Origin of the sequence: Janthinobacterium sp. SUN211 (assembly GCF_030587315.1) — a bacterium.
In the GTDB taxonomy this organism is placed as follows: Bacteria; Pseudomonadota; Gammaproteobacteria; order Burkholderiales; family Burkholderiaceae_D; genus Janthinobacterium; species Janthinobacterium kumbetense.
The window spans coordinates 459,531-517,201 of the sequence record NZ_JAPWIC010000001.1; the positions used below are offsets into that span (position 1 = coordinate 459,531).

A 57,671-nucleotide genomic window follows, 5' to 3' on the forward strand; every position below is an offset into this window, starting at 1 on the left:
ATGAACCGTAACCCAGCGCTGGACACAGAGATGCTCGGCCTGGTGCCGATGGTGGTGGAACAAAGCGGTCGCGGCGAGCGCTCGTATGATATTTACTCGCGCCTGCTGAAGGAACGCTTGATTTTCATGGTCGGCCCGGTCAATGACCAGATGGCCAACCTGGTTGTCGCCCAGCTGCTGTTCCTGGAAAGCGAAAATCCGGAAAAGGAAATCTCGCTCTACATCAACTCGCCAGGTGGTTCGGTCTCGGCCGGCATGGCCATCTACGACACCATGCAGTTCATCAAGCCGGACGTCTCGACCCTGTGCACGGGCATGGCTGCTTCGATGGGCGCTTTCCTGCTGGCCGCTGGTGCCAAGGGCAAGCGTTTCTCGCTGCCGAACTCGCGCATCATGATTCACCAGCCGTCCGGTGGTTCGCAAGGCATGGCGTCCGACATCGAGATCCAGGCGAAGGAAATCCTTTACCTGCGCACCCGCTTGAACGGCATCATGGCCGAGCGCACGGGCCAGACGATCGAACAGATCGCCAAGGACACCGACCGTGACCGTTTCATGTCCGCCGACGAGGCCGTTGAGTATGGTTTGATCGACAAAGTGTTGACCAGCCGCGCTTGATGAGCCCCTACCGGTATTGCTAAGTACGTAAGTAAACGCCCGGGCGCTCAAACGTTCGGGCGTTTCGCTTTTATTTCGGGTAGCATGGAGCTTGTGCACGTTGTTGACTTGCGCCATGGGGAGTTGCCTTAACGGGCGGCAACCATCATCCGGCTTGCGATTTTGCAATATTGTTAATGCAGTTCCAACCAAAATGCCTTATGTCAGACAAAAAATCCTCTAGCGGCGAAAAATTACTGTATTGCTCGTTCTGCGGCAAAAGCCAGCACGAGGTGAAGAAACTCATCGCCGGCCCGTCCGTATTCATTTGCGACGAGTGCATCGACCTGTGCAACGACATCATCCGTGATGAAACGTCGAGCATCGAGACGGTGACCGGTACCAAATCCGACCTGCCGACGCCGCAAGAAATTGCCGCCTTGCTCGATCAGTACGTGATCGGCCAGCAGACTGCCAAGCGCATCCTGTCGGTGGCGGTGTACAACCATTACAAGCGCCTCAAGCACCTGGGCAAGAAAGACGACATCGAACTGGCCAAGAGCAACATCTTGCTGGTCGGTCCTACCGGCTCGGGCAAGACCCTGCTGGCGCAGACCCTGGCGCGCATGCTCAACGTGCCGTTCGTGATCGCCGACGCCACCACCCTGACCGAAGCCGGTTACGTGGGTGAAGACGTGGAAAACATCATCCAGAAGCTGCTGCAAAGCTGCAACTATGACGTCGAGAAAGCCCAGCGCGGCATCGTCTATATCGATGAAATCGACAAGATCTCGCGCAAGTCCGACAATCCGTCCATCACGCGCGACGTGTCGGGCGAGGGCGTGCAGCAAGCCTTGCTGAAACTCATCGAAGGCACGATGGCTTCCGTACCGCCACAAGGCGGCCGCAAGCACCCGAACCAGGATTTCGTGCAGATCGACACGACCAACATCATGTTCATCTGCGGCGGCGCCTTCGACGGCCTGTCGAAAGTGATCGCCAACCGTTCCGAAAAGAGCGGCATCGGCTTCTCGGCCACGGTGCGCAGCAAGTCGCAAAGCTCGGCTAGCGAACTGATGCTGCAAGCGGAGCCGGAAGACCTGGTGAAATTCGGCCTGATCCCGGAACTGGTGGGCCGTCTGCCCGTCATCGCCACCCTGGCGGAATTGACGGAAGAGGCGCTGATCCAGATCCTCGTCGAGCCGAAGAATGCGCTGATCAAGCAGTATTCGAAGCTGCTCGAGATGGAAGGCGCGGAACTGGAGATTCGTCCCGCCGCCCTGCATGCGATCGCCAAGAAAGCGCTGGCGCGCAAGACCGGTGCCCGTGGCCTGCGTTCCATCCTGGAACATGCTTTGCTGGACGTCATGTACGAACTGCCGAGCGAACAAAATGTGGTGAAGGTCGTCATCGACGAAAATACCATCACCAGCGGCGCCAAACCTTTGTTGATTTATCAAGAGACTGCCAAAGCCTCCGGAGAAAATTGAAAACTGCCGAGACAAATGCATAAAAAGGGTTTTGATTCCTTAATGCATGGCAGTACAATTTAAATCAATGAGTGCAGGCTTCAATCGGAAAGCCACTCGCGGCGCTTAGCTGCGCGTGGCTTTTTTACTGTGAAAACTGCATTTATTACCGTCATGCGGGTGTGTTTTGCGAAATAAACAGAAAAATGTTTGTTTCACAGAATTATTTATTCTCGCCGGTCTTGTGTTTTGGCAGCGAGCGCCAACATCGTAAACACGCTTTCTATAAGGTACGCCATGACAACTTCCAAATTAACTGAGCAAACTCAACTGCCGTTATTGCCGTTGCGGGATGTCGTCGTTTTCCCGCATATGGTGATACCGCTGTTCGTTGGCCGTCCAAAGTCGATCAAGGCGCTGGAAGCTGCGATGGAGCAGGGCAAGAGCATCATGCTTGCCGCTCAAAAAGCAGCCGCGAAGGACGAGCCGTCTCCTTCGGATATCTATGAAATTGGCTGCGTTGCCAATATTCTGCAAATGCTGAAGCTGCCCGATGGCACCGTCAAGGTGCTGGTCGAAGGCGCGCAGCGTGCCCGTATCAACCACATCAGCGATGCCCCGACGCACTTCATCGCCGACCTGACGCCGCTCGAGTCCGAGCCGGGCGACGAGTCGGAAGTCGAAGCCATGCGCCGCGCGATCGTGCAGCAGTTCGACCAGTACGTCAAACTCAACAAAAAAATCCCGCCGGAAATCCTCGCTTCCCTGTCGGGCATCGACGATGCCGGCCGCCTGGCCGACACGGTGGCCGCGCACCTGCCGCTGAAACTTGAGCAAAAACAAGTCATCCTGGAAATTTTCAGCGTGGCCAAGCGCCTCGAGCACCTGCTGGGCCAGCTCGAAGGCGAACTCGACATCCTGCAGGTGGAAAAGCGCATCCGCGGCCGCGTGAAGCGCCAGATGGAAAAGTCGCAGCGCGAGTACTACCTGAACGAGCAAGTCAAGGCGATCCAGAAAGAACTGGGCGAGGGCGAAGATGGTGCCGACCTCGACGAGCTGGAGAAAAAAGTCGCTTCGGCCAAAATGCCGAAGGAAGCGCTCGACAAGGCTACCAACGAGTTGAAAAAACTCAAGCTGATGTCGCCGATGTCGGCCGAAGCCACCGTCGTGCGCAATTACATCGACACCCTGGTCAACTTGCCTTGGAAAAAGAAATCCAAGGTCAATAACGACCTGGCGAACGCTGAAAAAGTGCTCGAGGGCGACCACTACGGCCTCGACAAGGTCAAGGAACGCATCCTGGAATACCTCGCGGTGCAACAGCGCGTCGACAAGCTCAAGGCGCCTATCCTGTGCTTCGTCGGTCCTCCGGGCGTGGGCAAGACCTCGCTGGGCCAGTCCATCGCCCGCGCGACGAACCGCAAGTTCGTGCGCATGGCCCTGGGCGGCGTGCGCGACGAAGCGGAAATCCGCGGTCACCGCCGCACCTACATCGGCTCGATGCCGGGCAAGATCTTGCAATCGCTGTCGAAAGTCGGCGTGCGCAATCCCTTGTTCCTGCTCGATGAAGTCGACAAGATGGGTGCCGATTTCCGTGGCGACCCGTCGTCGGCCCTGCTGGAAGTGCTCGACCCGGAACAGAACCACACGTTCTCCGACCATTACATCGAAGTCGATTTCGACTTGTCCGACGTGATGTTCGTGGCCACGTCGAACTCGTACAACATTCCGCCAGCCTTGCTCGACCGCATGGAAGTGATCCGTCTGTCCGGTTACACGGAAGATGAAAAGACCAGCATCGCGCAGCGTTACCTGCTGCCGAAGCAGATCAAGAACAATGGCTTGAAGGAAGAGGAAATCTCGGTGGCCGAGTCGGCGCTGCGCGACATCATCCGCTACTACACGCGGGAAGCCGGTGTGCGTTCGCTCGAGCGGGAAGTGTCGAAGATCTGCCGCAAGGTGGTCAAGATGCTGCTGCTGAAGAAATCCGACAAGAAAGTCATCGTCAACTCGAAGAACTTGGATAAGTTCCTCGGCGTGCGCCGCTATGATTTCGGTGTCGCAGAGAAAGAAAACCAGGTAGGCCAGGTGGTCGGTCTGGCATGGACGGAAGTGGGCGGCGACCTGCTGACCATCGAAGCCGTGTCGATGCCGGGCAAGGGCGGCATCATCCGCACGGGTACCCTGGGCGACGTCATGAAAGAGTCGATCGAGGCAGCCCGCACGGTGGTGCGCAGCCGGGCACAGCGCCTGGGCATCAAGGCGGACGTGTTCGAGAAGAGCGACATCCACATCCACGTGCCGGAAGGCGCGACACCGAAGGACGGTCCTTCGGCTGGCGCGGCCATGACGGTGGCGATGGTGTCGGTCTTCACGGGCATTCCCGTGCGCGCCGACGTGGCGATGACGGGCGAGATCACCTTGCGCGGCGAAGTATTGCCGATCGGCGGCTTGAAGGAAAAGCTGCTGGCGGCCCATCGCGGCGGCATCAAGACGGTCCTGATTCCAGAGCAAAACGTGAAAGACCTGGCCGATATTCCGGACAACGTCAAGAACAAACTGGAGATCGTGCCGGTGCGCTGGATCGACAAAGTGCTGGAAATCGCCCTCGAACGCATGCCTGAAGCGTTGGCGGACGTCGCTGCGGTGGAGGCTGTTACGGCTGCCGCGGCCAAGCCTGACGCGGCCGGTGAGGTAGTAAAACACTAACGTTTTACCCCTGTTTTCCCCAAACAAGCGCTTTTAGAGCGCTTGTTTTATATTGAAACGTGAATTGCGCCCCCAAAGCGCTTGACACATATACAGTGTGGCTTGTTTAATACGCCTGCACATTTTTTTCGCCGGACAGCTGTGGTGCCAAAAGTGCCGCAACGATACGGTAAACGTTTTATACCTTTGTAATTGGGGATGCTAGTGAACAAGACTGAATTGATCGACCACATTGCTGAAAAAGCTGACATTTCCAAAGCCGCCGCTGCGCGCGCACTCGACGCTGTTATCGGCGGCGTGACGGAAACTTTGAAAAACAACGACAGCGTGACGCTGGTTGGTTTTGGCACTTTCTCGGTCAGCGAACGCGCTGAGCGTACCGGCCGCAATCCGCGTACCAAAGAAGCGATCACGATCGAAGCAGCAAAAGTTCCAAAATTTAAAGCTGGTAAAGCTTTGAAGGATGCTGTAAACTAACGGACTTCGGTGAGGTGACAATCACCGGAAACATTTGGCGGCGCCCCCGGGTGCCGCGATTTCAGGATCGACGTTCTTGAATGGCGATCCTGGATACAAATGCAAGTAGTACTGTGTATTTTTCGGAGTGGTAGTTCAGTTGGTTAGAATGCCGGCCTGTCACGTCGGAGGTCGCGGGTTCGAGTCCCGTCCGCTCCGCCAAAAAAATACGCTCTCAAGGAGTGGTAGTTCAGTTGGTTAGAATACCGGCCTGTCACGTCGGGGGTCGCGGGTTCGAGTCCCGTCCGCTCCGCCAGAATATAGAAACCCGCGCTGCTGAATAAGTAGCGCGGGTTTTTCTTTTCCAGCGCCAGATTATCTCGGCGCGCCTGCTTTTTAAAATTCCATCCTGCCGTGTTGAATAAAAACACCGGCGTTTAAATCCCCTTTAAGCTGCATCGGGTTAAATGTCCGAGTCCGGCGCCTTGCCATCCAGGCGGCGCCAGGGCAGGGCGCGCGCCCTGATTTACTCTTGCTATAGCGCTATGGGCATTGTAGAATCAGGAGATAATGGCTTGGGCGTCAGAATCCTGCTTTAGTTCCAGCGCCAAGTTGTTGAATCTAAAGGGGAAGTGGACATCTGTCCCGTCCATTCCGCCGAAGAAATCAAGGCGAACGCATGTTCGCCTTTTTTTATAGTGATCCACTCATCCCGAATTGGCTGACCATGTTTGAATTTATTCGTACCCATCGACGCTTGATGCAGTTTCTCCTGATGCTGGTCATCGTCCCGTCTTTTGCACTGGTCGGTATCAGCGGCTACCAAAGCTTCGGCGATGGCGCGAACACCATCGCCAAGGTCGGCGACCAGGTCGTTACGCAGCAGCAATATGAAGAAGCGCAACGCCAGCAGATCGACCGCTACCGCCAGATGATGGGCGAGCAGTTCGACCAAAAAATGTTTGACACGCCGGAAGCGCGCCAGAGCATCCTCGACAACCTGATCGCCGAGCGCGCCGTGGCCGCCGAAGTGGGCCGTAGCCACCTCGTCATCAGCGATGCCGTGCTGCAAAAGGAAGTGCTGGAAATCCCAGGCTTGACCTTGCCGGACGGTAAATTCGACCTGGAACGCTACAAGGCCATGCTGGCAGCCCAAGGCATGACGCCGCAGATGTACGATGCGCGCCGCCGCAGCGACCTGGCCCTGCAGCAACTGGCCGGCGCCGTGCAAGGCACCGCCTTCGCGCCGAACACCGTGTCCAAGCGCCTGTCCGACATCACCTCGGAAGAGCGTGAAGTGCAGGAACTGCTGTTGCCGATCGCCCAGTACGTGTCGGAAGTCAAAGTGACGGACGCCATGATCAAGGCATTCTATGACAAGAACAGCAAGTTCTTCGAAATCCCGGAACAAGCCAAGATCGAATACGTCGTGCTGGACGACAGCGCCGCCGGCGAGCAAGTCGACGTCAGCGACGCCGACGTGACCGGCTACTACGCGAAGAACCAGAAAGCCTACACGACGGAAGAAGCGCGTCAGGCCAGCCACATCCTCGTAGCCGTCAAGAAAGACGCCTCGGCAGCCGACAAGGCAGCCGCCAAGGCCAAAGCCGAAGCGATCCTGGCTGACGTGCGCAAGGCGCCTGCCAGCTTTGCCGCCGTGGCGAAAGCCAAGTCGGAAGACCCGGCCTCCGCGGAACAGGGCGGCGACCTGGGCGTGATCGGCAAGGATGGCTTGCCGGCACCGCTGCTGAGCGCTGTTTCGAAACTCAAGCAAGGCGAAATCAGCGATGTCGTCGCTTCCGATTTCGGTTTCCACATCCTGACCGTCACCTCGCTCAAACCACAGCACGTGCGTGCGCTCGATGAAGTGCGCGGCGAAATCACGGCCGACCTGCGCAAGCAATTTGCTGCCAAGAAATACTCGGAAATGGCGGAAACGTTCACCAACACGGTCTATGAGCAATCGGACAGCCTGAAGCCGGTGGCCGACAAGCTGAAACTGAAAGTGGAATCCGTTGCCAACCTGTCGCGCACGCCGTCGCCGGCACTGGGCAAGGCGCCGTTCAACAACGCCAAGTTCCTGGCCGCCATCTTCTCGAACGATTCGCTGAAAGACAAGCGCAACACGGAAGCCGTGACCGTCGCACCTAACGTGCTGATCGCTGGCCGCGTGGTGGAATTCAAGCCGGCAACGAAGCGTCCGCTGGCCGAAGTCGAAGCGATGATCCGTCAGCGCGTGACCCTGGAAGAAGCGGAAAAGCTGGCCAAGAAGGCGGGCGAGACCAAGCTGGCCGCCTTGAAGGCGTCGGGCGATGCGACGGGCTTCGGCGCGGCGCAATGGGTATCGCGCAGCAAGCTGGACGGCATCAACCGTGCCGCCATCGCGCAAGTCATGAAGGCCGACACGAGCAAGCTGCCAGCCTATGTGGGCGTGGACTTGCCAGCCCTGGGCTACGGCATCTACCGCATCGGCAAGGTGCAGCAGCCGGCGCAAGTGGACGCGGCGCGCCGCCAGCAAGAGAAAGACCAGATCGGCGGCATCCTGGCGCAACAGGAAATGTTCGATTACGTCGAGTACCTGAAAGCCAAGGCCAAGGTGAAGATCGTCAAACCGCTCACCGCCCCAGCCGCCGCAGCGCCGGAAGCACCGTAAGATTTAGTTTCCACGCATAAAAATAGCCGCTTTCGAGCGGCTATTTTTTTGTCTGCGGAATGTGCGTGCCAATGAACTGAGCATGACCATCAGCGTAGAGCTGGGGTCAGACCCGCCGGGTCTGACCCCGGATTTTTGCCTCGGGCTAGAGGTAACGTCAACAACTGGCTTACTTGGCTTTCAGCAACGGCGCCAGTTGCGGCCAGATATTTTTCAGAATCGTCGGATGCGCCTTGGCATTCGGATGCATGCGGTCGGCCTGGAACAGCTGCGGCTGGTCGGCGATGCCTTCGAACATGAAGGGGACCAAAGGCGCCTTCCATTCCTTTGCCAGCTTGCCGTACACGCCATAGAATTGCTCGCCGTAGGCGCGGCCATAGTTGGGCGGCATGCGCATGCCCACCAGCACCACCTGCGCGCCCGATTTCCTGGCCGCCTCGCCCATGGCGCGCAGATTCGCTTCGGCGGCCGCCACGGGCAAGCCGCGCAAGCCGTCGTTGGCGCCCAGTTCGATCAGCACGACGTCGGGCTGGTGCTTGGCCAGCAGGGCGGGCAGGCGCGCGCGGCCGCCGCTGGTGGTCTCGCCGCTGATGCTGGCGTTGACGATGCGCGTGTCGTTCTTTTGCGCTTGCAGCCGCTGTTCCAGCAGCGCCACCCAGCCCGTGCCCCGCGCCAGCCCGTACTCGGCCGACAGGCTATCGCCGAGCACCAGCAGCGTTTTTGGTGCAGAATAGGCGTTCGTCATGCCTGACACCAGGAGCAGGGCTGCCGCAGGAAGCAAGGACAGGGTGCGCCGCCGCAGGCGGTTGCCGCCCTCGACACTTATTTGTTCACGAAATTTTTTAAGATAGATCAGCATGCCCGAATTCCCTAAAGCGACTTCCACCAGTTTTCTCCCGTCAGAAGCAGCGGCCCAGCGGCCCACCGCTCCCGACAGCCAAAAGGCCAGGCCGGCCATCGAAGTGGTCCAGCTGGCCAAGCGCGTACCCGATGCCGATGGTGAGCTGACCATCCTGCATCAAGTCGATTTTACCGTGCAAACGGCGGAGACGCTGGCCATCGTCGGCGCCTCCGGTTCCGGCAAGTCCACCTTGCTCGGTTTATTGGCAGGCCTGGACACCCCCAGCGAGGGCAAGGTCATGCTCGACGGCACCGATATCTTCGCCCTCGACGAAGACGGCCGCGCCGGTTTCCGCAAGGAAAAGCTCGGTTTCGTGTTCCAGTCCTTCCAGCTGCTGGCCCACCTGACGGCGCTGGAAAACGTCATGCTGCCGCTGGAATTGCGCGGCGACCCGGACGCGAAAGAAAAGGCGCAAGCCATGCTGGGAAGGGTGAACCTGGGCAGCCGCCTGAAACACTATCCGAAATACCTGTCCGGCGGCGAGCAGCAGCGCGTGGCGCTGGCCCGCGCCTTCGTCACGGAGCCGCCGCTGCTGTTCGCCGACGAGCCGACGGGCAGCCTGGACGCTGCCACGGGCGAAGCCGTGATCCAGCTGATGTTCGAGTTGAACCGCGAGCGGGGCTCGACCCTCGTGCTCGTCACGCATGACAGTTCGATTGCGGCGCGCTGCGGCCGCACGATTACGATTGCGGCGGGCAGGCTGGTGTGATTGGTGCTGCTGATTGTCGGATTACGCGCTGACGCGCTAATCCGACCTACTTGCTGTCAGGCGTCGTGACATTCCTTGTAATACGTCGTTATTACACCGACAAGGCATTGATCAACTTGCGTATCGCCGGGATCAATTCCCCCGCCGTCAATCCGATGGGGCCGCTGCCTGCCGCCACCAAGGCATCGGCCGCCGCGCCGTGCAGCCACACGGCGCCCAGCGCCGCTTCCCATTCCGGCCAGCCTTGCGCCAGCAGGCTGCCGCACAGGCCCGCCAAGACGTCGCCCGTGCCGGCCGTCGCCAGCGCGGGGCCGCCCGTGTTGTTGACGACGACCTGGCCGTCGGGCGCGGCGATCACCGTGCCCGACCCTTTCAAGACGACGATGACGCCCAGCTGCGTGGCCAGCTGGCGCGCCGCGCCCAGGCGGTCGGCTTGCACCTCGGCTACCGTCATGTCGAGCAGGCGCGCCGCTTCCAGCGGATGCGGGGTCAATATCGTCGCCCCCGCGCCCGTGCGCACGGCCAGCGCCGATTGCAGTTCCGGCTCGGCCGCCATCAGGTTCAGCGCATCGGCGTCCAGCAGCAGGGGGCTGTCGCTGTCGAACGCCCGCAGCAGCAGCTCCACCGTGCCGGCCTTGTCGCCGAGGCCGGGACCGGCCACCAGCGCCGCGAAGTGCAGGCCCGAGAAATCCACGTCCCGGGCGTGCCGGCACATGAGTTCCGGCTGGCCGCTGTCGAACGCCGGTGGCGCGTCGGGAAAGGCGAGATACACCCGTCCCGCGCCCGCATGCAGGGCCGTGCGGGCCGCCAGGATGGGCGCGCCGGCCATGCCTTGCGCACCGCCGATGATGGCCACGCTGCCGTAGCTGCCCTTGTGCGTGTTTTGCCGGCGCGGCTGCAGCTGGCGGGCGAACAGGTGCAGGCCGCCCAGCTGCGCCTTCGCCGGCAGCAGCAGGGCGGGATCGATGGCCAGCGCGGCCACTTCCACTTCGCCCGCATGGTCGCGGCCATTTGCCGTGTGCAGGCCAGGCTTGTCGCCGATGAAGGTGAGCGTATGCGTGGCGCGGATGGCGACGCCGTCGATGGCGCCCGTGTCCGCGTGCAGGCCGCTGGGCACGTCGAGCGCCAGCACGGGGCAATCGAGCTGGTTCACCAGATGGACCACGTCGCGGCATTCGCCGTCCAGGGGACGCGACGTGCCGATGCCGAACAGGCCATCGATGACGAGGTGCCACGGCGCGGCGCCCACGGCGGCCGACGCCGTGCTGGTTGCCGCATCCATGCAGCGCGCGGCGCTGTTGCGCGCGCGGCTCAGCGCCTGTTCGCGCTCGGGCGACGTGGCTTGCGCCGCGGGCGCCAGCCAGACGAGCACCTCGGTGCCGCTGCCGGCCAGGTGCGCGGCCGCTTCCAGCGCGTCGCCGCCGTTGTCGCCGGGGCCGGCCAGCACCAGTACGCGCCGGTGGCCCGCATCGCCGCCTTCTTCCTGGGCGTGCAGCAGCTTCAGGGCGGCACTGGCGGCCGCCTGGCCCGCGCGCTGCATCAGCAGCCCTTGCGGCAAGTCGCGCATGGCCGCCTGTTCGATGGCGCGCAGTTCGGCGATGGAGTACAGCGGTGTTGCAGAGTCGATCAGGGGCATGGAGCGTGTTCCGTTAGTCAGCATGTCTTCAACATAAGGCCGATGCGGGCGAAAGGCAAGGCGCGCACGCCTGAAATGCGCGCCTGTTTGACGGCTACAATAGCCATCTCACATAAGCGCGGGGGCAAGGCGATGGACTGGCAATTCTGGATCGACCGTGGCGGCACCTTTACGGACATCGTGGCGCGCCGTCCCGATGGCAGCCTGGCCACCTGCAAGCTGCTGTCGGAAAATCCGGGCCAGTACCGCGACGCGGCGCTGGCCGGCATGCGCCGGCTGATGGGCCTTGCGCCCGGTGCGCCGCTGCCCGTGGAGCAGGTGGGCGCCATCAAGATGGGCACGACGGTCGCCACCAATGCGCTGCTCGAACGCAAGGGCGAGCCCACCGTGCTGGCCATCACGCGGGGTTTTCGCGACGCCTTGCGCATCGCCTACCAGAATCGCCCGCAATTGTTCGCGCGCAAGATCATCCTGCCCGAACTGCTGTATGGTGACGTGATCGAGATCGACGAAAGGGTGGGCGCCCACGGCGACGTCGTGACGCCGCTCGACGAAGCGGCCGCGCAGGCCGCGCTGGCGCAAGCCCATGCGCGCGGCGTGCGCGCCATCGCCATCGTGCTGATGCACGGCTACCGCCATCATGCGCACGAGGCGCGGGTGGCGCAGCTGGCGCGCGAAGCCGGTTTCACGCAGGTGTCCGTGTCGCATGAGGTCAGCCCCATGATGAAACTGGTGGCGCGCGGCGACACCACCGTGGTCGACGCCTACCTGTCGCCGATCCTGCGCCGCTATGTCGACCAGCTGGCGATGGAGCTGCCCGGCGTGCACCTGCAGTTCATGCAGTCGAACGGCGGCTTGACGGATGCGCGCGCCTTCCAGGGCAAGGACAGCATCTTGTCCGGTCCCGCCGGCGGCATCGTCGGCATGGTGCGCGCCAGCGCGCTGGCCGGTTTCGACAAGGTCATCGGCTTCGACATGGGCGGCACTTCGACGGACGTGTCGCATTACGCGGGCGAGTTCGAACGCGTGTTCGAGACGCAGATCGCCGGCGTGCGCATGCGCGCGCCCATGATGAGCATCCACACCGTGGCCGCGGGCGGCGGCTCCCTGCTGCACTTCGACGGCGCCCGCTACAAGGTGGGACCGGACAGCGCGGGCGCCAATCCGGGCCCCGCCAGTTACCGGCGCGGCGGCCCGCTGGCCGTCACCGACTGCAACGTCATGCTGGGCAAGCTGCAGCCCGCGTTCTTCCCCCGCGTCTTCGGCCCCGACGCCGATGAAGCGCTGGACGCGGCCACGGTGCGCGCCCAGTTCGAAGCGCTGGCGCGCACGGTCAATGCCACGCCGGAGGAGGTGGCCGAAGGCTATGTCGCCATCGCCGTGGGCAATATGGCCAACGCTATCAAGCAGATTTCCGTGCAGCGGGGCCACGACGTCACGGAATATACGCTCACCAGCTTTGGCGGCGCGGGCGGCCAGCATGCCTGCCTGGTGGCCGACGCGCTGGGCATGCGCACGGTGTTCATCCACAGTCTGGCGGGCGTGATGTCGGCCTACGGCATGGGCCTGGCCGACCAGAGCGCCATGCGCGAGCGGGCCATCGAAGCGACACTGGGGGCCGACCTGGCGCGCGATTTCGCCGCACTGGGAGAGCAGGCGCGGGGCGACTTGCTGCGCCAGGGCGTGGCAGGCGAGCGCATCGCGCTCGTGCATCGCGTGCACCTGCGCTACGAAGGCACGGATTCGGCCCTCGTCGTGCTGTTCGATACGGTGGCCAGCATGCAGGCGCAGTTCGAAGCGGCGTACAAAAAACGCTTTTCCTTCCTGATGCCGGCGCGCGCCTTGATCGTGGAAGCTATTTCCGTGGAAGCCCTCGGCGCATCCGATGCGCCGCAAGTGGCCACGCCGGCGTATGGGGCCCGCGCTGGCGCGCTGGCGCCCGTGCAAACGGTGCAGATCTACTGCGCCGGTGCGTGGCGCGACAGCGGCCTGTACGCGGCGGACAGCCTGCGCCCGGGTGATGCCATCGACGGCCCGGCCATCGTCAGCGACGCCAACGCCACCACCGTCATTGAGCCAGGCTGGCGCGCGCAAGTGACGGCGCACGGCCATTTGATCTTGCGCAGGGTCGCCGCCTTGCCGGAGCGGCGCGCCATCGGGACTGATGCCGACCCCGTGATGCTGGAAATTTTCAACAACCTGTTCATGTCGATCGCCGAGCAGATGGGCCTGCGCCTGCAAAATACGGCCCATTCCGTCAACATCAAGGAGCGGCTCGATTTCAGCTGCGCCATCTTCGACGCGCAAGGCCACCTGATCGCCAATGCGCCGCATATGCCCGTGCACCTGGGTTCCATGGGCGAGAGCATCCGCACCGTCATGACACGCAATGCGGGCGCCATGCGGCCGGGCGACGTTTTCATGCTGAACGACCCGTATCACGGCGGCACGCATCTGCCCGACGTGACGGTGATTTCGCCCGTCTTCGATGCAGAGGGGGATTCCATCCTGTTCTACGTCGGCTCGCGCGGCCACCATGCGGACATCGGCGGCACGACGCCCGGTTCCATGCCGCCGGACTCCACGCGCATCGAGGAAGAGGGCGTGTTGATCGACAATTTCAAGCTGGTCGACGGCGCCACGGGCGTGATGCGCGAGGACGAAACCCTGGCTTTGCTGGCGGGCGCCAGCTGGCCGGCCCGCAGTCCCCGGCAAAACCTGGCCGACCTGCGCGCCCAGGTGGCGGCCAACCAGAAGGGGGCCGAAGAACTGCATAACATGGTCGCGCATTTCGGCTTGGCTGTCGTGCAAGCCTACATGGGCCACGTGCAGGACAATGCCGAGGAAGCCGTGCGCCGGGTCATCACGACCCTGAAGGATGGCAGCTACGCGCTGGACCTGGACAACGGCGCGCGCATCCAGGTGGCGATCAAGGTCGACGTGGCGCGGCGCAGCGCCGTCATCGATTTCACGGGCACCTCAAGCCAGTTGCCGAACAACTTCAATGCACCGTCCGCCGTCTGCATGGCGGCCGTGCTGTACGTGTTCCGCACCCTCGTCGACGACGAGATTCCCCTGAATGCCGGCTGTCTGAAGCCTTTGACCGTGATCATCCCGCCCGGCTCCATGCTCAACCCGCGGTATCCGGCTTCCGTCGTTTCGGGCAACGTGGAAACCTCGACCTGCATCACCAACGCCCTGTATGGCGCGCTGGGCGCCATGGCCGCCTCGCAGGGGACGATGAACAATTTCACGTTCGGCAGCGAGAAATACCAGTATTACGAGACGATATCGGGCGGCTCGGGCGCCGGCCCCGGCTTCGACGGCACGGACGTGGTGCAGACGAACATGACCAATTCGCGCCTGACGGACCCGGAAATCCTCGAGTGGCGCTTCCCCGTGCGCCTGGACAGCTACAGCATCCGCGCCGGATCGGGTGGGGCGGGGCGCTGGCACGGCGGCAATGGCGGCGTGCGGCGGGTGCGCTTCCTGGACGCGATGACGGCGGCGATCCTGTCGAACAACCGGATTATTCCGCCGTTCGGCATGGCCGGCGGCGAGGCGGGCGCGCTGGGGCGCAATTACGTGGAGCGGGCCGATGGCACGGTGGAGCACCTGGCGCATATCGGCAAGACGGACATGCGGGCGGGCGACGTGTTCGTCATCGAAACGCCGGGCGGCGGCGGCTACGGCAAGACGGAATAGGCCAGGTCGGCACTGGCACTGGCGGCCCCGGCGCCGCTCAGCTGCGCGCGCACCTGACCCACGTCGCGCATGGGCGCGCGGCCGAACTGGCGGCTGTATTCGCGGCTGAACTGCGATTCGCTGGCGTAGCCGACGCGGTAGCCGGCCGTGCCCGCGTCGATCTGCTCGACCAGCATCAATCGCCGCGCTTCCTGCAGGCGCAGCAGCTTCTGGTACTGCATCGGCGTCATGGCGGTAATCGCCTTGAAGTGGTGGTGCAGCGACGACATGCTCATGTTCGCCATGCCGGCCAGGTGCTCGATGCGCAGCGGCTGCGCGTAATGGTGCTTGATCCAGTCGATGGCTTGCCCCACCTGGTGCGACTGGCTGCTGGCCAGCGCCATGTGGCGCAGGCGGGCACCTACAGGGCCATTGAGCAGGCGGTAGGTCAGCTCGCGGCGGATCAGGGGCGCCAGCGCGGCGATCTCCCCCGGCTTGTCGAGCAGGCGCACGAGGCGCAGCATGGCGTCGAGCAGCTCGGGCGACACGTCGCTGACGGAAATGCCGCGCGCGGCGGGCAGGATTTTCTGCTGCGCGGCGCTGTCGCCGCCGCTTTCGCTATCGAGCAGCGCGGCCACGTCGGCGATGTCGATGCCCAGCACCACGCACAGGTGCGGCTTGTCCACGCTCGCTTCCACCACGCGCACCTGCACCGGCAAGTCGACGGACGTCAGCAGATACTGCATGCGGCTGTAATGGAAGGTTTCCGTGCCCAGGGTGACGTCCTTCGCTCCTTGCGCGATGATGGCCACGCTGGGGCGCGCCGCATGGAACAGCGATTCCGTGACGGACGACTGGCGGTGGAAGGTGAGGTTGCCGATGGCCGTCGCGTAGTCGCCCGTGCGCGGCGCGTGGCGGCTGATCAGGGCGGCGATTTCATCTTGGGGCAGGAGTAAGGTAGGCATGGGTGGCAGTATGCGTCAGGCGAGGGAGGGCAGGGGCTGATCTTACGCAGATTTGGAGGATCGTGCAAAGGTCTTGCAGGATCGCGGTAACGGCGGGGCAGCTTCTCGGGCACACTTGTGCAATCGCATGCATGGCACGCGTCCCCCCTCGTTACACACATATAGATACAGGAGTTTTCATGACCACCATCGCCAAAGGCTACGCCGCACTGGGCCCGACTTCCGCACTGCAACCGTTCACGTTCGAGCGCCGCGCCCCGCGCGAAGACGACGTGGCCATCTCGATCAAATACTGCGGCGTGTGCCATTCCGACATCCACCAGGCGCGCGACGAATGGGGCGGCGCCGCCTTCCCGATGGTGCCCGGCCATGAAATCGCCGGCGTCGTCACGGCCGTCGGCGCCAACGTCAGCAAGTTCAAGGTGGGCGACCACGTAGGCGTGGGCTGCTTCGTTGACTCCTGCACCACTTGCAAGACCCGCAACGTGGACCTGGAACAGTACATGCCCGGCCTGATTCAGACCTACAACGGCGTCGAAGCGGACGGCAAGACGGCCACGCAGGGCGGCTATTCGGACAGCATCGTCGTCAAGGAAGGCTATGTGCTGTCGATTCCGGACAACCTGCCGCTGGACGCGGCCGCGCCGCTGCTGTGCGCCGGCATCACCCTGTACTCGCCGCTGAACCATTGGAAGGCCGGCCCCGGCAAGCAGGTCGCCATCCTGGGCATGGGTGGCCTGGGCCACATGGGCGTCAAGATCGCGCACGCCATGGGCGCCGAAGTGACGGTGCTGAGCCAGACCCTGTCGAAGCGCGAAGACGGCCTGCGCCTGGGCGCCGATCATTACTACGCCACCAACGACGCGGAAACGTTCAGCAAACTGGCCGGCACCTTCGACCTGATCATCTGCACCGTGGGCGCTTCGATCGACTGGAACCAGTACATCAACCTGCTGAAGGTCGATGGCAGCATGGTCATCGTCGGCATCCCGGACGGCGCCGTGCCGCCGATCAGCGCCTTCGGCCTGGTGGGCGCGCGCCGCAGCCTGTCCGGCTCCATGATCGGCTCGATCAAGGAAACCCAGGAAATGCTGGATTTCTGCGGCAAGCACAATATCGTCTCCGACATCGAGATTATCCGCATCCAGGATATCAATGAGGCGTTCGAGCGCGTCGTGAAGAGCGATGTGCGATACCGCTTCGTCATCGACATGGCCTCTTTGTAACACCCGAGAAAACGCCCAGGGCGTTGTTGCTCCGCCTCGCCGTACTATTCGTACTGTCTTCGGCGGGGCGCCTAGCCCTGGGCGTTTTTCGGGCGTTCCGGCGGAGCACGCTCCAGGTCAACACCGGCATGCTGCCGCAGCATCACCATCCCATCCCCGCCAAAAATCAAGCTCCTGCATCAATTTTTCTTTCCTTGCGTCAAAAATCGGCATAAAATGAAACCGTACAGTACAGTTTCACTACGTAGATTTAAAAAATCAGCCATCCCCGGCGTGTTGGCCTGGGCAGGGGAGGCGTCATGGATAAAAAATGGACACTTCAACAAAGAATGGAGCGGCGGCGATCCCGGCGGTCTCCAGGGGCAAGCGCATTGCCCTGGCGGTTTTTGGCGTTTTTCTCGGATGTTCCGGCCTGGCCCTGGCGGCGGGCGGCATCGAACTGATTAGCCTCGGCGGTTCCTGGTATTACCTGCTGGCCGGTCTCGGTTTAATATTGGCGGGCGTGCTGTATGGGCGCCGCAAGCCGCTGGCCAGTGGCGTTGTCGCCGCGCTGGTGCTGGCGACCTTGCTGTGGGCCGTGTGGGAAATCGGCTTCGCCTTCTGGCCCATGGTGCCGCGCCTGGCGCCGTTCCTCGTCATCGGCCTGGCGGCCGCCTTGCTGCATCCGTGGCTGGCAGGCCGAGGCCACAGCGGCCAGTCGCGCGGCTTCGCGGCCCTGTTTGCCGTCGTGCTGGTGGCCGGCTTTGCCTCCATGTTCCAGCCGCACGGCGTGCTGGAAGCCACCGCGCAGCCGCAGCACGATACTGTGACGCCCGTCAATGACGGCAGCGCCAACTGGGCGCATTATGGCCATGGGCCGAAAGGCACGCGCTTCGCGCCGTACACGCAGATCGACCAGCAGAATGTCGGCCAGCTGCAAGTGGCGTGGAGTTACCGCACGGGCGAGCTGGCCGAGGGCGCGTCCGAATCGCAGAATACGCCGCTGCAGATCGGCGACACCATCTATACGTGCACGCCGACCAGCAAGGTCATCGCGCTGGACGCGGACACGGGCAAGGAGCGCTGGACCTTCGATCCGAAACCGGTCAACACCAAAACGTGGAACCGCTGCCGCGGCGTCGGCTATTACGAGCCGGCCAAAGTGACAAAGCCGTTCCGTGTCGAGGGCATGCAGGCTTCCGGCGCGCCGGCGGCGGGCGCGTGCGCCAAGCGCATCGTGCAAGTGACCATGGATGCGCGCCTGATCGAGATCGACGCGCAGACGGGCAAGCAGTGCGAGGGCTTCGGCGACAAGGGTTCCGTCGATCTCACCGTCGGCCTGGGCAAGGTGAAGATGAACGTGCCGTACTACGCCTACACATCGGCGCCCACGGTGGCGCGCAACCTGATCATCCTCGGCGGCTGGGTCTTCGACGGCCGCTCCACCGATGAACCGTCGGGCGTCGTGCGCGCGTACAGCGCCGACACGGGGGAACTGGTGTGGGCCTGGGACCTGGGCAATCCGGCCATCACCAAGCTGCCGCCGGAAGGGCAGACCTACACGCGCAGCACGCCGAACATGTGGTCGACTCCGGCCTTCGACGATGAATTGGGCCTCGTCTACCTGCCGACGGGGAACGAGCAGCCGGACTTCTGGGGCGGCAAGCGCCCGCCGCTGACGGAAAAATACGCGTCGGCCATCGTTGCCCTCGACATGGCCACGGGCCGCGAACGGTGGACGTATCAAACCGTCCACCACGATATCTGGGATTACGACGTGGCGGCGCAGCCGGCCCTGTACGACGTCCCGGACGGCAAGGGCGGCAAGATTCCCTCACTGGTGCAGCTGACCAAGCGTGGCCAGATCTTCATGCTGGACCGCCGCACGGGCAAGCCGATTGCCGAAGTCATCGAAAAAGCCGTGCCGCAGGAGCATGCGGCCGGCGACTGGGTGGCAAAGACGCAGCCATATTCCACCGGCATGCCGGCCCTGGGCGCCGAGACGCTGACGGAGCGCGACATGTGGGGTGCCACCTTCTTCGACCAGCTGGCGTGCCGCATCAGCTTCCGCAAGCTCAATTACCAAGGAGAGTTCACGGCGCCAAGCACGCGAGAGACCTTGATCTATCCAGGCTACTACGGCGGCTTCAACTGGGGCGGCGCGGCCGTCGATGAAAGCAATGGCTATATGTTCGTCAACGATATCCGCATGCCGCAAGTGGTCAAGCTGGTGCCGCGCGAAACGGTGGACGTGGCCAAGCTGACGTCGGGCCACGGCGTGGGCAGCACCTATCCGATGGATGGCACGCCCTTCGTCATCGACCACAAGGCCTTCAATTCACCGCTTGGCATACCTTGCCAAAGTCCGCCGTGGGGCGTGTTTGCCGCCATCGATTTGAAGACGCGCACGAAAGTGTGGGAGCGTCCGGCCGGCACGGTGCAGGACGCCGTCATCAACGGCGTGCGCGCGCGGCTGCCCATCCCGCTGGGCATGCCCACCCTGGGCGGCGGCGTGAGCACGGCGTCGGGCCTCGTGTTTTATGCGGGCACGCAGGATTATTATCTGCGCGCCATGGATATCGCCACGGGACGTGAAGTGTGGAAGGCGCGCATGCCCGTGGGGTCGCAAGGCACGCCGATGACGTATGTGTCGCCCAGGTCGGGGCGCCAGTACGTCGTGGTGGTGGCGGGCGGCGCCCGCCAGAGCCCGGACCGGGGAGATTACGTGATAGCATACGCGCTTCCCAAGACACAGTAAGAGTTTGCTTCATGCCCCAGTTGCGCACCGTTCCAGCTTCCCCGAGTACCCGAAGCGAGGAGCGGCGGCGCAAGCTGCTGGTGGCGGCGGCGGACCTCTTCCTCGCCTCCGGCTACGACGGCGTCAGCATGGACGCCATCGTGGCCGAGGCGGGCGGCTCGAAGGCCACGGCCTACCGCTACTTCGGCAGCAAGCAGGAGCTGCTGGTGGCGGTGGTCGAATACCTGTGCGCTGATTTCATCATCGACCTGCGCCGCCTCGATACCTCGCAAGCGGGCCTGGAACAGGGCTTGCAGCTGATCCTCGATGAACTGGTGGCCGTCGTCACCAGCCCCCGCCACGTGGATTTCTACCGCCTCGTCGTCACGGGCGCAGCCGCCGTGCCGGCCGTGGGCCTGACCTGGTACGAACACGGTCCGCAAGTGTGGCATGCGCTGATCTTGCGCCTGCTGGAACAGCAGCGCGCCCAGGGCCGCATCGCGCCCGATACATCGTTTTCCAACCTGCCGCAAATCCTGTTCGACGCCGTCTTTTCGCACCTGACCACGCGCACCGTCATGCTGGGGCAGGGCGGCAATGCGGCTACGTTCCGGCCCTTGATCGCGGAGCTGATCGAGCTGGTGGTGGCAAGGGTGGCGCGCAAGGCGGAGTCGGCCCGATAGGGCCGTAATCCGAGAATAGTCTGTTGGCCGGTGGCCTCAGGGATTCGTGCGCCGGAGCTTTTCCAGTTCTTCAGTCGCGTGGCGATTGCCTGGGTCCAGGGCCAATACCTTCGCATAGCCGGCGCGGGCGCCTTCGCGGTCTCCCGACGCAAGCAGGGCTTCAGCCAGGCTGTCGTGGACGTTATGGCTAAGGGGATGGGCTTCCGCATTCCAGCGAAAGACCTGGATGGCCGCTTCCGGCTGGCCCTTGCGCAACAGGCTATAGCCAAAAGCGTTGAGCGCGGATTCGCTCACATCGTACGTTGCGGACTCGCGTACACCCAGGCGGAGGTAGGCGGCACGCATTGCGTCCAGGCCTTCACGAAACAAGATGGGGCTGAGGGCAGCCTGCAGGCTGCGTCGCGGCAAGGCCACCGGTTTGCCGTGCACAAGGTCGGCAATGTCCCTGGCCATCGCAACCACCGTCGCCCCTTGCCAGGCATTGTCAAGAATGACGATCGCCACACGATCGGATAAGGAGCGCACAAATATGCTCTGGTAGCCAGGGATGCTTCCGGTATGCAGGACAACGGGAAGTGGCGCATCCGTGCTTACGGCCCAGTCCGCGACCTCCCAGCCGTAACCATAGCCCTTGCCCCTGTTGGTGTACATTTCGCGCTGGGAGGTCTGCTTGAGCAGGCGGCCGCCGGCCAGCGCAGAGTCAAAGCGCACCAGGTCGAGCGCCGTCGCATACAGGCCAGCGGCGGAATAGGATACGGATGGATCGATATAGGGGGGCATGACGCGCGTGCCATCGTCGGCCTGCACGGTTCCCTGTGCAAGTTTCGCGATAATTGTGCGGCCATCGAATACGCCGCTGTCTTGCATGCCCGCCGGCGCAAAGACATATTGTTTCATATTCTCGGCATAGCTTTTTCCGGTGGCCGCTTCAACTATCATTCCGAGCAAGTAATAGCCGTTGTTGTTGTAGCGCCAGGTTCCGGGTTCGCTTGCCAGTGCGCCAGGAATCCATTCGCTTGCGAATTCTTTGGGTGTGTAATGACGGCGCGCGTCCTTGCTCCAGAATGGATCGGTGTAGCGGGATGGCAGATCTGCCAGGCCGGACGTATGCGCCAGCAGTTGTCGCACCGTTATTTTCCCCGCGGCAGTACCTGCATACGCCGCCGGGAGGTAGGTGCCGACGGTTTCATCGAGGTCGATACGGCCAAGCTCCGCGAGCCGCATGACCAAGGTCGCGGTGAGTGGCTTGCTGAGCGAACCGATACGAAACACGCTATCGTCGGTGACGGCTACCTTCCAGGCCGGCTGCGCGATGCCAAACGCGGCCTGGTAGATGGGCTGGCCATCGCGCGCGACCAGCACGACGCCGCTAAAGTCGCGCTGTTCAGCGTAAGCGCGCACGAGTTCGTCAAGCGTGCTTGCCTGGACATTGACAGCGGCGCTCAAGGCGAATACGACCGCAGCTATCAGACCTATCGTTTTTTGCATTGTTTCCCCTTGTTTGGCAGCGTGCTACCCGCCGCTCATGATAAAGACTTAACAATACGCTGTGATTTTTCAGCGCCAGACAGGCATGCGACGGGCCGCGCGAATACAGGGACAGAATGCACACTGGCCGGATATATGGAGTGGGTCCATTGCGCAATTGCGTCGGGCAGCTTCTGGCCGCTATTTTTGGCGTGATGCCGCCAGGGGGCGGATGATATAGTGGCGGGAATGTATACACTGAAAGAAACTGCCATGAAAAACGACGCAACCGCGCGCCCGCAAGCCAGCCAGACGCCTGTCAGGCTCAGCAAAGGGGACTTCGTCACCGCATTGCGCAAACTGCTGCAAGAAGAGGGAAAGGCCGGCAAGACCAGCGTGGACGTGCGCGCTGCAACCCTGCACACCGACGTCGGCATCTATCCGGCGCGCGGCCACTCGATGCCGACCTGTTGCACGGTGATGTATGAAGAGATGCTGCCCGGTGACGAGATACTGCTGACGCCATCCGGCGGCAAGGGACCTACGCTGCTGATACGGTACAAATTGCCCCGCTGACAATCGCGGTCCTGGAAACAGTCTATAACCTGGCGTAAATGCAGGCGATGACCTGTGGCGCGCAGTAGCTGGCGCGCTGCTGATGCCAGCCCGGTCGGGCAGGGCATCCTAAGCCATCCGTCAGGGCGGGGATGCCCCGTTGGCCCCAGACGCCATCCATCCGTTTTTCACCTCATCTCGTCTCTCATCTTCCTGGGTTCCACGCGGCAGCCTCCGGCGGCGGCTCGCCGTAAAGGTTTTCAAATATGTAAAATATTTATATAAGCTCTTATGTAAATGGTGCTACCATGGTTCCATGAAACCTGGACTCGGCACACAATTACGACATCTCATCGAACTGCTGGACGGCGCGGTCGAGCAAGCCTATGTGGAAGCGGGGCTGGATTACCGGCCGCGCTATACACCGGTGATGCGGGTGCTGGCCGAGCAGGCTAGCGCGACCGTCGGCGAGCTGGCGGCCCTGGCCGGCCTCACGCAGCCTGCCGCGACGCAGACGGTGGCCCTGATGGTGAAAAAGGGCCTGTTGACGGTGGCCGCCGGCGGCGCAGACGGCAGGCAGCGCGTGGTGCGCCTCAGCGCCGCTGGCGAAACGCTGCTGCCGCGCCTGCGCGTGTGCTGGCAGGCGACCAAATCGGCGGCCGACAGCCTCGATGCGGAACTGGCGTTTCCCTTGTCCGCCTGCCTCGGACAGGCGATCACCGTACTCGAGACACGCTCCTTCGGCGCGCGCATCCGCGACGCCAACTTGCAGCGCCTGCGCGACGGCGGGCCGCAGCTCGATACCGCTCCGGCGCAGGCACGGCCACACCTGGACGATCAACCCGAATGATGCAGGCTTGCCTGCCCAGGCGCCGCTTCGATGACGCGCCGGGGGGCATCACGCGTATTTTTTTCATGCAACGATCAATCGCTTCGCAGTCCAACTTGGAGGAATGTATGTCAGGTAGCAAGAAATTTGTCGCAGCTGTCGTAGTGGGTACGCTGGTGTCGTTTCAAGTTTTTGCGGCGGCGGACACCGCGTTGAACGCGTCCGGCCGCGCTGCGATCGTGCAGACATTGGTCACGAAAATGAACGCGAATTACATCGAACCGGCCGTGGCCGAACGGGTCGGCACTGCGATCGCCAGGAAAAATGCCGAAGGAGGCTATGCGAGCGCCGCCAACACCCAGGCGTTCAGTACGGCGCTGGCGAAGGACTTGCGGGAATTGAGCGGCGACTTGCATTTCGGCACCGCGGTGTACGAAGGCCTTCGCGAGCGCAGCGCCACCCCCGAGCTGCCTAGCCGCGCCAAGACGGACGAGTGGCGCGACCAGACCGCGCGGCGCGGCTATGACATCGAGAAGATCGAACGCCTTCCCGGCAACGTCGGCTATATCGAGCTGCGAGGCTTCGGCGGCCCGGAATACGTCAGCGCGGCGTACACGGCGGCGATGTCGCTCATGGCGGGGACGGATGCGCTGATCCTCGACCTGCGCCGCAACGGCGGCGGTAGCCCGGCCAGCGTGGCTTACCTGATGAGTCATTTCTTCCCGCTCGGCGACGAGCGTCACCTGATCGACATGTACGATCGCCCGACCGGTCTGACGCGGCAGTTCTGGACCGTGAAGACGGTCGCACAGCGTTACGACAAGCCCGTGTACGTGCTGACCTCGGCCCGCACGTTTTCCGCCGGGGAGGATTTCTCCTATGGCATCCAGGCGCAAAAGCGCGGCACGGTGGTCGGAGAAACCACCGGCGGCGGCTCCAATCCCGTGAGCTGGTACAACCTGGGGCAGGACATCATCGTCTCGATCCCGACCGCGCGCACGACCAATGTCGTCACCAAAACCAACTGGGAGCTCGTCGGCGTGAAACCGGACATCGCCGTGCCCGCGGCGCAGGCGCTGCAGGCGGCGCATGTCGCCATCCTGCGCAACCTGGTGTCATCGGCCAAGGAGGGCAGCGAGCGCAAGGAACTGCAGCGCGTGCTTGCGATGGCGGAAAAAGGCGAATCCGAGAAGCCGGTCTACACGCTCAGGGGAGAGCCTTGATACAAGCCGCCGGATATGCCCGCGAAGAAGCGCGCGGCTCGCTAATCCGACTTGCGCGTTTTTGACGCCAACGCACGTCACGACGCCTCTGAAAACCGTAGCGAGCAAGCCCACTCTCGGGTTGAGTAGCGCAGCCGTACTTTAGTACGGCGAGCAACGCCGACCCGAGAGTGGGCTGCGCAGCAGGTTTGCAGTGCGTCCCTCAACTCAGGTCGCAATACCATATTTGTGCTGCGTGGCCGCATACTGCTGCTTGAGCGACTCCAGCTTCGGATGCTTGGGGTCGATCTTGCGGATCACCTGCATCTGGTGCTGCGCCTGTTCGGCCAGCGGGGCTTCCCAGCCCAGCATATTGAGCTGGCGCAAGATGGCGTCGACGGAGGCGAACAGCACGGGCAGGTTGCCCGGCGTCTTGCGCAGGGCCTGGCGCAGCACGAAGACGGCGCCCTTGAGCTCTCCGCTTTCCGACTTGCTGGCCGCATCCTGCATCAGTTCCTGCACCTGGTTCGTGATCTGCTGGCCCATGCCTTGCGCCAGATCATGCCGGCCCGCCTTTTCAAACACGTCCACGGCCGCTTCCATCGTCACTTCGCTGTCCGCTTCGTTGACGAGCTTCATCATGACGTCGGACGCCGCCTGTTCCAGGTTGTTCTTCAGGCAGCTTTGCACCAGGCCCACCTTCAGCTGCGTCGACAGGCCCCGCGCCGTGTCCAGCGCGGCGGCGGCCAGCTGCAGTTCGCTGGCGGCGGCGATGTCGTTGCCCGACAATTCATGCAGCATGGCGGCCGAGATGGCGCGGCACGCTTCCACGTTGGCGCCGCCGCGCAGCGAGCGTTCCATGTCGCGCAGCACGCCGCTCGCCTGCGGCGCGTCGCCTTTCTTTACCAGCGTCTTTACCAGGTTGACGTGGTCTTCCGGATCGCGGAATTCGGAGTACTTCGCTTTCGTCACCACCTGCTTATACGCCCGTTCGGCCGCGCCGATGTCTCCCGTGTCATACGCGATGCCGCCCAGGTGGCGCAGGCGGCGCACCATGTGCGGCGAGATGGCCACCGCGTCTTCGAGGATTTTCTTCGCCTGCAGCTGCTGGCCCATGGCTTCGTGGTTTTTCGCCAGCAAGTCGTAGGCGGCCATGAAGCGGGGATAGATTTCCACCAGTTCCAGCAGCGCATCCTGCGCCTCTTCGTGGCGCTGCTGCTCGAACAGGGTGCGCGCCAGTCCCAGGTGGGCCCAGGCCATGGGGCGCGTGGCCAGCATGTCGGCGTACAGCTGCTCCGCTTCCTTCCATTCGCTCAGGGTGAGGTGCAGCTCGGCGCGCAGGCGGGTGAAATCGGCCGCCAGGCGCGGATGCTGCAGCTCGGCCGCGCGGCAGCTTTTCACGGCTTCGCGCAAGTCGCCCTTGTCGATCAGCTGGTAGGTGGGCAGGAACATGGCGCGCCGCTCGATGGCGCGCGCGATGCGTCCGCTCAGCACGTCGACGGTGAACGGTTTTAATATGTAGTCGGACGGGGTCAGTTCGGCCGCGCTGATCACCTTGCTGTGGATGGCTTCGGAAGTCAGCATGATGAAGATCGTCCACAGGCCGATCAGCTTGTGGTGGCGCAAGTCTTCCAGCAATTGCTGGCCATCCTGGCCATCCGTGCCACTACCAAGATCGTATTCGCACAGGATGATGTCGAACGGTTTCTTCGTCAGCAAGCGGATGGCCGTGCCGGAATTGACGGCATATTCCACCTTGGTGATGGCCGCCTGGTTCAGCATATTGTGCAGATTGCCCCGCATGCTGGGGTTCGGGTCGACGATCAGGACAGATAAGTCGCTAGTTTCTGGCATTGTTCAGCTCTCGTTCATCTGTGTATGGCTCTGCGGCTCGATGGTACGACGGTCTAATAATATTACTATTTGTCAGCATACTGCAAAGCCAGTGCAAATCGCTAACAAAATGCAGGCGAGTGCCCGCGGCGCGACACGGCAGGCGCGCGCGCTTGCGGGCAGGGCAGGCGCGGGGTATCCTAAAAGCAACCTTTTGCGTTCGCTCATGCCTGACACCACGCCTGGAAAGCCGCCATGTACTTGACCGACACTCGCAGGCAAACCCTGCACCACCTGCTTTTCGGCGGAGGACGGGCGCATGCCGAGAAGTATTTTCCCGAATTGCGCCGCATGGCCGTCGTCAGCGAGTCCTTTGGCCTGGCCAGTATCTTATTCGTGTGGGCTTTTATTCCGCATGTAAATACGCTCGACAGGGGGGCGCTGCTGTATGCGCTGGCCGGCATCGTGCTGGCGATCGGCATCAATGTGGCCGCGCGCGCCATCTGGGTGCTGAAACTGGGGGGTGCCGTGGGCATGTGCGCCATTGCCTTTTGCTTCCGCCTGCTGGCGGAGGCGGCGGGGCAGGCGGAATTCTGGATGCAGCCCGTGGGCGTGTTCATGGTGCTGCTGGCGGCGCCCATCTTCAATGGCTGTGTCGTGTATCTCATCGTTGCCGCGGCAGTCTGGCTGATACTGGGCTACGGGCATTTCCCGATCGATGCCGCCATGGCGCATGCAGCCTGGGCGAACTTGCTGATCGTCTACAGCATGCTGTTCGGCCTGGTCCTCAGCATCAGCTTCAATCTGTTGCGCTTGCGCGACTTCCGCGCCAGGGAGGCGCTGACCCGCCTGGCCTACCAGGATGGCTTGACGGGCTTGAACAACCGCCGCCGCTTTACGGAATTGACGCAGCAATTGCAGCAGCGGCCGCAACCGATGTACTTCCTGATGATCGATATCGACAATTTCAAGAAAATCAACGATACCCTGGGCCATGACGCGGGTGACGTGGTGCTGGTCAAGACGGCGGGCATCATCGCCGATGCCTGCGGCGGCCACCTGTGCGGACGCCTGGGCGGCGAGGAGTTCGGCATCGTCTACGCGGGCGACCGGCGCGCCGTCTGCCAGTTCGCCGCCAGCCTCGTCGATGCCGTCTACCTGGCCTTCAATCCGGGGCAGGCCGTGTCGATCAGCGTGGGCATTGCCGAGCTGGCCTGCGACACGGAGCTGGCGCACAGCTACCGGCTGGCCGATGCCTCGCTGTACCAGGCCAAGCACCAGGGCAAGAACCGCTATGTCATTGCCTGACGGCATGCACATGAGTCTTGCGGAGGCGCCAGGGAGCGGGTATTCTGTTTGTATTAATATATCAGCCGCAAGCAGGCGCGATGTGGCGCAGACGCAGAGTTTCACCGTGACGTGACCGCTGGCGTTTTACCTTTACCAGAGAAAATCCAGCCTTCGTGATGCGCCTTCCTTCCATGAGTACCCTGCGGCGCATTGCCGTCCCCCTCGCTTTTGGCGGCAACAGCGAGCAGCAGCACACGTATTTCGCGGAATTGCACCGGGTCGGCATGGTGACGCAACTGCTAGGCATCATCGCCTACAGCCTGACCTGGCTGCTGATGCCCGATCCCTATCATCCGAACTTCTCGCACGCCGTGCTGGCGCTGCTGGGCATGTTGACGAGCCTGATCGTGCGCTACCGCTGCACCACCTTGCCCGTGCTGACGATTACGGGCGCCTGCGCCGTGCTGACCCTGACCTTCGGCTTGCGCACCATGGCCGACGCCGTCCACCACGCCAGTTTCTGGGTCTTGCCCGTGGGCGTCTTCATGACCCTGGCCATCGCTTCCATCTTCAATGGCGGCCTCAGCTACCTGGCCGTCGTGGCCGGCGTGTGGTGGAACGTGGGCCACGGCCTGTATCCGGTGAACGCGGGCTTGCCCGACGAATCCTGGGCGCCATTGATGATCGCCGTCAGCGTGCTGTTCGGGCTGGCGCTGAATGTCAGCTTCAGCTTATTGCGTTTGCGCAACTATCACTCCAAGGTGGAATTGACGCGGCTGGCCTTCCAGGACGGCTTGACGGGCCTCAATAACCGCCGCATGTTCACGCAGCGCGCCCAGCAGATGCATGGCGCGCCGCACGGCGGCATGCTGTACTTCCTGATGATCGATATCGACGATTTCAAGATCATCAACGACCAGCAGGGCCACGATGCGGGCGACGAGGTGCTGGTGCGCACGGCCGCCATCATCGCCGACAAGGCGCAAGGCCATCTGTGCGGGCGCCTGGGCGGCGAGGAGTTCGGCATCGTCTACGCGGGCGACCGCGACGCGGCGCGCGCCTTTGCCGGCGCCCTGGTCGAGGCCGTCAGTCAGGCTTTCCATGCGGCACAGTTTGTGTCGATCAGCGTGGGCGTGGCCGAGCTGGACCGGGGCAAGGAGCTGGGCCACAGCTACCGGCTGGCCGACGAGGCGCTGTACCTGGCCAAGCGGCAGGGCAAGAACCGCTACGTGATCGCCTGATCGTCGGCTGACGGTGTTGTTGTCGCGTCATAAATGGCCGCTGTGCGGGGCAAAAGGGTGGCAAAGGCCCAAGTTCCGGTCATAAGGCAGGGGTAAAACGGGTATAATGCGCGCAAAGGAAATTTGCCGTACGAAAGATATTGTCATACCTACCTTTAACCCGCAGCCACGCTGCATCAACCACCTTCCAATCATGTTGATACTGCCGGGTTCCAATGCCCTGTCCCATTTCCGTAGCCACCGTCTGTTAAGCCAACTGCAAGCCGTTTCGCCTGCGATTGTTGCCGTGCAAGCACGCTATGTCCATTTCATCGATGCCAGCGCGCCTCTCACCAACGACGACAGCACGCGCCTTGGCGCCTTGCTGACGTACGGCGAGCCGGCCCACGCTGACAATACGGAAGGCGCTGCCGAAGAATTCTTCGTCATCCCCCGTTTCGGCACGATTTCGCCGTGGGCTTCGAAAGCCACGGACATCGCGCACAACTGCGGCATGGCGCACATCAAGCGCGTCGAACGCGGCATCGCTTTCCGCATCAACCTGAAATCGGGCATCCTGGGCAGCGCCATTGGCGCCGGCAAATTGACGGACGAGCAAGTGCAAGCTGTGGCCGACCTGCTGCACGACCGCATGACGGAATCCGTGCTGCGCAGCGCGGACGACGCCAAGGACCTGTTCCGCACCCTGGAAGCACGTCCATTGGAATCGATCGACTTGCTGGGGCAGGGCAAGCTTGCTTTGGAAACGGCGAACACGGAACTGGGCCTGGCGATGTCGGAAGACGAAATCGACTACCTGGACGCCGCCTTCACCAAGGCCGGCCGCAACCCGACGGACGTGGAACTGATGATGTTCGCGCAGGCGAACAGCGAGCATTGCCGCCACAAGATCTTCAACGCCGACTGGACCATCGACGGCGTGGCGCAGCCCAAGTCCCTGTTCGGCATGATCAAGAACACGCATGAACTGCAGCCGAAAGGCACCGTCGTCGCCTACAGCGACAACTCGTCCATCATGGAAGGCGCGACCGTGTCGCGCTTCTACCCGCGCGGCGACAAGCACGAATACGCGGCGTCGACGGAACTGACGCACACCCTGATGAAGGTGGAAACGCATAACCACCCGACGGCGATTTCTCCATTCCCCGGCGCCTCCACGGGCGCGGGCGGCGAGATCCGCGACGAGGGCGCGACGGGCCGAGGCGCCAAGCCGAAAGCCGGTTTGACGGGTTTCACCGTATCGAACTTGTCGCTGCCGGACGCCGTGCGCAGCTGGGAAACGGCCGCTTCCGTGACGGTGCCATTGGCCGCGCGTATTGATGCAGATCATGCAGATCAATACGGCAAACCGGAACGCATCGCTTCGCCCCTGCAAATCATGATCGAAGGCCCATTGGGCGGCGCCGCGTTCTCGAACGAATTCGGCCGTCCAGTCCTGGGAGGCTACTTCCGCACGTATGAGCAGAACGTCGGCGCGCAAGAAGCTGGCGCACCGGACGCCGTCTTCGGCTACCACAAGCCGATCATGATCGCTGGCGGCATCGGCAATATCTCGGCGCAGCACACGCACAAGAACGACATCCCCGTCGGCAGCCTGCTGGTGCAGCTGGGTGGCCCGGGCATGCGCATCGGCATGGGCGGCAGCGCAGCTTCGTCGATGACCACCGGCAGCAACACGGCCGACCTGGACTTCGACTCCGTCCAGCGCGGCAATCCGGAAATGGAACGCCGCGCCCAGGAAGTCATCAACGCCTGCTGGCAAATGGGCGCGGACAATCCGATCATCTCCATCCACGACGTGGGTGCGGGCGGCTTGTCGAACGCCTTCCCGGAAATCACCAACGACGCCAAGCGCGGCGCGATTTTCGACCTGCGCAAGGTGCCGCTGGAAGAATCGGGCATGGCGCCGAAGGAAATCTGGAGCAATGAGTCGCAGGAACGCTACGTTCTCGCCATCGCGCCGGAAAGCCTGCCGCTGTTCAAAGCCATGTGCGAACGTGAACGCTGCCTGTTCGCCGCCGTGGGCGTGGCCACCGAAGAGCGTCAATTGAAGCTGATCGACCCGGAACTCGGTAACGAGCCGGTCGACATGCCGATGGACGTCTTGCTGGGCAAGCCGCCAAAGATGCAGCGCGACGTGGTCCACGTGGCCAACGATTTCCCTGCCATCGACTTGACGGGCATGGACCTGGTTGATGTAGCGCAAAAAGTGCTGCTGCTGCCGACCGTGGCCGACAAATCCTTCCTGATCACCATCGGCGACCGCAGCGTGGGCGGCATGACCGTGCGCGACCAGATGGTGGGACCATGGCAAGTGCCGGTGGCCGATTGCGCCGTCACCACCATGAGCTTCGAGGGTTATCTGGGCGAAGCGATGGCCATGGGCGAACGCACGCCGCTGGCCGTCATCGATGCCGCCGCCTCGGGCCGCATGGCCGTGGGCGAAGCCGTCACCAACATCGCCGCCGCGGCGATCGGCGACATTTCCGACATCAAATTGTCCGCCAACTGGATGGCCGCCTGCGGCCAGCCTGGCCAGGACGCGGCCCTGTACGACACGGTAAAAGCCGTCGGCATGGACCTGTGCCCGGCGCTGGGCATCAGCATCCCCGTCGGCAAGGATTCGCTGTCGATGCGCACGACGTGGAAAGACGAGAGCACGGGCGCGGCGAAATCCGTCACGTCGCCGGTGTCCCTGATCGTTTCCTCGTTCGCGCCGGTGACGGACGTGCGCAAGTCGCTCACGCCGCAGCTGAAAACGGACAAGGGCGACACGTCCTTGATCTTGATCGACCTGGGCCGCGGCAAGAACCGCCTGGGCGCCTCGGCGCTGGCGCAAGTCATGGGCCAGCTGGGCAATGAAACGCCGGACGTGGACAGCGCGGAAGACTTGAAAGGCTTCTTCGCCGCCATTCAAAAGCTCAACAGCGACGACAAGCTGCTGGCCTACCATGACCGTTCGGACGGCGGCCTGTACGCCACCCTGACGGAAATGGCCTTCGCCGGCCATACGGGCATGTCCGTCAACCTGGACATGCTGACCATGGAAGGCGAGCACTCGAGCGACTGGGGCGACGCCAAGAACTGGACGGGCCAGGTGGCGGAACGCCGCAACGAACTGACCCTGCGCGCCCTGTTCAGCGAAGAGCTGGGCGCCGTGATCCAGGTGCGCGCGGAAGAAAAATCGCTCGTCATGGACGTGCTGCGCACCTTCAACCTGGGCGCCTGCAGCCATATCATCGGCAAATTGAACGACCGCGACGTGATCGAATTCACACGCGACGCCAAGCTGATCTACACCCAGCCGCGCGCGGACCTGCACCGCCTGTGGAGCGAAACGAGCTGGCGCATCGCCCGCCTGCGCGACAATCCGGCCTGCGCGGACGCCGAGTACGACCGCCTGCTGGACGTGCAAGATCCGGGCATGTCGCCTATCGTCACCTTCGACCAGAACGACAACATCGCCGCGCCATTCATCGCCACCGGCGTGCGTCCGCGTGTCGCCATCCTGCGCGAGCAGGGCGTCAACTCGCACATCGAGACGGCGTACGTGATGCACCAGGCGGGCTTCACGGCTGTCGACGTGCACATGAGCGACCTGATTGCGGGCCGCGTGAAACTGGACGACTTCCAGGGCGTCATCGCCGTGGGCGGCTTCTCGTACGGCGATGTGCTGGGCGCGGGCGAAGGCTGGGCGAAGACGATTCTGTTCAACGCCAGCCTGGCGGAACAGTTCGCGCGCTTCTTCAACCGCACGGACAGCTTCGGCCTCGGTATCTGCAACGGCTGCCAGATGATGAGCAACCTGAAATCCATCATCCCCGGCGCCCACGCCTGGCCCAAGTTCACGCGCAACAAGTCGGAGAAATTCGAAGGCCGCTTTGCCATGGTCGAAGTGATGGACTCCCCATCGATCTTCTTCAACGGCATGGCCGGCACCCAAGCCGGCATCGCCATCGCCCACGGCGAAGGCTACGCCGACTTCTCGCAAACGGGCGACATCACCCAGGTCACCAAAGCCATGCGCTTTGTCGACAACAAGGGCGCCGCCACCGAAGCGTATCCGTACAACCCGAACGGCTCGCCGGAAGGCATCACCTCCGTCACCACGCCAGACGGCCGCTTCACCGTGCTGATGCCGCACGCGGAGCGCGTGTTCCGCAGCGTGCAGCAGTCCTACCACCCTGAAGCATGGGGCGAGGATTCGCCGTGGATGCGCATGTTCAGGAATGCGCGGAAGTTTGTGGGGTAATTAGTTCGCTTGCAGGGCAGCGCTGGAGTTCAAGGTGCTGCTGCTGGGGTAAGAAGGAGAAAGCCGCTGTCGGGAGACAGCGGTTTTTTATTTTCCATCATTCAATGATTTAAATATTTTTATTGAGCAACATAATTTTATTGTATTGCACGTTCAGAAATTATCTCTTTCAATTAATGCGCGTAAAAAATATGGAAGTTCTCGGCCCATCATCCATATATCCTTGTCTGGGGAATAGATATCTCTCATCATTGGATTTTCAAGGGTAAAACTTACTAACTGAGAGAATTTTTCTATTGTTCTTTCTTTTTTCTCTCTTGATAGAGTTAAACTACGAAGACTTTTTAAGGTTTCCATTCCAGAATCGTAAAGCCAGGGGAAATCTTCTTTTAATAAACTTATTGCAATCTGAAATCCAGTGAATTTGTCCAGGAACGTATGGCTGTTGTTTAATAATTCCTCAAAGAACATCGGATGAAATCTGCGATTTTTCCTCATTCTCCGTGGTTCTCCATCAAAATCCATTCGCTTTGCCACTTTTTCTACAGCAATTCTTATGGACTCGACTTCTTTAGTGAATTCTCCATCGGGATTTCTTAAGAGTTTTTGATTGCTTCTTGTTAAATCCAATATTTCTTCTAGTATTTTCCCTGTCGTATCAATGATTTCTTCTTTTTCTTCATTGAATGACGATTCAATATTAATTTTGTGTAGCGAATTAAGTTGTTCTTCAAGTGTTGGGTACCATACTGAGAATGCTTTTTCTAGCCGTTCTTCGCTTAAATTTTCAGTAGCACACGCTCTATTTAATGATGATATTAACTTCCTGATATCTTCTTTTTCGAAAATTGTCGACTGGAATTGCAGAATTGGGCCGCTAACTTCTGACCGTTTTATGTCGAATAAGAAAGGGCTAACAGAGGCCTTTTCCATTGTTTTTGATAGCGCCCCTGCTTCAAATGTTAGCCATGGAGCATGAACATTTTCTTTTGTTACGCATAATATCCCAAAACTGGAATCCTCTAATTCTTGAGCAATGTCCGTGCTCCACCTCGCACCCTTGTCAATATCCTCAGAAGAAACATAAGGGACAATGGACTGAATGACTGATGGTAACCAATCTCTAAAAATTATGGCAGTCTTATGGCTTGTTATGCCTGACCAGCTAAGAAAAACCTTCATGTTTGCCTTTAAATTTCTTTAATAAAATTTCATTTCTGAAAATTGCGTTTACAACTTATTAGTCACCCCCACAATCACTACCGCCGACGGCACCAATAAAAACTGCGCAATCAGCGTCCCCGCCAGCCGGCTCCCCACCAGCCACACCACCGCCCGTCGGAATTGCGATTCTTCGATCTTGCCCTCGATGACGTCATCCGTCATGCCCGACATGTGCGGGTCGATGAAGACGGCCATCATGATGGTGGCGCCGCCGTTGATGATCGATGACAGGGTGCTGGAGGTGACGCGCACGCCGGGGTCCAGCACGCCTGCGTACAGTGCCGCGAAGACGCCCACCGTCCACAGGGCCGTGGCGATGACGTTCATGGCGGTCATGGAGATGGAGACGCCGGATTTTTCGCGCAGGCCGGTGACGTTGGCGGGCTTGGGCAGGCTGGCGGAGGTCTTGAGGTAGGACAAGCCGCCCTTGAAGACGGCGTGCAGCAGCAGTTTCGGTACCGACCTGTGTACCTGGAAATGTTCGACGGCGCGGCAAAAGGCGCGCTGGAAGGTGGGGATCAGTATCGCGCCCAGTAAGGTCGCCAGACTGGCGGAGAACAGCAGCCAGCGGAAGTCTAGCAATAGCGTGCTGGCGGCCACGTGCTGGTCTATGCCTGTTTCCACGCGCTTGGCGAGGAATGGTCCCAGGAAGGAGTTCGAAGTGCGCGACAGCAGCATCAGGATGCTGAACAGGGCCAGGGACACGGCGATGCGCCGCGTGCGGATGCCGGCGATGCGCACGGAGTAGGCGAGGGTGCCGATGATGTGGATGATGAACGTCAGTGCGCAAATCAACAGCAATTGCTTGTCCATCACAACCTTGCAGTGAAGAAAATGTAATTCCATGCTGCCATGAAGTTACTTATTTTTCAACTGTAAATTATTTAACGTTGCGTGTGGCTCAATTGGTGTTGGATTGCAGTTGTTTTTCAGGGCAAGGCATGGCGATCGGCAAACGCGGCGCGCGCAGTTGCGTGCTTGTTGCTCGTCCCTTGCTTGTATTTCAAGCTTGCACCCTCAACTATCCCTGGTGGCGGCATGTCTTGCCGCTCGATATGCATCAACCACCCCGGAGGTACACCATGAGTTTCGATTCCTTTCTGTCCAAACTGAAGACCAAAGCCAGCGAACTGAAGACCGAAGCCCTGAAGTACAAGAACAAGGATTTCCTGAACGCCGCGATGGCAGGCTCGGCCTTGATCGCCATGGCCGACGGCAGGGTCAGTGCGGAAGAGAAGCAGAAGATGGTGAAGTTTATTGAAAGCAATGACGCGCTGTCCGTGTTTACCACCACGGATGTGATCAAGGCTTTCCAGGAATATGTCGGCCAGCTGGAGTTCGACAAGGATATCGGTGAAGCCAAGGCGTATCAGGCGCTGGGCAAGATGAAGTCGAATGTGGAGGCGTCGCGCCTGCTGGTGCGCATGATTATCGCCGTCGCTTCGTCGGACGGCAATTTCGATGCCAACGAGCAGCGCGTGGCCGGCAAGATCGCGCGCGAGCTGGGCTTGGCTCCGGCGGAGTTCGAGCTGCAGTAAGCGCCAAGCCAGCCGGCCCCGGCTGGGACTGGCTAGCTTAATCCTTGTCCCACCACGGCGGCGCGCTCTCCGACCTCGGGCATGCCATCTTCAATGGACTTATCTTGTAGCGGATCTCGATCACCTGCCCATGGTGGAACGGACCGCGTATCCAGTCGCCGGAATTAAAGAGGTAGGACTTGCCATTGATGCAGCGTTCGGTCGGCAGGTCGCCGATGGGGCCGGTCGAACGCAGGGTGACGCGCACTTCGCCAGTTGCATCGAGCGGCGCGTCGGCGCTTGCATACAGTATATCGATGCCGACATCGCAGACACTGGTGCTGCCTATCTTGCTGCAGTACTTGGTATACGTTTCCTGGCGCGCCATGACCATGTGATCTTCATGCCGCATCGGCTTGCCATCGTCAAAGGTAAAGCGCAGGATGACTTGCGTGGGCTCGCTGGCAGGATGGCGCGTGGTGCTGGTGCAGGCGGCGCTGACCAGGGCCAGCAAGGGCCAGGCCAGCAGGCGCAGGACGCGGCGCAGCAGCGCCGGGATCGGGTTGTTGCCGGATGGATGCTGCATGTAGCGTTGCCATTTGTCTCATGAACGGGGCGCCGATCATAGCATGCGCCGGCGGCGGTTCCGCTAGCGCGCGCCGCGATTCAATTCCTGCAACACCTTCTTGCACAGCACGCCATAGCCGACGCCCGTGCCCCGTTTGTGCGCGGCCAGGTCGTAGCCGGCGCTGATGTCGTCCCACGCCACGCTGCCGGGCAGGGGGCGCAAGTCGTCGTCAAGGTCCATCTCGAAATGAATGAAGTGGCCATCGGCGCTCAGCAGCTTGCCGTACACGGCGGGCATGCCGGGGCAGGCTAGTTTCAGGTCGAGCATGAGGGCCGTGCCCAGCGCCACGCCATGGCTGGCGGCGCATTGGCGCAAGGCGTCGGGCAGGGGACGGGCGCGCCACCAAGCCGCCGTCTGCTTGATGGCGGCCTGGGTCAGCGCGTTTTGCTGTTGCACAGAATACTGTTTGCTCATGGCTGTCACCCATGCGGCATGCGGCTTGCCGCCCTAACGCGATGCCAGGCTCATGCTTTGTACATGGGCGGGCACAATCTCGCCGCTGGCCAGTTTTTCGGCCGGTACCCGCATCAGCACTTCACCGCCCACGCTGCCGTCGTCGCGCAAGTCGATGCGCATGGCCAGCTGCTGGTCGAGCGCCACGAAGCTGTCGCTGCCGGTGGCGACGATGCGGTGTTCTTCCTGGTCATTGATGCGCGCGTACATGATGGCGCCGATGTTGCCCGCATTGCGCAGGTAGAGCACTTGTCCGTTCGACAACTCATAGCCGCCGCGGAACGGGGCAAACCTTTCCGCACTCATGAAATGTCTGTGTGCCGGCAATTCGATCGTTTGCAGGCGTCCGCCGGGAACGACGACGGTCTGGTTGTCGGGGAGCGTTTGTGCATTTGCCAGCAGGGCGCAGACGCCCAGGGTGCCGGCCAAGATCCATGTTTTCATTTCTTTACCCATCCTTGAACTGTGGTGCCGTTCCGCTGCCGGCGCGGCGATGTTGATGTGGGTGACAGGGAAACCGAACCGGCTGGTCCGCAAGCGCTGCTGTCACACTGGCAAGGCGCGGGCTGCCGGTCTTGCCAGTGTAGTCAGGCAATATGCAGCGCGCATCATCCGATCGGATGACACGGCCTCATGCATCGAGTAAGGCCAGGTGCGCCGTGGCGCCGTGGATCAGGGCGATCAGCTCGCCCTGGCGCCGCGTATCCGTCTTTAAATAGGTGTGATGCAGATGTGTCTTGACGGTGTTGACGCTGATGCCGCCCTGTTCGGCGATTTCTTCGATGGTGGCTCCCTGCGCCAGCGCCTTGCCCACTTGCGCCTCGGCTTGCGTCAAATCAAACAGTTGGCGCAAGGCAGGGACAGACGTGCACGTTTTCGTGGGGTCGCGCGCGATCAGCAGGGCGCAGGTGGGCTGGCAATCGGCAAGCGGGGTGACGGTCAGGGCCAGCGGCGCTTGCTGCTTGCGCGGCAGGCGCAGCGACTGGCATTGCGTAGCGCCACCGGCGCTGGCGATCACCAGGCGCACGGCGCGCACCAGCGCGGGCGGGGCCGCGTGTTCCAGTTGCGCCGCATGCAGGGCATGTCCGGCGGGGGTGGCGAAGCGCAAGGCGAGGTTGCCATCGAGCACCAGCACGGCCGCGCCCATGGCGTCGAGCGCCGCCAGCGCGCAGTGGCTGGCCAGTTGCGCCTCGCGCAGACGTTGCTGCAGGCACAGCGCGCGTTGCAGATGCGGCAGGAGTTCCTGCCATTGCTGGCCGTTCAGTCCGGCGTTGTCGAGCTGCGGCCAGTCGCCCGTGCCGCAGGCCGAGTCGTACATGGCGCCGATCAGTTTGCCCACATCCGCGGTGACTGTCCCTGTGTGCATGCTTGCCCCCAATCCTGATTACATCAGTGTGCCGCAGGCGTGCAGGTGCGGAACTGGGTAAGGGCGGTGTTGCGCAGCGATCCGCCCCACCTTTGTGAGGAGGGGCGGGTCGCTGCCTTCTGTCCTGGGCAACTATCAAGATAGTACATGCGCGGCGCCACCGCAATGCGGCGCTGGCGATGCAATCGTGCTCCTGGATAAAAAATTCCCCGATACAATAAAAAATTATCAAAAATATAAATACCAGGCGTGGGGCGGGAGTCGCATGCAATTCACTTGGCGAAAGTTCTTATGCAACCAAGCAAGCCTTACCCGAAGACGTTCCCGGCGCTGGCCCTGTGCGCGGCGCTGGCGTTTATTGGTGGCAACCCCATGGCGCAGGCTGCCGACAAGGCGGCGCCGCCCACCTCCAGCGGTGCGCGGCAGGTCAAGGTCAAGCCTGCCGATACCGCCAACCTGGTCAGCCATCTGCGGCGCGTGATCACGGATGAAACGAATGACACGCCGCCGCGCGTGCTCAATGCCTTCGTTGCCAAATACCAGCAGCGCGCGCTCGATGCGGGAATCGATGACCTCGACCGGCAGACGCAATATGTCCTGCTGGCGCTCTACACGTCGGGCAAGGCGATGGAACAGCCGCAGTTCGTGGCCCTGATGAAAAATCCGCCCGCTTCGCTGGACGCCTTTTACGACGCTCTGCACGCCTTGCCGAGTACCGTTTGGGAGGCCGGAACGCCGTTGTGGGATGCGCAGGCGGCAAAATAGGCAACCGTCGAGGCGTGACAACAATGCAGAATTGACGTGTCATTCATACGCGATTGCCGAGGGTATCCCATGGTCAAGAATCTTTTTTCGATGAAAACGGTGCTGATCGGCTTCCTGTGGCTGTTCACGGCCTTGCCGCATGCCGCGCAGGGCAAGGAAAGTCGGGAGTTGACGGTGAATTTGAGCGGCTACAACCATACCGATCACGGGGTGGGAAGCTATGAGGTGACCTTGCAGAACGGCGCCACTGCGGGGGCGGGCTATCTGGACGCGGGCCAGGGCGGCGGCGGATTGACGTGCTGCCTGTCCATTCCCCGCGTGTGGCAAGCGGGAATGACGGCAAATATCGTCATGCATACCATCAAGAATGGCAAGGATATCCGCGTGGAACAAACCGTGCCGGTGCCGAAGTATGCTCCCGCCGATGCTGGCCGGTTCGTCGTACATTTTCTGCGCAACGGCAAATACAAGGTGTTTGTCACCCGATACCTGCTCGGCCATCGTAAATACCCGCTTTCCGGGAAAGAGGCGCAATTGGAGCGGGGCGTTCCCATTGAAATTATCTGGGAGTGAAGACGCTGCGTGGCAGAGGTTGCATGCACATGAAATTCTCTGTCATAACTGGCTGGATTGAGGGCTAAATGATATTTTTCTCGCAAAGTAAATATGCCGCCTGCTTCGTGTGCATGGTCTTGTCGCTTTTGAATGCCGGCTGTGCGAGGAGTGAACGACAAATCGCCGTGAGCCTGACGGCCTACAACCATGGCGAGCATGGCGTCGGCAGTTATATGGTGACACTGGCCGATGGTTCGTCGGCGGAGGCCGGTTATCTTGCTCCTGGCGAGGGTGGCGGAGGAGACACTTGCTGCCTTTCGATACCGGCGGCATGGAAGCCGGGGATGCAGGCGGCCGTTGTCATGTATACGGTAAAAAACGGCAAGGATATCCGCGTGGAACAAACCGTACCGGTGCCGAAGTATGCGGCTGGCGATGCGGGCCGGTTCGTCGTGCATTTTCTTCACGATGGCAGCTACAAGGTCTTCGTGACCAAATACTCGCTGGGGCATCGAAAATATCCGCTTTCCGGCAAGGAGGCGGAGCTGGAGCCGGGCGTGCCCTTGGAAATCATCTGGGAATAGTGCTGCTAACTTGCGGCTGTACGTCGCGCACGGTCGGCTATCAGGCTTTGCCGCAACATGCGCGATTTCGCGTCCGTGACGCGGGCATCCTCTATCCTCGCGAGCAACTCGCCTGGATCAAATTTTTTAATTAATTTGCAATAATCTTCTGTTTCGCGCGGACAGAATTCAAGTTCCAGCAACGCAACGGTTTTTGCTGTCAAGCCACGCCGCTGCCTCTCGGACAGCAGGTCGGCACGTTGCCTTAACGCCCTGGCGAAGCCGCTCTTGATGAGCTTGCCAAAGGGCATGCCAGGGTCTTTTGTCAGTATCAGGACGGCGACGCGCACGGCAGAGGCGTTGCCGTTGCGGATGTCCAGCGCCACCTGCCTGCACACCTGCGACAGCCGCAGCCCCGGATGCGCGATTGGCGGCCCAGCATCGTATGGGTCCAGTTTTTCTCCCAGGAATTCTTCCAGCGCTTCCAGGCTGGCGATCGGTGTCATCATCAAGTTTGCTTATGTGGCCGTTGCCGGGCGACCTGAATGGCGCAGTGTACGAGGTTGTTGCTTTCAGAGCAAGCTTGCCGGGCGCGCGATGGGGAAGGGGTGAAAAAATCCCTGAAAGTTGGCACTTTGATAGCGCATGGCGCAATCCCAAGCAATCGGACGCATGGAAAACATATCCATAGGGTAAGCTTCGGGGCTAGGCTATTTCGCAACTCTATCAAAATTACATGACTTCCATAATGATCCCCGACGTCGCCCTGGTCGACAATACCGAACAACGCACGCCGCTGGTGCTTGTGCTGGACTGCTCCGGCAGCATGGATGGCGAACCCGTCTCGCTGCTGAACGAAGGCCTGGCCTTGCTGGAACAGGAACTCAAATCCGACGTGATCGCCGCCAAGCGCGTGCGCATCCTGGTGATTCAGTATGGCGCGCACGATGAGGCGGTCGTCGCCAGCAACTGGTGCGACGCCATGGATTTCACGGCGCCTCGTCTTGAAGCGAACGGCACCACGCCGACTGGCGCGGCCGTGGAACTGGCGCTGGCGGAAATCGAGCAGGAAAAGCAGCGTTTCCGCCAGGCGGGCGTGGCGTACACGCGGCCGTGGCTGTTTTTGATGTCGGACGGCGAACCGACGGACCGCTGGCAGCATGGCGCCGAACAGGCGCGCGCGGCCGAGCAGGCGAATAAAGTGGCGATCTTCCCCATCGCCGTGGGCGACCATGCAAATATCGATTCCCTGGGCGAATTCTCCAGCCGCGGTGAACGGGGCGTGAAGCAGTTGAAAGGCTTGCAGTTCCGCGAACTGTTCCTGTGGCTGAGCGCCAGCATGCAAGTGGTGTCGCAATCGCGTCCAGGTGCGCAGGCGCAACTGGCCTCGACGGACGGCTGGTCGGTCGTGAATACGTGAAAGCCCGTTGATCCATGACTGCAGTACAGAATATCTGGCGCGTGTTCGGCGCCTCCGTCACGGGCAAGGCGCACCTGGATAAAGACATCGCTTGCCAGGATGCGCATGCGCACGCCGTCGTGAATGGCGTGCTGGTCGCCATCGTTTGCGATGGCGCCGGTTCGGCCAGGCTCAGCGAGCAGGGCGCGCAGTTTGTTGCAACGCAAACCGTGCAAGCGCTGGCCGGACGGCTGGAGCAGGGCGCCACCGTGCAGGATTTGCATGACGGCGCGCTGGCGGGCACCCTGGCGCAGATCCGCGCCGCGCTGGACGACATCGCCCGCGCCGCCAACGCCACCCTCGACGACTACGCTGCCACCGTCGTCGGCGTGGTCATGGGGCAAGATGCTGGCTTCTTCTTCCACCTGGGCGACGGCCTGGGCGTGGCGCAACTGGGCGATGGCGGCGAACTCATCTCGTTGCCCGCCAACGGCGAATACGCCAACGAAACCTATTTTCTGTCGGGCGAGCGCTGGCGCGAACAGCTGCGCCTGTTGCCGATTCCCCAGTCCGCGCGCGGCGTGGTGCTGATGTCGGATGGCTGCATGCCCTTTGCCATGAGCAAGAACAATGGTGGCCTGTACGCGCCGTTCATGGATGCCGTGCAAGGCTATTTGCGGACGGTCGAAAGTATCGAGCTGGGCAATACGGCGCTGGCGTCCACTCTGGCCGACCCGCGCACGCACCAGATCACGGGCGACGACAAGACCCTGCTGCTGGCCTTGCGCGCATGAGCCGGAAGCAAGGCGTGACACCCGGCCTGAGTCCGGGTGGAAAAATTTGGCTGGATAAAGTCCGTAGTTTGATCTTGGGCAAACTCATCAAGAGCGGCGGCGCGGGCAGCGTGTACCTGTTGCCCGGCGCGCCCGCGCAGGTTGCCAAGCTGTACCACCCGCACCTGGATCGGGCCGCCAACCGGCGCAAGCTCGAGGCGATGCTGGAACTGTCGCCCGAGCTGCCCGATCAAGTGGAAAACGGCAAGCGCTACGTCCAGATCGCCTGGCCGCAAGCGGCCGTGTTCGATGGCCAGGACGGCTTTGCCGGTTTCGTCATGCCCTTGCTGGACATGGCGCAGACGGCCGAGCTGGAACAGATCATGCAGGAGCGGCAAGCGCGCGCGGCAGGATTGCCTACGGGACTCGGTCCCAAGCTGACCCTGGCCGCCAACCTGGCCGCCGTCATCGATGCGCTGCACCAGCAGCAGCATTACGTGGTCGATCTGAAACCCGTGAACCTGCGTTTTTACCGCGATTCGCTGTACATCGCCATGCTCGATTGCGACGGTTTCAGCATCCAGGGCCATGCGGAGCGATTTCCTGCCGAGCAATTCACGGCCGACTACCTGGCGCCGGAATTCCAGCGCAAGGGCATGCCGGCGGGCACGGAAATGGCGCAAGACCGCTTCGCCCTGGCCGTCATCATCTTCCAGTTGCTCAACTTCGGCATTCACCCGTACAGCGGGCGGCCCGGCAATGCGCAAGTGGCGACCGACATTCCCGGCCGCATCCGCGACGGCTGCTACGCGTACGGTGTGAAGCGCCACAAGCAGCTGGCGCCGAACGCCACCAGCGGCCATGCGCTGATGCCGCCCGAATTGCGCGCCATGTTCGACCGCGCGTTTTCCCAGTCGCCGAAACCCCAGCGGCCCGCGGCGGCCGACTGGGCGCAGTTGCTGCGCGGCTATGCTCAGCGCAGCGGCGGCAAGCTCGTCGTGTGTGCCGCGCATCCCGAACACCAGCATTTTGCGGGCCTGGGCTGCGCTGCATGCGCGCGCGACAAGGTCATCGGTGCGGCCGCGCAAGCCTCCGTGCAGGCGCAGCAGATGCAACTGCAACAGCCGCCGCCGCTGCAGCGCAGCGCGCGCCGCACGGCGCCGGGGCAGGCGCCCGTCGCCATTCCCGCTGCGAACTGGGCCGGCAATGTGGCCGGCAATGTGGCGGGCAACGCGGGCGGCGGCATCACGGGCAAGGGCTGGGCCGTGGTGGTGCTCTTGATCGTGCTGTTCCTGATCGGCTTTACGGCCTGGACCTCGTCGTCCGATGAAGTCAAGGACAAGGCCAACTTGCAGGCGCAAGCCGACCAGGCGGCTGGCCTGGAAGTATTTCGCTGGCGCCCGCGCAAGGCGACAGGTTTCCAGCCGTCCGATGCGCGCAAGGCCGTGCGCAGCCTGTCGCAAGCCGTCACCAAGGGCGACGATGACGCCGTCACGCGCGGCTTGCAACTGCTGTACCGGGCCGGCGAAGAAAAGCAGTCCGGCTACGGCGGCGACCGCACGCAGGCCCAGCTGCGCGCCTCGTTGCTGGAAGGCCTGGGCTGGGTGCCCGGCTATCAGCCGGCGCTGGTCGCCAACTATCTTGATCTGCTGCAAGCCAACCCGCGCGACCATCTGGTGGCGGCGGCCATGGGCCGCATGCACCTGAGCGTGAACGAACCGCAGGCGGCGCGCCAGTACTTCGAGCAAGCCGTGTGGGCGCGCCCGACCGATGGCACGGCCTGGCTGGGCATCGCGGCTGCTGCACAGCTGCGCGGCGGCGACGAGCGCGACGCCGTCAATCTGGTGGCGCTGGCGCGCCTGACGGCTTACCGTTATGCCGTGCAGAACGCCTTGCCGGCCGACCCGGGCGAGCCGGCCGACAATGGCGTTGCGCGCACCATGCAGCGCATGGATCTGACCGCCCGGGTGTTGCGCCTGGCGCAACCGGGCGCCTACCAGAAACGCTGGGACAAGACGCTGGCCGATGGCGCGCTGCTGGCGCAAAAACTCCAGGCCATGCCGCCGCTGCGGGACCAGGTCGGCGGCGTGCAGCGCGAGACGATGACGACGGTCGACTACGGCGTGCTCGATGCAAAGCACGCGACGGGCGAAAACCGCTTGATCCTGTCGATTGCCGCCGACGGCAGCCTGACGCTTGCGACAGCGGAATTGCCGATGGAACCCATGCTCAACAAGGCGCTGCTCGATAGCGTGCAGCGCTGGACCTATCTGCCGGCCGTGCAGCACGGTCAATTGATGGATGCCAAGGTGGTGGTGCTGGTGCGTTACCGCGATGGCCGGGTCAGCTTCGTGCCGGGCGGTGTCGCCGTCACGGCGGAAAATTAGAGGAATAGCATGAAAATCAAGACGATATGCGCCGTGCTGGGCGCTTCCTTGCTGTATTCAGCCATGGCGCAGGCGGAAATCGTGCAGCGCCTGGTGGTGACGGCGATGGCCAGCGAGCCGGATAGCGAAGGCGGCGATGTGTTCACTATTGCCGGCACGACGGCTTGCGGCGGCAAGCAGATACGCATGGATGCGCGCTCGGTGAACCTCGACGAGGCGCCGTACGAGGCGCTGAAAGTCCAGCTGGCTGAACGCATGCGCGCCAGGACGCCCATGCTCGTCACCGTGAAAAAATGCCCGGAGGATGCGAGCGTGCCCATCGTGCGCCAGATCGCCGCCTGCACGCCAGCCGCCTGCGCCGATGGCCGGGCGCGACTGTACCTGCACGAGCGTTTCTACCCCATCGAGCAGGAAAACGCGCCCAACGTGCTGCTGTTGCCCTTGCCGAAAGGCAAGCTGCCGGGCACGTGGAAGGTGGAGATTGTCAGCGTAGCAGGCGGCAAGCTGCGCCTGTCGGGCCAGGTCAACCGCGCCGACTATGCGCAGGGCGAGCTGGTGGGCGGCTATGTCACGTATTACCCTGATGGAAAAATCGAGAAACAGGTGGCGCAGGATGGGCAGGGACGGCAGGATGGCGTCACCAGCCTGTATCGCGCGGATGGCAGCCTGGAATCGCGTGGCAACTGGCGCCATGGTTTGCCAGAGGGCACGCACCAGCAATATCACGCCACGGGCCAGCTGCGCGAGGCCAGCGTGTACCGCAAGGGACAGCGCGTGGACGGCCCCGTGCAGACGTTTGACGCGAATGGCAAGCTGAGCACCAGTTACGTGCTGCGCGATGGCCGCATGGAAGGCGAACTGCTCTCGTATTTCCCGGATGGAAAAGTAGCCGGCCGCACGCAAGTGAGCAAGGGCAAGTTCAATGGCCGCAGCGCGGAATACTATCCCGATGGCGCCGTGCGCGCCACCATGACGCAGGTCAACGATTTGCCCGTAGGGGAGGCGCTGGAGTTCTATCCCGACGGCAAGGTGCAATCCCGCCAGCAATATGGCGACGAAGGCGGGCTGCTGAGCGTCCGGCGCTACAGCCCCCAGGGCGTGCTGGTACTGGAAAGACGGTGGGATGCGCAATTGCGCGAGCAGGGCACGTCGCGCTCGTGGTATGAAAATGGCAAGCCCGAGCAAGCCATCGAGTACGTAAACGACCGGCGCGACGGCTGGAGCCGCAGCTGGCACGAGGATGGCAGCCTGAAGAATGAATGCCGGTATCTGGCCGGCAAGGCCCAGGGCGCATGCGGGGAAGCGCCGCCAGCGCCGGAACTGCAGCGCAAGGAGCAGGCATGGCGCGCACTTTGAAACATTTGTTTGGCGCCATGCTGCTGTTGCCGGCGCTGGCCCATGCCGAGATCGTGCAGCGGCAAGTGGTCACGGCGATCACGGCCGCGCCCGGCGGCGGCGATATCCTGACCGTGGACGAGGACACGGGCTGCGGCGGCAGGCAGCTGCGCATGGATGCGGCGTCGGTCGGACTGAACGAGGAACAGTATGGCGTCATGAAGGCCGAGCTGGCCAACATGATACGCGACAGGAATCCCTTGCTCGTGCGCCTGCGCGCCTGCCCGGCGCCAGATCAGGCCAAGGCCGAGGCCATTCCCGTCATCCACATGCTGCGCGGCTGCGATGCGCACTGTGCCGACGGCAAGGCGCGGCTCTACCTGAACCACAACCTGTCGCGCGGCGAGGTGATGGAAGAGGCGCGCTATGCGCTGGTCCTGCCGCTGCCGCCCGGCAAGACGCCCGGCACCTGGCAAGTCGAGATCTATCATGTGCGCGAAGGCGAACCGAAGCGGTTGATTGGCCACGTCAACGCTCCCGATTACCTGCGCGGCAAGCTGGTGGGCAACTACAGCATGTATTACCCGCACGGACAAGTCGAGATGCAGATGGAGCGGGATGGGCGCGGCGTGCAGGAGGGTGTGCAGACTCTGTATTACCCGGAAGGCAAGGTTTCCATGCGTATTACGTGGCGCAATGGCGTGCAGGACGGGGAGGAACAGACTTATCACCAGAATGGCAAGCAGATCGCGTCGCGCACCTACCGCAACGGCGCCCGCGCCGATGGTGTGATGGAAACGTTCGACGAGGACGGCAAGCTGAAAACGCGCACGACCCAGGTCAAGGGCAGGACGGATGGCGAATTGCTGCGGTTCTATCCGGACGGCGCCGTGGAAAGCCGCAGCCAGCATGACAACGGCATCATGACGGGACCGAGCATCCGATATTTTCCAGATGGCAAGGTGCAGCGCACTGCCACCTACGTGGACGGCAAGCCTGTCGGCGAGAGCGTCGAATATTACCCGGACGGCAAAGTCGCCAGCAAGCGCACGCACGTCGATCACTTTGTGTTGCGCAGCGAACAACGCTTCAGCCGGACCGGCGTATTGATCGTGCACAAACTATGGAACGCTGGCGGCCGCGAGGAGGGCGCCTTGCGTTCCTGGTATGCCGATGGCAAGCCGAGGCAGTTGATCGAGTACGTGGATGGCGAGCGCCAGGGCTGGACCCGGCACTGGCGGGAAGATGGCAGCGTGGAAAGCGAGTGCCGCTATGTGGCGGACGAGCCGCAGGGCGCATGCACGGGCGAGTCGGCCAAGATGTCGTACACGGAAGATGGGATTGAGTTTGAGATGCCGGAGGATTGATATTTGACGTGTATTCCAACGGTGCTGCGGCAGTTTGATAAATACCGAATTTATCTAGATGGTTGCATATTTACTACAGAAAATCAGTCAATTTCCTCTATTTGTATTGGAAAGAAATACTTTATTCTTTACCTATGAGAATTGGCCTATAGTCACCATACCAAAAAATATAGCCTCAAGGAAACGGCAATCTTTTTTGCGGGCGCAACGACACGCCACTATGCCGGAACCTGAAAGAAGTAAATGATCAAATACTTAGCGATATCAATGGTGTTGTTCACCAGCATTGCCAATGCCCAAGTGCATGTAAATGGGTACACGAAAAAAGATGGAACTTACGTGGCACCGCATCAAAGAACCGCACCTGACAGCACCATTTCGAATAACTACAGCACACAGGGCAATGTCAATCCCTACACGGGGAAGGCTGGAACTGTTCCAAATCAAGCAGATAGCTCTTACGGATATCAGCCTCAGGCAAAGCCAGCGCCACGCCAGGAGATTCAGCCACTGCAACCTCTACCATCGTTTCAACCAACACAGCCATTGCCACAGCCGTCTGTGTGGGGAACGCAAAAATAAAAGAGCGGTCTGATGAGCCGCCAGGGAGTATGCCAGTGAGGCATCTCCCCAATCACGAACAGTTTACCGGTGCGGCGGCGTCAGCACGCTGGCGATGGCCTTCGGTAACGTTTCCGGATAATCGCGGCTGAAGTGCAGGCCTCGGCTTTCGCGGCGGGACAGGGCGCTGTTGACGATCATCGAGGCCACGTCGACCAGGTTGCGCAATTCCAGCAAATCGTGGGTGATGCGGAAGTTGCGGTAGTACTCGTCGATTTCTTCCTTCAGCAGGGCGATGCGGTGCTGGGCCCGCTCCAGGCGCTTCGTTGTGCGCACGATGCCCACGTAATTCCACATGAAGCGGCGCAGCTCGTCCCAGTTGTGCGAAATCACCACCTCCTCATCCGCATCCGTGACGCGGCTTTCATCCCAGTCGGGCAGATACGGCGTGCCCAGCTTTTCCTTGCTTTCGATGTCTTGCGCGCAGGCGCGGCCGATGACGATGCATTCCAGCAAGGAATTCGACGCCAGGCGGTTCGCGCCATGCAAGCCCGTGCACGCCGTCTCGCCCACGGCATACAGGCCCGGCAAGTCGGCGCGGCCGGACAGATCCGTCACGACGCCGCCGCACGTGTAGTGGGCGGCGGGCACGATGGGGATAGGCTGCTTGGTGATGTCGATGCCCAGTTCCAGGCAGCGCGCGTAGATGGTGGGGAAGTGTTCGATGAGGAATTCGGCCGGCTTGTGGCTGATGTCCAGGTGCACGTAATCGAGACCCCGTTTCTTGATTTCGAAGTCGATGGCGCGCGCCACCACGTCGCGTGGCGCCAGTTCGGCCCGCTCGTCGTGCGCCAGCATGAAGCGCGTGCCTGCTGCCGCGCCCGCTTCAGGCGGCAGTTTCAGCAATCCTCCTTCGCCACGGATGGCTTCGGTGATCAGGAAGGATTTCGCATACGGGTGGTACAGGCACGTGGGGTGGAACTGGATGAACTCCATGTTCGACACGCGGCAGCCGGCGCGCCAGGCCATGGCGATGCCGTCGCCGCTGGCCGTGTCGGGATTCGTTGTATATAAATACACCTTGCCGGCGCCGCCCGTGGCCAGCACGGTGTGCTCGGCGGCAAAGGTGAGGACTTTCCCCGTTTGTTCATCCTGCACGTACAGGCCGTGGCAATGCGGTTGCGCGTTGCGCTGGGCCGGCTTCATGCCCAGCTTGTCTGAGGTGATCAGGTCGATCGCGCAATGGTGTTCGAACAGGCTGATGTTCGGGTGGGCGCGCACCTTTTCTTCCAGGGTCACTTGCACGGCGTGCCCGGTGGCATCGGCCGCGTGGATGATGCGGCGCTGGCTGTGGCCGCCTTCGCGGGTCAGGTGGAAACCCAGTTCGGCCGTGGCGTCGCGCGTAAACGGCACGCCTTGCTCGATCAGCCATTCGATGGCTTCGCGGCCGTGCTCGACGATGTAGCGCGTGGCGCTCTCGTCGCACAGGCCGCCGCCCGCGATCAGGGTGTCTTCGATGTGCTGCTGGTGGCTGTCGCCCGAGTCCAGCACGGCCGCGATCCCGCCTTGCGCCCAGTTGCTGGCGCCATCGAGCAGCGCGCGTTTGGAAATGATCGCGACGGTGCGCGTCTCAGCTAAATGCAGTGCAACCGATAAACCCGCCAGGCCACTGCCGACAATCGCTACATCAAATTTCATGACATTTATCTTTTTTCAGGGGAAGCATACTATAGTCCATTTCACATCAATCGGTAATGTGTTGAGATAAATTCTGCCGGTGAAAGATAGCTGGGGCCGTAGCTTGTGGCGTATCAATGTCCTCGTGGAACAGTTCGCCATGATGGCAGGAGAGCAGCAGGCCGCCATGAGCGCAGCGTGTTGCCTTTGCCGCAGGAGGCCCCATGATCCGCATCTTCAGCCATTACGTCTCGAAAACAGCGTTTATCTTGCTGTTGCTGGAAATCCTGATCCTGCTGCTGTCGGCCACCCTGACGTCGCTGCTGTGGCTGGCGGATGGCAGCCGCCTCGTGCGGGCGAGCGAGGTGTATTTGTCGTCCTCGATCTTTGCCCTGGTCATCGTTTTCAGCATGAGCGCGCTGGGCATGTACCAGCACCGCTCGCGCGAAGACATCCGCAACACCCTGTTGCGCATCCTGCCGTCGTTCGCGCTGGGTTTTGCCGTGCTCAGCGTCTTGATCCGCTTTATTCCTTCCTTGCATTTCGGGCGCGGCAGCGTGCTGATCTTCGGCCTGGGCGCCATCGGCGTGCTGCTGGCGCGCCTGGTGGTGTTCAAATCCTCGCAATCGGCGCTGATGGAAGGACGGCTGATCCTGGTGGGCGGCGGAGCGTTGGCGCGCGAATGCATGGACTTGGCGGCGAGCAAGATCGGTTTCCACCAGTTTACCGTCGTCGGCTGCATCGACGTGGCTGGCGAGCAATGCTGCGTACCGGCTTCGGCCTTGTTGCCGGCGGAACCGTCGCTGCTGGCCATGGCCCAGCGCCATGCGGCGCACGAGATCGTCGTTTCCGTCAGCGACCGGCGCAATGGTGCATTTCCTGCCAAGCAACTACTGGAATGCGCGCTGGGCGGCGTGAAAGTGATCGACGCGGCCACGTTTTTCGAGCGCGAAGCGTGCCAGATCCGCATCGATTCCTTGCAACCGAGCTATCTGATCTATGGCGGCGGCTTCGACCAGAGTTTTTTCCGTGCCGCCTCAAAGCGGCTGTTCGACCTGGCCGCCAGCGGCGTCATCTGCCTGGCGGCGCTGCCCGTGATGCTGGCGACGGCCGTGTGCATCCGCCTGGAAGACGGCGGCCCCGTGTTTTACCAGCAAGAGCGGGTGGGGCGCGACGGCTTGCCCTTCAATGTGCTGAAGTTTCGCAGCATGCGCTGCGATGCGGAGCGCGATGGCAAGCCCATCTGGGCGCTGGACAACGATGCGCGCATCACGCGCGTGGGCAAGCTGATCCGCAAGCTTCGTATCGACGAGCTGCCGCAGATGCTCAATGTGTTTCGCGGCGAGATGAGTTTCGTGGGACCGCGCCCCGAGCGCGCCTACTTTGTCGAGCAATTGAAGCAGCAGGTACCGTACTACAACATTCGTCACAGCATCAAGCCGGGCATCACGGGCCTGGCGCAGGTGCGTTATCAATATGGCGCCTCCGTCGACGACGCCGTCAAAAAACTGCAATATGATCTGTATTATGTGAAAAACAATAGCCTGTTCCTCGACTTGCTGATCTTGCTCGACACGGTGCAGGTGGTGCTGTTTGGCAAGGGCAGCCGATGATGCGGGCGCAGTCGGACTGGCTGGCGGCGGCCGATGCGGCGGCCCTCAGCCACGGCCTGGCGTCGCTGGCCTTCTTCGTGCTGGCGCTGCTGCTCATCAGCAACTGGCGCGCGCGGCAAAACGTGCGCGCCTTGCTGGTCGCCTGCCTGGCGACGGGCGGCTGGGCGACGGGTACGGTCGTGCTGGTGCTGCTGGGGCAGCGCGCGGCGCTGGCCGGCGATGCGCTGGAACTGCTGCGCACCCTGGCCTGGCTGGTGTTCTTGCTGCTGCTGATCGAACCGGCGCGGTCCCGTTTGCGCCTGGTGCTGGCCGGCATCGCCCTCACGGCGCTGGCGCCCTGGCTGCTCTCCATGGCCTCGTCCTGGCTGGCGCTGCCTTTGCCGGCGCGATTCATCGCCAGTGTCTGCCGATTGCTGCTGGCCGTGCTGGGCATGTTGCTGGTGGAACAGTGGTACCGCAATACGCCGCCCTTGAAGCGCTGGGGCATCAAGTTTGCGTGCCTCGGTGTCGGTGGCCTGTTCGCCTACGATTTCTATCTGTACAGCGACGCCTTGCTGTTTCGCGCGGTCAACGATGATATCTGGGCCGCGCGCGGCATCGTCGACGCCCTGTGCGCGCCCCTGCTGGCCATCTCGGCCGCACGCAATCCCGGCTGGGCGCTGGGCTTGTCCGTGTCGCGCCAGATGCTGTACCGCTCGGCTGCCTTGCTGGGCTCGGCTATCTATTTGCTGGCCATGGCGGCCAGCGCCTACTATTTGCGCTACTTCGGCGGCACCTGGGGTTCCTTGATGCAAATGGCCTACCTGGGCGGCGCGGCCTTGCTGCTGGCGGGCGTGCTGTTTTCCGGCAGCTTGCGCGCCAAGCTGAAGGTGACGATCAACAAGCATTTCTACAATGCCATCTTCGATTACCGCGAAGAGTGGCTGCGATTTACGCGCGCGCTGTCCGAAGACGGGCCTGACCTGGGCGAACGCACGATACAGGCCATGGCGCAGTTGGTGGAAAGCCGCGCCGGCGCGCTGTGGATCTTGCGCGAGCAGGACCGGTTCGCGCCGGCCGCCAGCTGGAACTGGCCGCCGGGCACGTGGAGCGAGCCAGCGTCCGGCCCCCTGTGCCAGTTCCTGGAAGCAAGACAATGGGTGATCGACGTGCCCGACTGGGTGCAGAATCCGGACCAGTACGGCGGCTTGCCGCTGCCGCCCGCGCTGCTGGCGCTGCCCGACGTGTGGCTGCTGGTGCCCTTGATGCTGCATGGCCAGCTGTTCGCCTTTGTCGCGCTGGCGCGGCCCCGTACGCGCATCGGCTTGAACTGGGAAATCCGCGACGTGCTGAAAATTGCCGGCAGCCAAGCCGCCAGCTACCTGGCGCACCGCGAATCGCTCGCCACCCTGACGGTGGCGCGCCAGTTCGATTCGTTCAACCGCATGTCCACCTTCATCGTGCACGATCTCAAGAATTTGGTGTTCCAGCTGTCGCTGCTACTGAGCAATGCGGAAAAGCACCGCGCCAATCCCGCCTTCCAGGAAGACATGCTGGGCACTTTGGACCATTCCGTGCAGAAAATGAAGACCCTGCTGCAGAAACTGGCGCGCGGCGAAGCGCCGGAAGCACCGGCGCCGCTGCTGCTGGACGGCTTGCTGCGCCAGGCTGTGGCGGCCAAGGCCAGCCTGGCGCCGGCCCCGTGCCTGGAAATCGTCGATGGCGAACTGACGGTGCTGGCCAACCGCGCGCGGCTGGAGCGGGTGCTGGGCCATTTGATCCAGAACGCCATCGAGGCCACGGCCAGCGATGGCAAGGTGGCCGTGCGCTTGCGGCGCGTGCAGCATACGGCCGTCGTCGAGCTCGACGATACGGGGCAGGGCATGAGCGAACAATTCATCCGCGAACGTCTATTTACACCGTTCGACACGACCAAGACGGCGGGCATGGGCATCGGCGTGTTCGAAAGCCGCGAATACCTGCGCGAAGTGGGCGGCAGCCTGGAAGTGCGCAGCGAGCCGCAAGTGGGCACGACGTTTCGCGTGATCCTGCCGCTGCATGCGGCATAGCAAAGGAGTGCCATGGGCAAACAGAAACTGCTGGTCATCGAAGACGATCCCGGTCTGCAAAAGCAGTTGCACTGGAGCTTTGACGGTTACGACGTCTTGCTGGCGGGCGAGCGCGAGGCGGCGCTGGCGCTCGTGCGGCGCCACCAGCCGGCCGTGGTGACGATGGACCTGGGCTTGCCGCCCGACCCGGACGGCGCCACGGAAGGCTTGGCTACCCTGCAGCAAATCCTCGCGCTGGCGCCGGACACGAAAGTCATCATCCTCTCGGGCAACCAGGAGCGCGCACATGCCTTGAAGGCCATCGCGCTGGGCGCCTACGATTTCCACCAGAAACCGTTCGAGGCGGACATGCTGGGCCTGGTCATCGCGCGCGCGTTTTACTTGCACGCGATGCAGCAGGAAAACCGCCGCATGCTGCAGACGCAGGCCGATTCTCCCCTGGCCTGCATCGTCAGCCGCGATCCCGGCATGCTGAAACTGTGCCGCAACGTGGAAAAAGTGGCGCCCTCGTCGGCCAGCGTGATGCTGCTGGGCGATTCGGGCAGCGGCAAGGAGCTGATCGCGCGGGGACTGCATGCGCTGTCGAGCCGCCATGCGCAGCGTTTCGTTGCCATCAATTGCGCGGCCATTCCGGAAAACCTGCTGGAAAGCGAGCTGTTCGGCTATGAGCGGGGCGCGTTCACGGGCGCGGCGCGGCAAACCCTGGGCAAGATCGAACTGGCCCACGGCGGCACTTTCTTTCTCGATGAAATCGGCGACATGCCGATGCCGCTGCAGGCGAAATTGCTGCGCTTCCTGCAGGAGAGGGTCATCGAAAGGGTAGGCGGGCGCGCCGAGATCGCCGTCGACGTGCGCATCGTCTGCGCCACGCACCAGGACCTGAAAGTGCTGGCGGAACAGGGACGTTTCCGCGAGGACTTGTTTTACCGCCTCAGCGAAATCGTCTTGCGCATTCCGCCCTTGCGCGAGCGGGCCGGCGATTGCACCTTGCTGGCGCAGCATTTCAAGAACAAGTTTTGTGCCAGCGAGGGCCGCAGCAACCTGCATTTCAGCGCGGGCGCGCTGCAGCTGATCGAAAGCTATGGCTGGCCCGGCAATGTGCGCGAAGTGGAAAACTGCATCAAGCGGGCCGTCATCATGTGCGACGGGCCGCAGATCGCCGCCGACGACCTGGGCTTGCCCGCCAGCGCCCGGGCGGCGCCCCCGGACGAGCCGCTGAACCTGCGCCAGGCCCGCGAAGGGGCCGAATACAAGGTGATGGTGCGCGCGCTGGCGCGGGCCGACGGCAATATCGCCAAGGCAGCCGAGCTGCTGGGCGTGAGCCGGCCCACCCTGTACGACCTGATGGGCCACCACGGCATCAAGTAGGCGAATGTATTAAAAATCAAGATTGTGTAAGGCGTCGCACATACGCTGGCGCCGCCGTGGCGCATCCTTGCCTCATCCACAACGAGGAGGCGCCATGAACGCGATCAGTTTATTGATGCAGGACCATAAGGCCGTGAAGGCTTTGTTTGCACAATATGAAGGCTTGAGCGACCGCTCATTTGCCACCAAGAAAAAGCTGGCCGATCAGATCTGTCAGGAATTGACCGTGCACACGCAGCTGGAAGAAGAAATCTTTTACCCGGCCGTGCGCCGCCCCATCCACGATGGCGATCTGATGGATGAAGCCGTCGTCGAGCACGCGAGCGCCAAGGAACTCATCGCGCAGATCGAAGCGATGGACCCGGCCGACGACCTGTACGACGCCAAGGTCAAGGTGCTGTCCGAGCAGATCGAGCACCACGTCAAGGAAGAAGAGGGCGACATGTTTCCCAAGGTGCGCCATACGGCCGTCGACCTCGATGCGCTGGGCAAGGAAATGGCCGCGCGCAAGGAACAGCTGACGGGCGTCGCCGCCTGAACGGCTTAAACAATCAACAACCAAGGGAGTATTTCATGCAAGCTACACAACTGTCCGTCTCGGACTTGAACAATCCGGGCGTCTCCTGGGGCGCCGTGCTGGCGGGCGCTGCCGCTGCGGCCGCCTTGTCCTTCATCCTGCTGATCCTCGGCGTGGGCCTGGGTCTGTCGTCCGTGTCGCCGTGGTCGTTCAATGCGACGGCCATCGGCGTGTCGACTATCGCCTGGCTGGCCTTCATGCAACTGGCCGCGTCCGGCATCGGCGGCTACATGGCGGGCCGTCTGCGCGTGAAATGGAGCTCCATCCACACGGATGAAGTGCATTTCCGCGATACGGCGCACGGTTTGCTGGCCTGGGCCGTGGCCACCCTGATCACCGTGGCCGTGCTGGCCGGCGGCACGCGGGCCGTGCTGAGCGGTGCCATTGATACGGGCAGCGGCGTGGCGGCTGCCATTGGCCCGGCCGTAGGGGCGGGCGCAGCGGCGGCCGGCGCCAAGGCGGGCGAGGGCAGCAGTGCCAATCCGCTTGATTATTACTCGGACATGCTGCTGCGCGCCGCTCCGGCGGCCGGGGCGGGCGAAGCGGGCGGCGTATCCGCCGGACAGCGCGGCGAAATCGGCAAGATCTTCGCCACCGGCCTGTCCACGGGCAGCCTGGCCGCCGATGACCGCGCCTACCTGGGCCAGGTCGTCGCCAGCCGCACGGGCTTGACGCAGGCGGAGGCGGAAGCGCGCGTCGACGCCGTCTACGGCCGCGCCGCCAAGGCTGCCGCCGATGCCAAGGCGCAGGCACAGCAAGCGGCCGATACGGCCCGCAAGGCCGGCGCCCATACGGCGCTGTGGATGTTCGTCGCCTTGCTGCTGGGCGCTTTCGTGGCCAGCCTGGCCGCCACGTTTGGTGGTCGCCAGCGCGACCATGAGCGCGTGCTGCGCCATGTGACCATTTAATTTACCGATTAATCCACCAATTCAATCCAGGAGACTGCCATGCGTTCCATCCTCTTGCTGCTGCTGGGCATTCCATTGCCCATCGTAATCCTGATCGCCCTGTTCGTACGCTGACAAGGCCCACATGCAAACCGGCGCCCGCTGCAAGGCGGGCGCCGGTTTTTGCGTGAAAGCGGGCGCATGTGTAATATGGCGCCATCTTTCCACCGAGACTATCCATGAACGTGACCGCCTTCCGTCCCTTGCTGAAAACCGCCGCCATCGCCGCCTTGGCCTGCAGCGTGCTGGCCGCGTGCTCCACCCTGATCGGCCCGCGCGACGTGAATGTGTCGCTGAGCAAGATGCAGCAAGGCCTGGAGCGCCGCTTTCCCATCGACAAGCGCGTGCTGTCCGTGCTGGACGTCAAGCTGACGCATCCGCAATTGTCGCTGCAACCCGAGCGCGAAAGAGTCGCCCTCAGCGTGGATGCCAGCGTCTTGCCGCCATTCATACGCCAAAGCTGGCGCGGCAGCCTGGCCATGTCGGGCCGCCTCGTACTTGACGCCCAGCGCAACGCCGTCTACCTGAGCGAAGCGAGCGTGGACAAGGTGACCATCGACGGCATGGACGAGTCGCAGCAGCGCCAGTTCGCCAAGGTGGCCAGCCTGGTGGCCGACCAGCTCATGCATGAAACGCCGATCTATACGTTCAAACCCGACGAATTGCGCTATGCGGGCGTGCAATTCGTGCCCACGCAGATCCGGACCACGGGAAACGGGTTGACGGTGACGTTCGAACCGGTGAAATAAAAGGCTAGGCCTGGAACGCGGGCGTGGTGATTTGCGTGGCCGTGTTGTTGCGCGGCGTCGCCTCTTCATGGAACAGGTCCGCCAGGTATTCGCATAACGCATCGCCTTGAATATCGTCGGGAATGATGAAATCGGCGGGTCTGCGCTTGCCTTCCGCGCCGAGATAGAAGGCGCGCCATGCTCCTTGTTGCCCCCGGACGGCAATCAGCGTGCCGAAAATATTGAATCTGCATTCCTGCATCAAACTTCTCCAGTCCAAGAGCCAGGTAAAAAAGGTGGTGAGCGACAGGTATGGCTATTGCCAGATGGTAACATTTGCCGATCATCGGCGCGGGCTTGAGGCGTGCTGCAGCGAACATCGGCTCACCGGAATTGTTCAACCGACATTGTTTCCCCGCAAGCATGGCGACTATAATCCGACCTCTCATGCCTGGATACAGCATGTTCCCCAACATGAAGTCAAAACAATTAAAGGAATCTTCGTGAAACGTTCGCTTATCAGCGCCGCCTGCTGCGCCTTGTTCGCCTTGTCTGCGCCGTCGCTGTACGCCCAGCAAGGCGCTACCGCCGCCGCACCCGTCTCCGGCATCGACCTGAAAACCCTGGACCCGGCAGTCAGCCCCCGTGACGACTTCTACGGCTACGTCAACGGCGTCTGGACCCGCAATACGGAGATTCCGGCCGACAAATCCGTCTGGGGCACGTATATCGAATTGCGCGAAATCG

Annotated in this window: 47 protein-coding genes and 2 tRNA genes (1 of these 49 only partly in view); 35 read left to right on the forward strand and 14 right to left on the reverse strand. The window is 62.2% G+C overall.

All coding sequences use genetic code 11. The features are described from left to right. The 7 genes from clpP to O3301_RS01935 all read left to right on the forward strand — a co-directional run bounded on the left by clpP (position 1) and on the right by O3301_RS01935 (position 7,884). Complete coding sequence (gene clpP, locus O3301_RS01905) at positions 1–618, forward strand: ATP-dependent Clp endopeptidase proteolytic subunit ClpP (RefSeq protein WP_369811567.1); 618 nt, start codon at positions 1–3, stop codon at positions 616–618. A 200-nt stretch (positions 619–818) separates the two neighbouring features. After that, a complete protein-coding gene (clpX, locus tag O3301_RS01910) occupies positions 819–2,087 on the forward strand; it encodes an ATP-dependent Clp protease ATP-binding subunit ClpX (protein WP_010398446.1) in 1,269 nt (422 codons plus the stop codon). A gap of 276 nt (positions 2,088–2,363) precedes the next feature. Then, entirely contained in the window at positions 2,364–4,775 is a 2,412-nt protein-coding gene (lon, locus tag O3301_RS01915; RefSeq protein ID WP_034787304.1) for an endopeptidase La, read from the forward strand. A 204-nt stretch (positions 4,776–4,979) separates the two neighbouring features. After that, positions 4,980–5,252: an HU family DNA-binding protein gene (locus O3301_RS01920; RefSeq protein WP_010398442.1), complete on the forward strand. Its 273-nt coding sequence runs from the start codon at positions 4,980–4,982 to the stop codon at positions 5,250–5,252. A gap of 124 nt (positions 5,253–5,376) precedes the next feature. After that, positions 5,377–5,453: transfer RNA gene (locus tag O3301_RS01925), tRNA-Asp, on the forward strand. A gap of 17 nt (positions 5,454–5,470) precedes the next feature. Further along, positions 5,471–5,547, forward strand: a tRNA-Asp gene (locus O3301_RS01930). Between the two features lie 411 nt (positions 5,548–5,958). After that, a complete protein-coding gene (locus O3301_RS01935; protein ID WP_305055347.1) occupies positions 5,959–7,884 on the forward strand; it encodes a SurA N-terminal domain-containing protein in 1,926 nt (641 codons plus the stop codon). 169 nt (positions 7,885–8,053) lie between these two features. On the opposite strand, the gene O3301_RS01940 is transcribed toward O3301_RS01935, so the two are convergent. Beyond that, on the reverse strand, positions 8,054–8,743 hold the full coding sequence (locus O3301_RS01940; RefSeq protein ID WP_285817016.1) for an arylesterase: 690 nt from the start codon (positions 8,741–8,743) through the stop codon (positions 8,054–8,056). 103 nt (positions 8,744–8,846) lie between these two features. Between O3301_RS01940 and O3301_RS01945 the strand changes: the two genes are divergently transcribed. After that, positions 8,847–9,494: an ABC transporter ATP-binding protein gene (locus O3301_RS01945; RefSeq protein WP_289898417.1), complete on the forward strand. Its 648-nt coding sequence runs from the start codon at positions 8,847–8,849 to the stop codon at positions 9,492–9,494. Between the two features lie 91 nt (positions 9,495–9,585). Here O3301_RS01945 and O3301_RS01950 read toward each other — a convergent pair whose 3' ends face one another. Beyond that, entirely contained in the window at positions 9,586–11,130 is a 1,545-nt protein-coding gene (locus tag O3301_RS01950; RefSeq protein WP_305055348.1) for an NAD(P)H-hydrate dehydratase, read from the reverse strand. A 132-nt stretch (positions 11,131–11,262) separates the two neighbouring features. Here O3301_RS01950 and O3301_RS01955 point away from each other — a divergent pair, with 132 nt between their 5' ends. After that, positions 11,263–14,835: a hydantoinase B/oxoprolinase family protein gene (locus O3301_RS01955; RefSeq protein WP_305055349.1), complete on the forward strand. Its 3,573-nt coding sequence runs from the start codon at positions 11,263–11,265 to the stop codon at positions 14,833–14,835. Here O3301_RS01955 and O3301_RS01960 read toward each other — a convergent pair. Further along, a complete protein-coding gene (locus tag O3301_RS01960; RefSeq protein WP_305055350.1) occupies positions 14,817–15,779 on the reverse strand; it encodes an AraC family transcriptional regulator in 963 nt (320 codons plus the stop codon). The two genes, O3301_RS01955 and O3301_RS01960, sit on opposite strands and share 19 nt — an antisense overlap. A 179-nt stretch (positions 15,780–15,958) precedes the next feature. Between O3301_RS01960 and O3301_RS01965 the strand changes: the two genes are divergently transcribed. The 3 genes from O3301_RS01965 (at position 15,959) to O3301_RS01975 (ending at position 20,404) form a co-directional block, all read left to right on the forward strand. Beyond that, positions 15,959–17,005 (forward strand): NAD(P)-dependent alcohol dehydrogenase, encoded by a 1,047-nt coding sequence (locus O3301_RS01965; protein ID WP_289905130.1) that lies wholly within the window; start codon positions 15,959–15,961, stop codon positions 17,003–17,005. A gap of 310 nt (positions 17,006–17,315) precedes the next feature. Next, positions 17,316–19,742, forward strand: a complete 2,427-nt coding sequence (locus O3301_RS01970) for a membrane-bound PQQ-dependent dehydrogenase, glucose/quinate/shikimate family (RefSeq protein WP_305055351.1) — start codon at positions 17,316–17,318, stop codon at positions 19,740–19,742. Between the two features lie 11 nt (positions 19,743–19,753). Then, positions 19,754–20,404 (forward strand): TetR/AcrR family transcriptional regulator, encoded by a 651-nt coding sequence (locus tag O3301_RS01975; RefSeq protein ID WP_251348905.1) that lies wholly within the window; start codon positions 19,754–19,756, stop codon positions 20,402–20,404. Between the two features lie 36 nt (positions 20,405–20,440). Here the strand turns inward: O3301_RS01975 and O3301_RS01980 are convergent, their stop codons facing one another. Next, a complete protein-coding gene (locus O3301_RS01980) occupies positions 20,441–21,892 on the reverse strand; it encodes a serine hydrolase (protein WP_305055352.1) in 1,452 nt (483 codons plus the stop codon). Positions 21,893–22,144: 252 nt separating this feature from the next. Between O3301_RS01980 and O3301_RS01985 the strand changes: the two genes are divergently transcribed. The 3 genes from O3301_RS01985 to O3301_RS01995 all read left to right on the forward strand — a co-directional run bounded on the left by O3301_RS01985 (position 22,145) and on the right by O3301_RS01995 (position 24,478). Further along, the gene (locus tag O3301_RS01985) at positions 22,145–22,447 is read left to right on the forward strand and encodes an HNH endonuclease (protein WP_289898069.1); all 303 of its coding nucleotides are present in this window, start codon (positions 22,145–22,147) and stop codon (positions 22,445–22,447) included. A gap of 295 nt (positions 22,448–22,742) precedes the next feature. Further along, positions 22,743–23,276 (forward strand): MarR family winged helix-turn-helix transcriptional regulator, encoded by a 534-nt coding sequence (locus O3301_RS01990; RefSeq protein ID WP_305055353.1) that lies wholly within the window; start codon positions 22,743–22,745, stop codon positions 23,274–23,276. A gap of 107 nt (positions 23,277–23,383) precedes the next feature. Next, positions 23,384–24,478, forward strand: coding sequence for a S41 family peptidase (locus tag O3301_RS01995; protein ID WP_305055354.1), 1,095 nt, complete (start codon positions 23,384–23,386; stop codon positions 24,476–24,478). Between the two features lie 207 nt (positions 24,479–24,685). Here O3301_RS01995 and O3301_RS02000 read toward each other — a convergent pair whose 3' ends face one another. Continuing rightward, positions 24,686–26,311, reverse strand: a complete 1,626-nt coding sequence (locus tag O3301_RS02000) for a tetratricopeptide repeat-containing response regulator (protein ID WP_305055355.1) — start codon at positions 26,309–26,311, stop codon at positions 24,686–24,688. A 234-nt stretch (positions 26,312–26,545) separates the two neighbouring features. Between O3301_RS02000 and O3301_RS02005 the strand changes: the two genes are divergently transcribed. The 3 genes from O3301_RS02005 to purL all read left to right on the forward strand — a co-directional run bounded on the left by O3301_RS02005 (position 26,546) and on the right by purL (position 33,073). After that, the gene (locus O3301_RS02005) at positions 26,546–27,598 is read left to right on the forward strand and encodes a diguanylate cyclase (protein ID WP_305055356.1); all 1,053 of its coding nucleotides are present in this window, start codon (positions 26,546–26,548) and stop codon (positions 27,596–27,598) included. Between the two features lie 158 nt (positions 27,599–27,756). Then, positions 27,757–28,821 (forward strand): GGDEF domain-containing protein, encoded by a 1,065-nt coding sequence (locus O3301_RS02010; RefSeq protein WP_289909757.1) that lies wholly within the window; start codon positions 27,757–27,759, stop codon positions 28,819–28,821. 193 nt (positions 28,822–29,014) lie between these two features. Then, the gene (gene purL, locus O3301_RS02015) at positions 29,015–33,073 is read left to right on the forward strand and encodes a phosphoribosylformylglycinamidine synthase (RefSeq protein ID WP_305055357.1); all 4,059 of its coding nucleotides are present in this window, start codon (positions 29,015–29,017) and stop codon (positions 33,071–33,073) included. A gap of 153 nt (positions 33,074–33,226) precedes the next feature. Here purL and O3301_RS02020 read toward each other — a convergent pair whose 3' ends face one another. Then, positions 33,227–34,255 (reverse strand): hypothetical protein, encoded by a 1,029-nt coding sequence (locus O3301_RS02020; protein WP_289905120.1) that lies wholly within the window; start codon positions 34,253–34,255, stop codon positions 33,227–33,229. A gap of 48 nt (positions 34,256–34,303) precedes the next feature. After that, positions 34,304–35,110, reverse strand: a complete 807-nt coding sequence (locus tag O3301_RS02025; RefSeq protein ID WP_305055358.1) for a lipid II flippase Amj family protein — start codon at positions 35,108–35,110, stop codon at positions 34,304–34,306. 269 nt (positions 35,111–35,379) lie between these two features. Here O3301_RS02025 and O3301_RS02030 point away from each other — a divergent pair, with 269 nt between their 5' ends. Continuing rightward, complete coding sequence (locus O3301_RS02030; RefSeq protein ID WP_305055359.1) at positions 35,380–35,835, forward strand: tellurite resistance TerB family protein; 456 nt, start codon at positions 35,380–35,382, stop codon at positions 35,833–35,835. Positions 35,836–35,872: 37 nt separating this feature from the next. Here O3301_RS02030 and O3301_RS02035 read toward each other — a convergent pair whose 3' ends face one another. The 4 genes from O3301_RS02035 to O3301_RS02050 form a co-directional block, all read right to left on the reverse strand. Beyond that, a complete protein-coding gene (locus O3301_RS02035; protein ID WP_289909764.1) occupies positions 35,873–36,400 on the reverse strand; it encodes a hypothetical protein in 528 nt (175 codons plus the stop codon). A 63-nt stretch (positions 36,401–36,463) separates the two neighbouring features. Then, positions 36,464–36,856 (reverse strand): hypothetical protein, encoded by a 393-nt coding sequence (locus O3301_RS02040; protein ID WP_289909765.1) that lies wholly within the window; start codon positions 36,854–36,856, stop codon positions 36,464–36,466. Positions 36,857–36,889: 33 nt separating this feature from the next. Next, positions 36,890–37,339: a hypothetical protein gene (locus tag O3301_RS02045; RefSeq protein WP_289909766.1), complete on the reverse strand. Its 450-nt coding sequence runs from the start codon at positions 37,337–37,339 to the stop codon at positions 36,890–36,892. 187 nt (positions 37,340–37,526) lie between these two features. Next, on the reverse strand, positions 37,527–38,261 hold the full coding sequence (locus O3301_RS02050) for a helix-turn-helix transcriptional regulator (protein WP_305055360.1): 735 nt from the start codon (positions 38,259–38,261) through the stop codon (positions 37,527–37,529). A gap of 291 nt (positions 38,262–38,552) precedes the next feature. Between O3301_RS02050 and O3301_RS02055 the strand changes: the two genes are divergently transcribed. The 3 genes from O3301_RS02055 (at position 38,553) to O3301_RS02065 (ending at position 40,165) form a co-directional block, all read left to right on the forward strand. Then, positions 38,553–39,026 (forward strand): hypothetical protein, encoded by a 474-nt coding sequence (locus O3301_RS02055; protein ID WP_305055361.1) that lies wholly within the window; start codon positions 38,553–38,555, stop codon positions 39,024–39,026. Positions 39,027–39,095: 69 nt separating this feature from the next. Next, a complete protein-coding gene (locus tag O3301_RS02060) occupies positions 39,096–39,599 on the forward strand; it encodes a DUF3304 domain-containing protein (RefSeq protein ID WP_305055362.1) in 504 nt (167 codons plus the stop codon). A 68-nt stretch (positions 39,600–39,667) separates the two neighbouring features. Continuing rightward, positions 39,668–40,165: a DUF3304 domain-containing protein gene (locus O3301_RS02065; RefSeq protein ID WP_305055363.1), complete on the forward strand. Its 498-nt coding sequence runs from the start codon at positions 39,668–39,670 to the stop codon at positions 40,163–40,165. Positions 40,166–40,170: 5 nt separating this feature from the next. Here O3301_RS02065 and O3301_RS02070 read toward each other — a convergent pair whose 3' ends face one another. Then, positions 40,171–40,653, reverse strand: a complete 483-nt coding sequence (locus O3301_RS02070) for a hypothetical protein (RefSeq protein ID WP_305055364.1) — start codon at positions 40,651–40,653, stop codon at positions 40,171–40,173. 227 nt (positions 40,654–40,880) lie between these two features. Between O3301_RS02070 and O3301_RS02075 the strand changes: the two genes are divergently transcribed. The 6 genes from O3301_RS02075 (at position 40,881) to O3301_RS02100 (ending at position 47,987) form a co-directional block, all read left to right on the forward strand. Beyond that, on the forward strand, positions 40,881–41,564 hold the full coding sequence (locus tag O3301_RS02075; protein WP_077404035.1) for a VWA domain-containing protein: 684 nt from the start codon (positions 40,881–40,883) through the stop codon (positions 41,562–41,564). 14 nt (positions 41,565–41,578) lie between these two features. Continuing rightward, a complete protein-coding gene (locus tag O3301_RS02080; RefSeq protein ID WP_305055365.1) occupies positions 41,579–42,337 on the forward strand; it encodes a PP2C family serine/threonine-protein phosphatase in 759 nt (252 codons plus the stop codon). 74 nt (positions 42,338–42,411) lie between these two features. Further along, complete coding sequence (locus O3301_RS02085; protein ID WP_305055366.1) at positions 42,412–44,703, forward strand: hypothetical protein; 2,292 nt, start codon at positions 42,412–42,414, stop codon at positions 44,701–44,703. Between the two features lie 9 nt (positions 44,704–44,712). Next, entirely contained in the window at positions 44,713–46,059 is a 1,347-nt protein-coding gene (locus tag O3301_RS02090; protein ID WP_305055367.1) for a toxin-antitoxin system YwqK family antitoxin, read from the forward strand. Then, positions 46,044–47,405 (forward strand): toxin-antitoxin system YwqK family antitoxin, encoded by a 1,362-nt coding sequence (locus O3301_RS02095; RefSeq protein ID WP_305055368.1) that lies wholly within the window; start codon positions 46,044–46,046, stop codon positions 47,403–47,405. The genes O3301_RS02090 and O3301_RS02095 overlap by 16 nt, the downstream gene beginning before the upstream one ends. A 243-nt stretch (positions 47,406–47,648) precedes the next feature. Beyond that, the gene (locus O3301_RS02100) at positions 47,649–47,987 is read left to right on the forward strand and encodes a hypothetical protein (protein ID WP_143451311.1); all 339 of its coding nucleotides are present in this window, start codon (positions 47,649–47,651) and stop codon (positions 47,985–47,987) included. Between the two features lie 63 nt (positions 47,988–48,050). Here the strand turns inward: O3301_RS02100 and nadB are convergent, their stop codons facing one another. Next, the gene (gene nadB, locus O3301_RS02105) at positions 48,051–49,664 is read right to left on the reverse strand and encodes an L-aspartate oxidase (protein ID WP_099664111.1); all 1,614 of its coding nucleotides are present in this window, start codon (positions 49,662–49,664) and stop codon (positions 48,051–48,053) included. A 203-nt stretch (positions 49,665–49,867) separates the two neighbouring features. Here nadB and O3301_RS02110 point away from each other — a divergent pair, with 203 nt between their 5' ends. The 6 genes from O3301_RS02110 to O3301_RS02135 all read left to right on the forward strand — a co-directional run bounded on the left by O3301_RS02110 (position 49,868) and on the right by O3301_RS02135 (position 56,945). Then, complete coding sequence (locus O3301_RS02110; RefSeq protein ID WP_289909780.1) at positions 49,868–51,256, forward strand: TIGR03013 family XrtA/PEP-CTERM system glycosyltransferase; 1,389 nt, start codon at positions 49,868–49,870, stop codon at positions 51,254–51,256. Then, complete coding sequence (prsK, locus tag O3301_RS02115; protein ID WP_305055369.1) at positions 51,253–53,304, forward strand: XrtA/PEP-CTERM system histidine kinase PrsK; 2,052 nt, start codon at positions 51,253–51,255, stop codon at positions 53,302–53,304. The genes O3301_RS02110 and prsK overlap by 4 nt, the downstream gene beginning before the upstream one ends. Before the next feature lie 12 nt (positions 53,305–53,316). Next, on the forward strand, positions 53,317–54,672 hold the full coding sequence (gene prsR / locus O3301_RS02120) for a PEP-CTERM-box response regulator transcription factor (RefSeq protein WP_305055370.1): 1,356 nt from the start codon (positions 53,317–53,319) through the stop codon (positions 54,670–54,672). 94 nt (positions 54,673–54,766) lie between these two features. Further along, positions 54,767–55,210, forward strand: coding sequence for a hemerythrin domain-containing protein (locus O3301_RS02125; RefSeq protein ID WP_289898046.1), 444 nt, complete (start codon positions 54,767–54,769; stop codon positions 55,208–55,210). A gap of 35 nt (positions 55,211–55,245) precedes the next feature. After that, positions 55,246–56,157, forward strand: a complete 912-nt coding sequence (locus O3301_RS02130; RefSeq protein ID WP_305055371.1) for a hypothetical protein — start codon at positions 55,246–55,248, stop codon at positions 56,155–56,157. Between the two features lie 218 nt (positions 56,158–56,375). Next, positions 56,376–56,945: a DUF1439 domain-containing protein gene (locus tag O3301_RS02135; protein ID WP_289915100.1), complete on the forward strand. Its 570-nt coding sequence runs from the start codon at positions 56,376–56,378 to the stop codon at positions 56,943–56,945. A 4-nt stretch (positions 56,946–56,949) separates the two neighbouring features. Here the strand turns inward: O3301_RS02135 and O3301_RS02140 are convergent, their stop codons facing one another. Next, positions 56,950–57,186, reverse strand: coding sequence for a hypothetical protein (locus tag O3301_RS02140; protein ID WP_289905587.1), 237 nt, complete (start codon positions 57,184–57,186; stop codon positions 56,950–56,952). Positions 57,187–57,427: 241 nt separating this feature from the next. Between O3301_RS02140 and O3301_RS02145 the strand changes: the two genes are divergently transcribed. After that, on the forward strand, positions 57,428–57,671 hold the beginning of the coding sequence (locus tag O3301_RS02145) for a M13 family metallopeptidase (RefSeq protein ID WP_305055372.1). It continues 1,805 nt past the right edge of the window; the window shows 244 of its 2,049 coding nt (coding positions 1–244); it begins with the start codon at positions 57,428–57,430; its stop codon lies beyond the right edge, outside the window.

What these genes read in the sequence shown, in the direction of transcription:
- O3301_RS02125 (WP_289898046.1), top strand. Translation starts at nt 54,767, where the DNA reads ATGAACGCGATCAGTTTATTGATGCAGGACCATAAGGCCGTGAAGGCT.
- O3301_RS02045 (WP_289909766.1), bottom strand. Translation starts at nt 37,339, where the DNA reads ATGAAAACATGGATCTTGGCCGGCACCCTGGGCGTCTGCGCCCTGCTG.
- O3301_RS01970 (WP_305055351.1), top strand. Translation starts at nt 17,316, where the DNA reads ATGGACACTTCAACAAAGAATGGAGCGGCGGCGATCCCGGCGGTCTCC.
- O3301_RS02060 (WP_305055362.1), top strand. Translation starts at nt 39,096, where the DNA reads ATGGTCAAGAATCTTTTTTCGATGAAAACGGTGCTGATCGGCTTCCTG.
- clpX (WP_010398446.1), top strand. Translation starts at nt 819, where the DNA reads ATGTCAGACAAAAAATCCTCTAGCGGCGAAAAATTACTGTATTGCTCG.
- O3301_RS01995 (WP_305055354.1), top strand. Translation starts at nt 23,384, where the DNA reads ATGTCAGGTAGCAAGAAATTTGTCGCAGCTGTCGTAGTGGGTACGCTG.
- O3301_RS02110 (WP_289909780.1), top strand. Translation starts at nt 49,868, where the DNA reads ATGATCCGCATCTTCAGCCATTACGTCTCGAAAACAGCGTTTATCTTG.
- O3301_RS02090 (WP_305055367.1), top strand. Translation starts at nt 44,713, where the DNA reads ATGAAAATCAAGACGATATGCGCCGTGCTGGGCGCTTCCTTGCTGTAT.
- nadB (WP_099664111.1), bottom strand. Translation starts at nt 49,664, where the DNA reads ATGAAATTTGATGTAGCGATTGTCGGCAGTGGCCTGGCGGGTTTATCG.
- purL (WP_305055357.1), top strand. Translation starts at nt 29,015, where the DNA reads ATGTTGATACTGCCGGGTTCCAATGCCCTGTCCCATTTCCGTAGCCAC.
- O3301_RS02025 (WP_305055358.1), bottom strand. Translation starts at nt 35,110, where the DNA reads ATGGACAAGCAATTGCTGTTGATTTGCGCACTGACGTTCATCATCCAC.
- O3301_RS01955 (WP_305055349.1), top strand. Translation starts at nt 11,263, where the DNA reads ATGGACTGGCAATTCTGGATCGACCGTGGCGGCACCTTTACGGACATC.
- O3301_RS02100 (WP_143451311.1), top strand. Translation starts at nt 47,649, where the DNA reads ATGATCAAATACTTAGCGATATCAATGGTGTTGTTCACCAGCATTGCC.
- O3301_RS02080 (WP_305055365.1), top strand. Translation starts at nt 41,579, where the DNA reads ATGACTGCAGTACAGAATATCTGGCGCGTGTTCGGCGCCTCCGTCACG.
- O3301_RS01950 (WP_305055348.1), bottom strand. Translation starts at nt 11,130, where the DNA reads ATGCCCCTGATCGACTCTGCAACACCGCTGTACTCCATCGCCGAACTG.
- O3301_RS01985 (WP_289898069.1), top strand. Translation starts at nt 22,145, where the DNA reads ATGAAAAACGACGCAACCGCGCGCCCGCAAGCCAGCCAGACGCCTGTC.
- O3301_RS02040 (WP_289909765.1), bottom strand. Translation starts at nt 36,856, where the DNA reads ATGAGCAAACAGTATTCTGTGCAACAGCAAAACGCGCTGACCCAGGCC.
- O3301_RS02000 (WP_305055355.1), bottom strand. Translation starts at nt 26,311, where the DNA reads ATGCCAGAAACTAGCGACTTATCTGTCCTGATCGTCGACCCGAACCCC.
- O3301_RS01960 (WP_305055350.1), bottom strand. Translation starts at nt 15,779, where the DNA reads ATGCCTACCTTACTCCTGCCCCAAGATGAAATCGCCGCCCTGATCAGC.
- O3301_RS02030 (WP_305055359.1), top strand. Translation starts at nt 35,380, where the DNA reads ATGAGTTTCGATTCCTTTCTGTCCAAACTGAAGACCAAAGCCAGCGAA.
- O3301_RS01975 (WP_251348905.1), top strand. Translation starts at nt 19,754, where the DNA reads ATGCCCCAGTTGCGCACCGTTCCAGCTTCCCCGAGTACCCGAAGCGAG.
- O3301_RS02095 (WP_305055368.1), top strand. Translation starts at nt 46,044, where the DNA reads ATGGCGCGCACTTTGAAACATTTGTTTGGCGCCATGCTGCTGTTGCCG.
- O3301_RS02070 (WP_305055364.1), bottom strand. Translation starts at nt 40,653, where the DNA reads ATGATGACACCGATCGCCAGCCTGGAAGCGCTGGAAGAATTCCTGGGA.
- O3301_RS02130 (WP_305055371.1), top strand. Translation starts at nt 55,246, where the DNA reads ATGCAAGCTACACAACTGTCCGTCTCGGACTTGAACAATCCGGGCGTC.
- clpP (WP_369811567.1), top strand. Translation starts at nt 1, where the DNA reads ATGAACCGTAACCCAGCGCTGGACACAGAGATGCTCGGCCTGGTGCCG.
- O3301_RS02035 (WP_289909764.1), bottom strand. Translation starts at nt 36,400, where the DNA reads ATGCAGCATCCATCCGGCAACAACCCGATCCCGGCGCTGCTGCGCCGC.
- O3301_RS02055 (WP_305055361.1), top strand. Translation starts at nt 38,553, where the DNA reads ATGCAACCAAGCAAGCCTTACCCGAAGACGTTCCCGGCGCTGGCCCTG.
- O3301_RS02065 (WP_305055363.1), top strand. Translation starts at nt 39,668, where the DNA reads ATGATATTTTTCTCGCAAAGTAAATATGCCGCCTGCTTCGTGTGCATG.
- O3301_RS02140 (WP_289905587.1), bottom strand. Translation starts at nt 57,186, where the DNA reads ATGCAGGAATGCAGATTCAATATTTTCGGCACGCTGATTGCCGTCCGG.
- O3301_RS02135 (WP_289915100.1), top strand. Translation starts at nt 56,376, where the DNA reads ATGAACGTGACCGCCTTCCGTCCCTTGCTGAAAACCGCCGCCATCGCC.
- lon (WP_034787304.1), top strand. Translation starts at nt 2,364, where the DNA reads ATGACAACTTCCAAATTAACTGAGCAAACTCAACTGCCGTTATTGCCG.
- O3301_RS01935 (WP_305055347.1), top strand. Translation starts at nt 5,959, where the DNA reads ATGTTTGAATTTATTCGTACCCATCGACGCTTGATGCAGTTTCTCCTG.
- O3301_RS01940 (WP_285817016.1), bottom strand. Translation starts at nt 8,743, where the DNA reads ATGCTGATCTATCTTAAAAAATTTCGTGAACAAATAAGTGTCGAGGGC.
- O3301_RS01965 (WP_289905130.1), top strand. Translation starts at nt 15,959, where the DNA reads ATGACCACCATCGCCAAAGGCTACGCCGCACTGGGCCCGACTTCCGCA.
- O3301_RS02005 (WP_305055356.1), top strand. Translation starts at nt 26,546, where the DNA reads ATGTACTTGACCGACACTCGCAGGCAAACCCTGCACCACCTGCTTTTC.
- O3301_RS02075 (WP_077404035.1), top strand. Translation starts at nt 40,881, where the DNA reads ATGACTTCCATAATGATCCCCGACGTCGCCCTGGTCGACAATACCGAA.
- prsK (WP_305055369.1), top strand. Translation starts at nt 51,253, where the DNA reads ATGATGCGGGCGCAGTCGGACTGGCTGGCGGCGGCCGATGCGGCGGCC.
- O3301_RS01980 (WP_305055352.1), bottom strand. Translation starts at nt 21,892, where the DNA reads ATGCAAAAAACGATAGGTCTGATAGCTGCGGTCGTATTCGCCTTGAGC.
- O3301_RS01990 (WP_305055353.1), top strand. Translation starts at nt 22,743, where the DNA reads ATGAAACCTGGACTCGGCACACAATTACGACATCTCATCGAACTGCTG.
- prsR (WP_305055370.1), top strand. Translation starts at nt 53,317, where the DNA reads ATGGGCAAACAGAAACTGCTGGTCATCGAAGACGATCCCGGTCTGCAA.
- O3301_RS02010 (WP_289909757.1), top strand. Translation starts at nt 27,757, where the DNA reads ATGCGCCTTCCTTCCATGAGTACCCTGCGGCGCATTGCCGTCCCCCTC.
- O3301_RS02050 (WP_305055360.1), bottom strand. Translation starts at nt 38,261, where the DNA reads ATGCACACAGGGACAGTCACCGCGGATGTGGGCAAACTGATCGGCGCC.
- O3301_RS02020 (WP_289905120.1), bottom strand. Translation starts at nt 34,255, where the DNA reads ATGAAGGTTTTTCTTAGCTGGTCAGGCATAACAAGCCATAAGACTGCC.